Genomic DNA, 57,671 nt, shown 5'->3' on the forward strand with positions numbered 1-57,671 from the left:
CGCCAAAGAGCAAACGGATAAACAGATTACGCTGTATGGTCAACTGGGAGAGAATGACCATCCTGTTATTCGCGTGGTGGATAATGGTCCAGGTATTGATCAGGAGGCGCAGAAGAGAATCTTTATTCCATTCTTTACGACAAAGAAAGGAGGATCTGGGATAGGCTTGAGTTTATCAAGACAGATCTTAAGACAGCATAAAGGAACGTTGACAGTGGTTTCTACCTCTGGAGAAGGGGCTACATTTATTTTAAAGTTCTAGGTAAAGAGGCATGCTTTACGATGAAATTGAGTGATGGGTACTGCTCTGCCTCACCTATGACAAGCACTATTAATTGATTAGGTGTAAGAAGAAAAGTATTATGATGAGAGCATGTTTGATCGTACTGTTGTTCCTTCCTGTGGTGACTATAGCACAGGTACAATCAAATTGGAAAAATCAACTTTATGAAACCTATTCCCATGATTCATATCAACGCTATGAACCCTTTCAGCAAGTGATAGATCCTGCTCATTTGGATAGGGCGCTATTGGGGGCGGCTATCTTTTATGAAACCAATAAGGTAAGGGTAGCGTATGGATTAAAGCCTTTTGTATATGCTTCTTCTTTGGGGGAGGCAGCGCAAGGACATTCAAGAGATATGGTCAAAATGGACTTCTTTGGCCATAATAGTCGAGTCAAAGGGAAAAAACGATTGATTGATCGACTTAAGTTAGTGGGATTATATGAGGGGTTATTTGCTGAGAATATAGCCGATTATCTCTTATACCCTTTGAGTGGTCAAAGTTATTACCCACCGTCTGTTAATGGAGGGTACTTTAGTCGAACCTATAAAGGAGAGCAAATAGAGGCTTACACATATAGTGAAATGGCTGTTGTTGCGGTTAAGGAGTGGATGAACTCAGACGGCCACCGGAGAAATATTTTGGATGATAAAATGAATTATCTTGGCGTTGGTGTTTTTCCACAAATATTCGAAAATAAAGATGAGGTTCCCCATATTTATACTACGCAAAATTTTGCCTCTGAGGCAGCTCAATAAGAAATAAAATGCTCAAAATGCATGAAAAACTTACATGAGAAGATTCTTGTGAGATTTTAATGCTTTATATCAAAATAAAAAGATTCAAATACACCTAAATCAATATTACTTATGGTAGACATTATCCCTTCATTAGCTGTAATTGATGGCAAATATGTTCGCATCAAAAATGGCGATTATACAAAAGTAGAGCAGTTAAATAAGTCTCTGCTTGACGTAGCTAAGAGTCTGGAAGATCACGGTATTGAACGTATTCACTTGATTGACTTACAAGGAGCTCAAAAACATGTAGTTTGTAACTATGACACTTTAGAACTGATTGCAGGACACACTTCGTTGAAAGTAGATTTAGGGGGAGGAGTAAATACAGATGGAGATGTGCATAAGGCTTTTGAGTATGGAGCCGATCGTGTTGTAGTTGGAAACTTGTCTTTGACCAATGAAGAACTATTTAGTTCTTGGTTGATATCTTATGGGCGTAACCGTATTATCCTTAGTGCAAACGTGGAAGGAGAAACAGTGATTCATAGTGGTGTGAATAAGGTTGTCGGGAAGAATATCATGGATCATATTGAGCAGTATTATGATCAAAGCTTACAATATGTAAAGTGTACTGACCTTTATAAAGATGGCACGTTGGATAGCCCATCTATTGAGCTGTACAAAGAAATCCTGCAGCGTTTTCCAAAATTAAAACTACAAGCGAGTGGAGGAGTACGCTCCATTAAGGATATTGAGGATTTGGCTGCTATTGGGGTGGACTCAGTCATTGTTGGCAGGGCTCTACAAGATGACCTGATTTCCTTAAGTGAACTAGAGCAGTTTATGAGTAGACAAGCTTAAAGTAGACCCAAAGTATGAGGGTTAACATATATTATCGAAGACATGGAGCTTTAGAATTGTATTCTTCTCATTTTGTCAGTAATTACGCAGGTATTTTTAATAAAGCAGGCAATTTAAAATAATGATATTTCGCATTGTGTCGAAATAAATTATTGTAATATATTATTTTAACAAAATGTTTTATTAAATTTAATAGCGTGTTAGGACCTTTCTGAGAAGTGAAAGGGATATTTATTTGAGCAACCTGTATTTAGATTTTCGTAATACACAACCATACATACTGATATGCCTGTAAAATTAGACCAGACAGATCGAAAAATTCTTGATATCCTGCAAAAGCAGGCAAAAATTACTAACGCTCAATTGTCTAAAGATATTGAGCTGTCACCTGCGCCAACGTTGGAGCGTGTCAAAAAGCTAGAAAACTCAGGTATTATTATGAGTTATCATGCGAAGTTGAACACCAAAGCTTTGGGATTAGGTGTGACCACTTTTATTAATGTGAAATTGGCAAGACACAATAAGGAAAATAATGCTTCTTTCCTTAAGCAAATCAGTAATATTCCTGAAGTAATCGAGTGTCATCATTTGACAGGAAATAGCCATTACTTATTGAAGGTGATCACTACAGATATTGAAGCTTACCATAAGGTATTATTGGATAAGTTGAGCGAGATTGAAGAGATTGATGACCTACAGTCTATGGTCGTGTTGGATACTCCTAAAGACAGCAAGACGATTCCAATTCCGTAGTGTTTGGAAATGTATACTAATATAGCAAGAGCCACCTCAAGATATGGGGTGGCTTTTTTGTTTTTAAAATTATTCACCTAGTACAGGACATTATTCTTGATCGTATAAAAAGACTGGATAGATTTATTGTACTCTGTTTGATTAGTTTATACTAAATAAAGGTGGTTTTTGTGGTGATTTTAATAATAAAATACCATTTAAAGTAATTTTTATTTAAAAAAGGTACTTATTTTTTGTAAAAATATTTTTGAGCTACCTCTCTCTGTTTATAGATTCATGCTCTGATAAGGGAATTATATCCCTGATCCAAGAAGACTTTTTAACCTGCCTTATTAAATGACTAAAACTAAAACAAACGAGAGAGAGGATTATGCTAATTCCCTTAATGAATAGTGATAAGCAAGTAAAGCTGTGTCGTAAAGGATTCAGTTTTCTGAAGAAAAAAGGATTGGATAAAGGGTGGAGAATGCATTCTGCAGGATATGCTGTGATGCAGTTTACTCGATTTGGACGAATTAATACCCTTTATATGCATAAACTTCTTGCCCAGGAATTTTTACAGGAACCGACTTCTACAAAAAAACTTTTTGTACGAATGATCAATGGTAAAAAGTTGGATTGCCGACTTGAAAACCTGGAGTGGAATACTATGGCAGAGTTAAGAAGACAGCAAAGACCTTCGGTAGGATACAGAGGAGTTTCTAAGGATGGCAATAAGTATAGGGCAGTACTCTATGATGCAGGAGAGCGCATTTACTTGGGAATGTTTGATACTGCAGAAGAAGCAGCCAAGGCTTATAACATGGAGTCCTTGAAACGCTTTGGTTCCACCAACAGTCTCAATGCATTAAGCTAAGTATTTGTTGAACCGTTGAATTGTTGACTCAATACAGTCAACAATTCAACTCGAATCAACGAGCGAAGCTCAATTCAACGATTCAACAGTACTTATACGGTATATAATTGCTGCATCTTTCGTGTGATCTTATGAAAACGAAGAGTTAATAATACCGATGCAGTCGATAGTCCTGCCAAGAAACCTACCCAAACTCCAAGCTCTCTAAGTGGAGAGTGAAATGCGAGTAAATATCCCGTAGGAAGAGAAACCAACCAGTAAGCGATAAAGGCAATAATAGTAGGATTCTTTACATCAGAAATTCCCCTTAGTGCTCCAAATGACAACACTTGTATCCCATCGAACAATTGAAAAAGGGCTGCAATACCAATCATAGGAATAGCCATTTTAACAACTGTAAGGTCCGGTGTATACAAAGAAGCCATCCATTCACTGCCTAGTATAAAGACAACAGAACTGAAAAGCATAAAGATAATGACCATATGTAGTCCTGCCCAGGAAATATCTCTAGCCTCGGTATAGTTGTTTTGCCCATGTGCACCGCTGTTTCTTATGGTAATTGCCGCGGATAGTCCATTGGCCATCATAAAGGTGACAGAGGATAGGCTGATAGCAATTTGGTGTGCTGCAATTTCATTCTTGCCTAATTGTCCAACCATAATACCACCAATTGCAAAGGCTGCTACTTCCATAACCACTTGAAGAGCTATGGGGAAACTAACTTTTATCAGGTCCCACAATAAGGTAGAAGAAATACTTCGCTCATAGAATCCTTTCAGGTGTTCCTTAAATCTTGGTGTATAAAGAATATAGGCGGCCATCGCAATCGCCATTGTAACACGAGCGATCAGCGTAGCAATTCCAGCTCCTATAAGTCCCATTTCCGGTGCGCCCCATTTTCCAAAGATGAGGATATAGTTGATGATAACGTTAAGTACGTTGGCGCCCAAAGTAATAATCATAGCGGGTTTAGTAGATGCATTTCCTTCTGCAAACTGCTTGAAAGAAAAGAATACAATCATGGGTAGAAGTGACCAGTTAATCACTTTATAGTAAGGAATACCTTCCCTGACGACTTCATCCACTTGCCCCATATGAAATAATAGAGGGGTGGTATTGTTCAGAATCAATAGAAGGATAGCCACTACTGCGGTATTGAGTAATAAGCTATGACGTAATAGATGGCCGGTACGTTGAAGTTCCTTTTGTCCTATCGCTTTCCCGATAAGGGGAGTAAGTCCTTGTGCAAAACCAATTCCAAATACCATGACAATGATGAACACACTATTCATAAATGCCGAAGCAGAAAGGGATAGTGTACTGTAGTGGCCCGTCATCACATTATCTGCAATATTGGTAAGCATTTGCCCAATATGGGCAATAACCACCGGTACGGCTAGTCGAAAATTTTCCTGATAGTGGTTGATATATTTCTTGAATGTCATACTCTTTTCCTAGTTCATTTGCTGCCTTGAAAACATGATCAATAGATCACATACTATTTGGTGATAAGGACCAACTGTAATAAAACCTATTTTTTGTCAGAATAATCTAATACGAGAGGAGGAAAACTCTTAATGATATTTAATGTGGAAATGTTCATGATGTTTAGTAGTTTCTCAAACCCATTATTAATGTTGAGTATTTATATGTCATACTACCAAAGGGTTTCGTTAAATCTTTTTTTCACCTAAACAATATGAATGAGCGAAGCTCAACTAAACACCATGAACAGTGCTTAGTTTTGGTGATAAAAAAAGCAACGACCTAACGTCGCTGCTCCTTATAAAGTCTAATGATTACTATTGTAGTATGACATCTAGTGGATTGATTACTAAGTAAACTTATAACTGAGTGCTACTTTCAAACAGTTTAAGGATTAAGGATTAAGGAAGAAGGATTATTATCCAGAAACTCCTATATCTTTATCCTTTATCCTTCTTCCTTTATCCATTTGGAAGTAGTCCTTTTATTTCTATCAGAAAACTTAGTGTTTAGACCACCAGTTAGTACTTCATTGCTCATTGCTCATTGCTCACTGCCCACTACTTAATAATAAAGCTTTGCTCTCCCATCAAAACACCATCATTGTAAAGCATTGCCGTATATTGTCCTACTTTTAGATCACTATCCTTGGTGTATTCAAAAGCGACTTTTTGTTCCGTGTTATCAAAAAGGATATCCTGTTTCATTGTATAGAATACTTCTCCCTTATTTAATTTAAAGGTTCCAGAGCCAATAGCCTCGTTGTAAAGGGTGGCACCTTCTGGCGTCGCGATAATCAAGTAGATGGTTTTAACGCCAATTGGGCTGATAGGGTTTTTAGCGATGGTGAAGTGAAGCTTTAATCGGGAAAGTCGTCTATTTTTAAAAGAGGTCCCAATTTTCTCTTTACCACTATCCGATATTCGGGTAAAAGAGAGATCCTTTGCTTTTAATGAAGATGCCATGGATATTTTGGCACTCATTTTACGTTGTGTACGCTTAAGGCCAACGATGCTGTCTTCCAAATCAATTTTTTCCTTTTTAAGGCTAATGGTTTCATCCAATAGGGATTGATTGGTTTTTTTGAGTAAAGCAATTTCAGCATCCTTTCTTTTCAGGAGTTCTTCATAGGCTTCTACCTTGCCTCTGAGTTCTTGATAACGACCATTGGCTAGGTTTTTAGATGTCAGTAACTCTTGTTTATCTCTCTCCAGCTCCTTAACGATTAGAATTAACGAATCTACGTGTCCATTCATGGATTGTAACTCGGAGATTTGAAGTTCCAGTTCGCTGGAAATAGAGTCTAGCTTTGCATAGGTGGTTACCAGCTCTAGTTCTTTGCTTTCAATCAGGACTTGTTTCTTTTGAGAGGAGCGGTCATTTAAAAGCCACTGTAATCCATTAAGGAAAACTAAAATGACTACCAGGACCAGTAGTAGGTTATTTTTATTGTTACGTTTGATTTTGGAGAGTGTCATCTTCCTGTTGTAGTCGTTAATTAATTAATATTAAAAAATATAATATGCGAAAATAGGCAGATTGTATACTGTTTTCAATGGAAAGTGATAAATTATTTACAAGATCACATCTTGTGACTAAGTACTTTATGTTGAGCAAAAACCAAACCCATTCAAAACTATGAGCAATGGATTCCCTTTCCGTTTGATAACGGAGCAACGTTGGGATGCATTAACCCATGAAAATCATTACTTGAAAGAAGTTGTTGATTTGGTGCAGAAAATGCTTTCAGGAAATAAACCGATGGAAACCTCTTTGGAGGTAGAGCACTCGGTAATTACGGCCGTATTGCAACACTTAAAGGAAAAGGAGCAGTTGATTGAAGAGGAACAAAGAAAACAGAGACAGAATGAGCATCAGCAGCAATTGATGGAATTGATTGGAGAGCATCAGAACTTGATATCTTTATGTGATGCGGTATTACAGTTCTTACTGAAAACCTTTCAACTGGTGCAAGGAGGTGTGTTTTTGGTCGATACTATTGGAGTCGAAGGCGCTGGGTTAGAATTAAAGGCTTGCTATGCTTATGATCGTAAGAGATACATCAATAAAACCATAAAGGCAGGAGAGGGACTGGTAGGGCAGGTATTGCTGGATCGTAAGCCCTTATATTTATCAGAAGTACCTCAGGGATATGTATATATCACTTCAGGTATCGGGGAGGCGACTCCTTCTTATTTGTATATCGTTCCACTGGTCTATAATCAAAAAGTATATGGAGTGATAGAAGTAGCATCCTTATACCCTCTTACTGAAGACGATCAACAACGTTTCAATAGTTTTTGTGATAGTATATCTGCTAATATGAGTATGGTTTATCATGCAGAGCAAACAGAGATATTATTGGAGGAGACTCAATATCAAAATGAAGTGGTTCGAGCGCAGGAGGAAGAGATGAGACAAAATATGGAAGAGCTAAAAGCCGCGCAGGAGTCTATGGAAAGAAAGCAGCATCAATTACAAAAATTAAATGATCGTTTATCAAAAGGGGAGCAGTTATTAGTGAAGGAGTTTGAAAAGTCTCAGTCCTATCAGAAACGTATACAATTAGAGAAAAGCAAAGCGGAGGAAAGCTATAGGGAAGTACAGGAACAGTTAGCAGAAGTTTTGAATGAAAAGGACGCTTTGAAGTCTAGGATAGAGGAATTGGAGGTAAGGGAGCGTAAACAGCATAATAAAGAGAAGTTACTAAATATTGTGTTGCACAAGAGTAAGGAGAGAGAAGCAGGGATGATGGAAAAAATCAAAGAGTTGGAAAAAAAGCTACAGGCCAAATGATATAGAAAGGATCACTTCATAAAGTATGAGTTCACACTACTGCAAGCACAATTCTCGAGGTTGCCCCAAAGAAAGGAGAAAGTAGTAGTTTAAATACCTTTTCCCTTTTACTTTTTTCCCCCTTGACCTTTTGTAAGTAAACATGTGTGCTTTGATTTTTTTCTTTTATTTTTGTCACTTACGTATTTTATGACCTGAGTTGTTTACTATTGTTAGTAAAATTGACGATAGCTAACTTTTTTAGGCATAAAAAGCGCTTAGGGGTATACCCCGTTTTGAATCCCAAAACGATGGAGGAACCATAAGCATAGAGGCAATCATTTTTGTTCACTTTCCTGATGGGCAGGAAGTATAAAAAAGAGATAGTACACAATGAAAATATCACTGGACTGGCTTAAAGACTTTATCAATATAAATGAATCAGCAGAAGAAATCGATCACCTATTGACGATGGCCGGATTGGAGGTCGAAGGGATCGAGGAGGTAGAAACCATCAAAGGAGGTCTGAAAGGACTGGTGATTGGAGAGGTGTTGGAGTGTGGTAAGCACCCGGATGCTGATAAACTGAGCATTACAAAAGTAGACCTTGGAGAGGGAGAACCGGTACAAATTGTATGTGGAGCTCCTAATGTAGCGGCTGGACAGAAAGTAGTAGTTGCGACAGTAGGTACTATACTGTACACTCCAGAAGGAGAGTCCTTCAAAATTAAGAAAGGTAAGATCAGGGGAGAGGTATCTTTGGGAATGATCTGTGCTGAAGATGAAATTGGCTTGGGAGGTTCTCATGATGGGATTATGGTGTTGGATACTGATATGGCCAATGGTACTCCTGCTGCAGATTACTTTAAGGTAGGAACGGATACGGTATTGGAGATTGGATTAACCCCTAACCGTGTAGATGGTGCTTCTCACTATGGAGTAGCTAGAGACCTGAAAGTATTGACAGGACGTCCACTTAATTTCCCATCGACAGAAGCATTCAAAGTAGAAAATAATGATTTAACCATGGAGGTTGTGGTGGAAGATGCGGAAGCATGTCCTCGCTATGCTGGTTTGACAATCTCTGGCTTGACAGTAGGAGAGTCTCCAAAGTGGTTAAAAGATCGCTTGAATGCGATTGGCGTAGCACCATTGAATAATGTAGTAGATGCTACAAACTATATTTTACATAGCCTTGGACAGCCGTTACATGCATTTGATGCCGCTAAGGTAAAAGGCAATAAAATTATTGTGAAGAAAGTAGCAGAAGGAACTACCTTCGTTACTTTAGATGAAGAAGAAAGAAAACTTTCTGCCGCAGACTTGATGATTTGTAATGCAGAAGAACCAATGTGTATCGCTGGGGTATTCGGAGGGATAGACTCTGGCGTGTCAGAGAGCACAACGGCGATTTTCCTGGAGAGTGCTTACTTTGGTCCTGATGGGGTAAGAGCAACTTCGCAACGTCATGGGATCAAGACAGATTCATCATTCCGCTTTGAAAGAGGAACTGATCCGAATATGCCAGTAGAGGCTTTGAAAGTAGCTGCTTTGTTGATTCAGGAAGTAGCAGGAGGAACAGTGTCTTCGGAGATTGTTGATCTTTATCCTACTCCGGTAGCAGACTTTGAGGTAGCTGTAAATTATAAGCATATCAATCGACTGATTGGTGCAGACATTCCAAAAGAGCGTGTAAAGGAGATCTTGGAAGGACTAGAAATGCGTTTCTTACAGGAGAGTGAAGAAGGATTTACAGTAGCAGTACCTCCTTACAGAGTTGATGTACAAAGGGAAGCAGACATTATTGAGGAAATCTTGAGAATTCATGGCTTCAATAACGTAGAGTTAAGTGAGAACCTATCGGCAAGTTACCTGGCACATTTCCCTAAGAAAGATGCTGATGTACTTAAAGCTAAGGTGACGCAAATGTTGGCAGGGGCTGGAGTATCTGAGATCCTGACAAACTCTTTGACAAGCAGTACTTACGTAAAAGCAGTACAAAGCTTGAAGGATGAAGAGAATGTAGAAATCCTGAACACGCTAAGTGCTGATCTGGATGTCATGAGACAGTCGTTGCTGTTCACAGGTTTGGAAGTGATTGCACACAATATCAACAGACAACAAAAAGACTTAAAGCTTTTTGAATTTGGAAAAGTATATAGCAAGGTAGAAGGGGAGTATGTGGAGAAAAACCGTCTATCTATGTTTGTGACCGGTGCACAACGAGAAGAAACATGGAGAGGGAAAACAGAAAAGTCAGCTTTCCATGATTTGGCTTCTTTGGTATTGAGAACGTTCCAGCAATTTAATATTTCGAAGTACAAGCAGGAAACATTGCAAGATGACTTGTTTGCCTATGGATTGAGCTATGAGCACAAGAAAGGTACGATTGCTCGTCTGGGTATGGTACATCCAAAAATAGCGAAATTGGCAGGGGTAAAGCAAGAGGTATTCTATGCAGAGTTTGATTGGGACCTGTTACTTGCGTTACAAAATAGTAACTACAAGTTTGTAGAGATTCCAAAGTTCCCGGAAGTAAGAAGAGATCTTTCGTTGGTATTGAACAAGTCAACCAACTTTAGTGAAATCGAAGAGGTAGCCAAGAGAACAGAGCGTAAGCTACTGAAGAAGGTGAATGTCTTTGATGTATATGAAGGAGAGAATCTGGGAGAAGGGAAGAAGTCTTACTCTATTAGCTTTACGTTGCAGGATGCACAAAAGACACTGAACGATAAAGTGATTGACAAAACAATGACTCGATTGATTGCAGCCTTTGAGAAAGAGGTAGGAGCAATCATCAGAAAATAATTTAAGTATATATAGCGCTTGAGCAGTTTTGCTCAAGCGCTAACTTATATAAACTACGACTGTATACGCCTATGAGTAACTTATTGTTGAAATTGGGAGCCTTGGAGGAAAAGGCATCTGAATTTTTCAGAAAATACAAGGAACTACAGCAATTGCTGGAGCAGGAGCAGGCAGACAAGCAGGTGTTGAAAGCGGAATGTGAGCGTCTAAAGGAAGAAATGCAGCAATTAGAAGTGTATATGGATCGCTTGCAGGGACTGTTTGATGCACAAACCGAAGAGTTAGGAACTGCCAAAGAACAAAATATGGAAGCCGAGCGGCTTATCCAGGAGAAAACCATGGTGGTTACTTCTCTCAATGAAGAGATTGAGGAGTTGCTACAACAAAAACAGCAATATGTAACGACCCTGGAAGGATTGAAGCAAGAGGTGCAGACGGCTGAAGAAAGTGCTGTAGAAGTAGAGCAAGGGAAGGAAGAAGAACATACAGAACTGCAAAGCCTACAGGAAATTATTACCCTATTACAAAAAGAAAAAGAAGAGCTATTGTTTCAGCAGCAAGAGGATGCTACCGCAATCAATGCCTTGAAACAAGAACTGCAGGAGACGATCGCAGAGAAGGAAGAGCTCTCTTTGGAATTAGAACTTTTAAAAGAAGAACTTGAAGAAAAAAATCATTAAGACTGATTTTTTTTGTATAATACATCTTAAATAGAATAAAATCTGTAAGGGATTGGTAGTTCGCATAATCTTATGAAGGTTGACGAGGACTTCAGGTAATAGTTAATTCCTTTTACGGGATGTATGGCAGGTTTTTGTTTCCATGAAAAGTCAGATTAAGATCACTATATATAATAAGGAGTATACGCTAAAAGCCGAAGCTCAGGATGAAGAGCTCTTGAAAGAGGCCGCAGCGGTACTGACAGAGAAAATCACGGCGAAAAAGCAGCGCTTGGGGGTTTCCAAATTGGAAGACCTATTGGCGATTGCTGCCTTTGATATTGTAGTTGAGCAACTGAGAAGTCGTGAAACATTAGACCATGCAACCGAACGTATTGGAAAATTGAATTATTTATTGGATCAGGTTTTAGAGCAAGATCAACCACAAGTTCAAAAAGAGAACGAGTAAGATTGGTGTACTCCGGTTTCTGTATAAATCAACTAATAAAATACGGAAGTATACGAAGTAGAAGTAAGCGCTGAAAAGCCTTATTTCTCAATACTGTTTTGAGTCATGGAGATGAATATAATTTTACCGGTGCTGGCAGCACTTGTAGTGGGAGTGCTGATCGGGCGCTTCCTACTGGGAAGGGTCTTCAAGAATATGGAGGAGGATGCCAAACGAAAAGCAAAAATGCTGATCAAGGAGGCGGAAAGCTCTGCAGAGACCATGAAAAGAAATAAGGTACTAGAAGCCAAAGAGAAGTTCCTTAAGATGAAATCCGATTTTGAAAGCGAGTCATCAAAAAGGAAAAATCAGTTGAGCGTTAATGAAAATAGGCTGAAGCAATATGAGAATAAGCTGAAGCAGAATGAAAATAAGTTAAAGCAGAAAGAAGCTCAACTGACGAAAGGACTAGAACAACAAAAGAAGAAAACACAAGAACTCGATCAACGATTTGACGAAATTGCTGAGCAGAAGGAATTGGCTATCAAAGCTAAAGAAGAGGCAGAAAACTTGAGATTACAGCAAGTTTCTCAATTGGAGAAGATTGCGAACCTTAAGGCAGATGAGGCTAGAGAGCAATTAGTGGAAGCGTTAAAGGATGAAGCGAGAAGCAAAGCATCTATCCATATCAAAAATATTATGGAAGAGGCGAAACTAACCGCAACCAAGGAGGCAAAGAAAACGGTAATCACTACGATACAACGTACGGCTGCTGAGCATGCCATTGAGAACTGTGTATCCGTATTCAACTTAGAGAATGATGAGTTGAAAGGGAAAATTATCGGTAGAGAAGGACGTAATATCCGTGCTTTGGAAGCTTCTACAGGAGTAGAAATTATTGTAGATGATACACCAGAAGCGATTATCATATCAGGTTTTGATCCGGTAAGGAGAGAGATCGCCAGAGTATCTTTACAGCGTTTGGTGGCAGATGGGCGTATTCACCCAGCTCGTATTGAGGAAGTAGTAGCCAAAACCAGAAAAAGTATTGAGGACGAAATCCTTGAACTGGGAGAGCGTACCGTAATCGACTTAGGAATCCATGGGTTGCACCCAGAGTTGATCCGAATGGTGGGTAGAATGCGTTTCCGTTCATCGTATGGTCAAAACTTATTGCAACACTCTAGGGAAGTAGCGAAACTAGCAGCCTCTATGGCTTCTGAGCTAGGATTGAATGCCAAGCAAGCGAAGAGAGCCGGACTATTGCATGACATTGGTAAGGTATGGCCAGAAGAGCCAGAAGTACCGCACGCAATTCTGGGTATGAACCTGGCGAAGAAATACGGAGAGCATCCAGATGTGTGTAATGCGATTGGTGCTCACCACGATGAGATTGAGATGACTACATTGATTTCTCCAATTGTTCAGGCTTGTGATGCGATTAGCGGTTCAAGACCGGGAGCAAGACGTGAGATGATGGAATCTTATATCAAGCGTCTGAAAGAGCTAGAGAGCATGGCTTTAAGCTTTAAGGGAGTACATAAGTGTTACGCAATGCAGGCAGGACGTGAGCTTCGTGTCATGGTAGATGCAGAGAATGTATCAGATACAGAGGCAGGACAATTGTCATTCGATATTGCCAACAAGATCGAGAATGAGATGCAGTACCCTGGACAGATCAAGGTAACCGTCATTCGAGAGATGAGAGCAGTAAACTATGCGAAATAAAGTCTTTTAATAAAGACCGCTTAATAAATAAAAAACCTTGATGTAGCAGTACATCAAGGTTTTTTTGTTTATGATGTTTAGTTGAGCTTCGCTCGTTCATAGTGTTTAGTTGTTTTTTTAAAATTCATTTCATGAATTTGATACACTATTTTTCAACTAAACATCATCAACGAGCGAAGCTCAACTAAACATCATGAACAAAAGAGGCTAGTCTTCTTTCTTTTTATTGATCTTCTTCTTGTACTTGTGATCCAAAAAGTATCCCATCAAAGGAAAAAGACTACTAGCGATCACGATGAATCCCGCGATATATACAAAATTGTTGCTCATAATATTTTATAGAAAGAATATTCAGGAATAGATATACACCTTGATTATGGAACAAAGGTCTACCATTTTTGTTTGATTTCCAAGGTGGTAGATATTCTCCAATAAAAAAGGCCTCCATATATTTTGGAGACCTTTTATCTATTACTTTTTACCTTATACCTTACAAAGCTTCCTCTTCCATATTGTCCATATAAGGAAGAATATCGGTAGAGTCGTTTTCCATTCCTTCTTCAGGCATGTTTAATTCATCACAATTGAGGTTAATGTCAATTGGTTGAGAAGGCTCAGGGAAATACCCTCTGGAGTAATTCAACTCTTTACATAGATCCTCATCAGCATAGACTTTTTCCATAAACTCGGCGTACTGTGGCATTGCCAAGCGTGCACCTTGTCCGTAGCGAATGCTTCTAAAGTGAATGCTTCGGTCCTCGGCACCTACCCAAGTACCAGCGACAAGGTCTTTGGTAATTCCCATAAACCAACCATCAGAGTAGTTGGCAGTAGTACCGGTTTTTCCACCTACATGGAAGTTCTCACCCGTTTTTTGATCTCTCTTGAAGTTATAGCGTGTAAGACCTAAAGAAGTACCACCACTTTCTTCGTTGGAGCCTCTCAGCATATAAGTCATTAACCAAGCCGTTTTTTCGCTCAAACTTTCCTTGGTCATAGGTGTAAACTCTTTCAGGATTCTTCCGTCTTTATCCTCAATACGCGTAATGAATAAAGGCTTGGTCCAAGTACCTTTATTGACAAACGTACCATAAGCTGATACCATTTCGTAAACGGATACATCTTCAGTTCCCAAACATAGGGAAGGTACAGCTGCAATTGGTTTTACATCGTATCCTGTTTTTCCTCTGGCAATTTCTTCTTCGCTAAGGTAGCGTTCAAATAGCTCATTTCTGATTTCCTTGAAACCAAACTTGTCTCTGGCATAATGTGCTAGTTTGGTTGGAGTAAGTTGTTTTACCAGATAGGCCGCAGCAGTGTTAACAGAGCGTCCCATGGCTTGACGAAGTGTCATAGTCTCTCCAGAGTAGTCAATCGCATTCTTAGGAGTCCAGCGGTCTTCGATTACATTCCCTTCCTCATCAACTTTAGTCACAGGGAAAGAAATTGGAGCATCCAAGATTGGAGTACAAGGCGTAAACTTGTCTTCCAAGGCAGCCGAATAAAGCATTGGCTTAAATGTAGAACCAGGTTGACGATAACTTTGTCTTACGTGATCATACTTGAAGTACTTAAAGTTGATCCCCCCTACCCAAGCTTTGATTTGTCCATTGTAAGGATCCATGGCCATAAAACCGGTATGCAAGAAGTGTTTGTAGTAAGCCAAAGAGTCCATCGAACTCATCACAGTATCTTTCTCATAATTTTCATTATCCCAAGTAAAGATACGCATCTTCTTTTTTCGAGAGAGTTCTTTGGTGATAGCATTTTCATCGTCACCATATTGCTTTCGAAGGTTACGGAACACTTCAGTTCGTCGAATGGCAGTTTCCAGGAATCCTTCAATTTCTTCTCCTTCACGGTCGATCCAAGGATTTCCTTGTCCTTTCCAGTGTTCAGAGAAGAGTTTTTGTTGTCCTTTCATATGACCTTCCACTGTTTCTTCTGCGTAGCGTTGCATACGAGAGTCTATGGTGGTATAGATCTTTAGTCCATCTGCAAAAAGGTCATATCCTTGTAGTTCCGGGCTGTTTCTGAAAAGGTGAAGAAGCTCTCGCTTTACTTCAGCTCTAAAGTAAGCGGCCAATCCTTTGTTGTGACTTTCTACCTCATATTGCAGTTCCATAGGAATGCTCTGCATAGAGTCTAGATCGTTAAGGGTAACATCATATTGCTCCTCTAACATTAGACGATCGTGGTATTTCTTCATTTGGGCAATCACCTTATTACGCACATATTCGGCACGTTCAGGGTGTCGCTTAGGGTTGTAAAAGGAAGGCGCCTGAAGAATACCGACTAATGTTGCCGCCTGAGGAATCGTCAAAGCTTCTGGGGTTGTATCGAAATATGTTTTTGAAGCTACTTGAATACCAAAAGCATTACTGCCAAAGTCAACGGTATTCAAGTACATCACCATAATTTCTTTCTTGGTATAAGAACGCTCAAGTTCCAGGGCCAAGATCCACTCCTTAAACTTATTAATCACCAATCCGAGAAACTTTACATCAGATAGCTTTCCTTTTAGGTCATCTGAGCGTCTGGTGTTAAAAAGGTTTTTCGCAAGCTGCTGTGTAAGCGTACTGGAACCACGACTTTTTCCTTTCAGTAAAGAGTAAGGAACAGCGAGGGTTGCTTTAAAATCAATACCACTATGCTCATCAAAACGAATATCCTCTGATGCGTAAAGGGCGTTGATTAGGTTAGGGGATAGATCTTCGTAGGTTACGTTGGTACGGTTCTCACGGAAGTATTTACCCAAAAGGACACCATCAGCTGAGTATAGCTCAGAAGCCAGTTGTGTTTCTGGATTCTCCAGTACACTTGGATCTGGCAGCCCTCCATATAGATTGCCCCAGTTATATTTTAATGATAAAGCAAATACAAATACACCGGCTACTCCTATAGCAAAGAGTACCCATAGTGTTTTGATAATCTTAGAATACATACAATTGGTTGGTTATGATCACCATGAAAAATGAGGTGGTTTATACGCTCCTCAAGAACATAAATTATGCAAATCAATGATTTATGTAAGAGAAATACCACTAAAAAATCATAAAAGTTATATTCGATAAGGGTGCCCTTTGCAAGGGCATCCTTATTTCTTTTCTTTTCTACCAGGAATCCTCGCATCTATACCTCCATCAGGAATCAGCTCAAGCATCTCTTTGGCTCTAGGAGCAAATTCACTCTCAGGGAACTTATGCAAGAATACGTCAATAGCGTCTTTATATTCTTTATAGGTAACGGCTGTTTTTGCAGCGACTAATACCCTTAGCATACCAACCTTATCCTGTAAGCGGTTTTTGGGGTACTGATAGTCGATTTCATCCAGATATACCAGAGCATTGTTATAGTTTCCGTTATTATAGAGCTTATAAGCCATTTGGTATTTTTTCTCTACGACCTTGTTCAATAAGTTATTCTGATATACATAATCAGGATTGACAAGAATCTTGGCATAGAAAGACTCTGGGTATTGTTCGATCAATAGTTGCTTGTAGATCTCAGGGTTACAAGCTTCTTCTGGACAAGAAGTGTATAAAGTATAGATCATTTCTGGAGTATACTCGTGTGCCGGAAGCTCATCAATCAACCGTTGACCATTACTTTGTGCCAAGAAAAAGTCTTCTATTTTATAAAGATATACTTTAGAAAGATTAAACAGGGCATCCCCCAGTTTTTCACGAATCTTACTGAGGTCAGCTTCTGAATGAGGAATCTCACTTCGACGTTCGTCCACACTTTTAATACTGGCGAACAAGTCACTTTTTTGTGCTTTTTCTTTTTCTTCTTGCGCTTTTAGCTGTGCTTGTAATCCTTTTTGCTCAGGTATAACACTTTGCTTTCTCGATCTTCTCCAGTTGTCTTCCAAAGGGCGGCTTCCCCAAGTTCTTAGGAATTGAGAAGAACCCGCAACGGTTGCATTGGGGTTGTAGAAGTACCAAGAGTTACTGTTATCTCTATTAGTGGTGACAGTATTCTGAGCGAGATTCAATGTTTTACGTTGTTCATTGATCTTTTTAAACGCTTCCTTTTCAATGATTGCATCTTTCTCCTGAGCCATTTCAGCCCTAAAAACGGAATCGCGTTCTTCCTCGTTCATTGCCGAAAGGGACAATAGACGATCTTGTTCCCGAATAATTTTAGTGTATTTGGCTAAGTCTTTTAGGTAATCAGCCCTTTTGGCAATCATTTCATAATGATGCATGTCTTCAGGAAGTAGTTTCATAGCGCTGTCATAATAAGCAGCCGCTTTTTCATAGTCCCCAATGTCTTCATAGTAAATCTTTCCCGACATTAGGTAGGAGTACCCTTTTTGCACTTTGTCCTTGGTGCTTATTTGGATAGATTCATTTAGGTCTTTTAAAGCTTGATCTGTATCAGGTCGGCGCATTTCTATGGCAGCCATCTGATAGTAGATACGGTCTCTAAGGTCCCAGTTCTTAAGGTCTTTCAGCTCTTTTTGAAAGTACTTGCTCAGTTTTTTGTTCTCTTTGGTATTGGAGAGGTTAATAGGTTGGGTCACCTTGGCATTAAGTGCTGCCAAAAACTCCATTTCATAGTTGGTGTTGATCTTGGAAGCTTTGGCAAAGAACTGATGCGCTTTTTCCATACCATCAATTCGTTTGTGCATTTGTCCCAAGATGAAGTAATAACGCGCCCTTAAGGTTCTATTCTTCTCTAATGGAGGAACAAGGGAAAGGTGGGCGATAGCATTGGGGTAATCACGTTGTATTTTATAGTACTGAGCCATCGTCAGGTGATAAACCTTGGCATTTTCATCATTAAAAGGAGCGGAATCCTCATTGATAGCCTGTTTGATCACTTGCATGTTCTTAAGTTCATTCTTTTCTACGAACAGGCGCATCATCCATACCAAAGCTTCATGACGAGAGTTAGCGTCATCATTGTTGGCAAAAACATACTTATAGGTATCCAGGGCATTCTCATAGTCTTGACGATATAGACGAGTGCGCCCAATTAAGTTGTAGCAGTTATCTACATACTGGCTACTTTTATGCCATTTGATCGGTAAAGAAGCCTTCTTGATGATATACTCAAATTGTTCACGATAAGCATTGGTCTTAGTAGAGTCAATAGGATCAAAGATATTAAGAACACCATTGTAATCATCTTGTATGCTTTCAGCCATTTTTTGCTCCACTTCTTCCATTTTTTCTTTAGCCAGAAAGTAGGCATTAAAGCGGGAGGTCGCGTCATGGTAGAACTGGCATCCTGATAACAGGATACTCAATAAGGTAAACCATACCCAATGGATTTTCGTGGAATAGTGTTTGTATGCCATGTATACTTAGGTTCGTGAAGTTCTCAACGATTTTCAGCGCTTGTTCGGAACAGTGATTAGAGAGGTTTTCTTTCTCAATCAGTATTCCAAAGAAGCTCTCGACCTTAAAATTAAGGATAAAGAAGCAGATTCTCAGTGGAGAATGCCTGAGAAAATATAATTTTATCTATAAATGTGAAAAAAAAATAGAATTACTTTAATTTGTAATACCTACTTGCCTTAGGGCGACGTTTACTTACAGGGAATGCGTGTATAAGGGGACTGGAATATGAATCACCTTGTATGGAATTATAGAAAGAGACATGAAACAGAAAAGGACCTTATCAAGCTTCTTGTCATCCAAGAGAATATTGGAGATCAAGGATGCAGAGTCATTAGCAGAGAAACATCGATATGATTTTACTTATTCCAAGCTGGTTGTTTTGCTGGGAGGGGTGTTTATTGCATTGTTTCTGTTTAGCCTGTTCCTGGCTAAGACATTGTTGGTGAGTTTATTTGATCCAGCATATGAGAATCAACAATTAGTATTGCGTTTGAGTACGTTATCTACTGCAGTGGACTCCTTAGAAAAAGCAGCGCTGGATAAAGACATATATATTCAAAATATTCAGGATATCATCGATGGGAAGGTGGACGAAACAGGAGTGCAGTCCAAAGAAGGGACAGCAGCAACGATACAGTCGTCTTCAAATAACTTGATGGAAATCAGTGCTGCAGATTCTTCATTTAGAAATGAGTTTACAAAAGTAGAGAGTGCTAATAGTGTAGAGAAGCAGATTTCAGAGAATGTGTTTTTCTTTCCACCAATTAACGGAGTGATCTCCAAGGAATTTAATATTGTAGAACGTCATTTCGGCACAGACCTTGTTGCAAAGGCAAATGAACCCATTAAGTCTGTGGCAGATGGTACCGTCATCCTATCCTCCTGGACACAGGACTCAGGATATGTGATAGGCGTACAACATAAAAATGAGATCATATCGTTCTATAAGCATAACTCTACCTTATTGAAAAAAGTGGGAGAAAGAGTAAGGGCAGGTGATATCATTGCTATTATTGGAAATAGTGGAGAGTTAACAGATGGCCCTCACTTGCATTTTGAGATTTGGTACAAAGGGTCACCGGCAAATCCTGCAAACTTTATTGCATTTGATTAATTAGGAAGGTTCGAGAACCCACATTATACAAGAATTAAGTTATTAAGGTAAAAGCATATAGATATGAGCCTTTTTGGAAATAAAACTGAAAAACAAGTCAACGAAGAAGTTCAAATGAATAATTCAACAAACAACGTCGCAAAAGGAACGACCATCAAGGGAGACATCGAAACATTTGGTAACTTCCGCCTGGATGGTAACCTAATTGGTAATATTCAGTCCAAGTCTAGAGTAGTAGTAGGAAAAGAAGCTAAGCTAGAAGGAAACCTTTATGCACAGAGTGCAGAAATTGAGGGAGAGATTGAAGGTGTTTTGGAGATCACAGAGTCTTTGGTGTTGCGTTCTACCGCTGTGATTAACGGTGATATCATTACTAACAAGTTGACGATTGATCCAGGGGCACAGTTTAATGGTAAGTGTCGTATGGGAGAGTCTGTGACGAAGAATGACCATAAACCAGTAAAGCAAGTTGAAAAAGGAGGAGCAAAACCAACGTCCGCAGCCGTTTAAGAAACAGGTCAAGCGTTATAATCTCTTTATGCGTTACATTTCTGTGAGTATGGAAATGATTGTAACGCTGTTGTTGTGTGCTTGGGCAGGTAGAGCCTTGGATGATTGGCAGCAAACGGATAAGCCTTATTATACGATAGGGTTGACCTTGTTTGGACTGTTTGCCTCCATGTATCAATTGCTTAAAGGCCTTAGTAATATCAATAGAGATAAAAACAAGCCGCCTTCTCCTAAAAAATAAAGACACAAAAAGCATGAGTCATCCTGTATTGATATTTAAGGAATGACTCATGTTTTTTTGTTTAAATAGCGTCTTTATATATAAAAAAACGGCCTTGAAGAATTGCCGTTAAAATTTTTAATCGTAAAAGCGTTAAGAAAATTCCATTGTTTGAGCGTAGCGAGTTGAATACGCCATGTAATGGGTTTAGCTCTTACGATTAAAAATTAGGCAAATTCTTCAAAGCCTTGATTTTTTTGCTTCGTTTTTTCATCAAGGAAAAAATGAAGAAGCTTATAAAGGGCTTGTGAGATAGCTATAAAGTGATGAATTACCAGAAAACTAAGTCAGTTGTTAATATGGGATGACTCATATTTTGTATTTGTTTTAGATTTAATAGTATAAAATACACTAAAATCTCTTTGCGTTTAGACTTTATTTATTAAGTTTGCGCTCAGATTGATAAAGTATACAATTGTAACCGGTAACGGTTGAGATTGAAGCAATAAGCAACAAACATTAAAAAGGTTTAAAGAAAGGATAAGGGGGCATATTATGAGTTTGAGAACGCGTTTTTTTCTGGGAGTTGCTGTATTGACCACACTATTTTTATCAGGAATTATTGTTTTGCCGACGTACAGACCAGAGTGGGTAAGTCCTTATGCAACAGGGTTGCTTATTTACAATGTAGTACTGGCAATTATATCATATGAAGTTGTAGCGTTGGGCGCTAAGGGGAATGTGATGTCTTTTTACAATTTCTTCATGGGGGCGACCACAGCAAGATTATTTATGGGTTTGGCACTTTTCTTAGCCTATTTTGTGTTAGTTCAAGACACAAAGGCGGATCGTGTAATTTTTGCTGTAAATTTCTTCTTGCTTTATTTCTCCTTTACCGTGTTTGAAATTATTCACCTATTCTCTAAATTGCGCCAAAATTCTGTTGAAGACTAAGATTAATCGATGAAAAACTTAAATTTTTCGTGGCTTAGACATCTTTTGATTGGGGTGTTTGTTTTTGGAACCACTGGTTTGATTCACGCAAAGGATGCCTCTTCCGAAGGAGAGGAGTTTAAACCTACTGAGACAATTCTTCACCACGTCTTGGATGGACACTCGTGGCACATTGCTGACTGGAAAGATGCTGAAGGACATGAGCATCACCTTTCTATTCCATTGCCAGTGATCTTGGTGACTGAAAATGGTGATTTTGATGTGTTTATGTCAAATGCATTTGATCACGGTCACAAGAAACAAGTAGGAGATAGAACCTACGCATTGGATAGCCACGATCATATTGTGGAAGAAGGAGGAATGAAGGTGTATGACTTCTCATTGACGAAGAATGCAACTTCAATGTTGATCTCTGTAATATTGCTAATCGTTATCTTCAATCAGGTAGCAAAGGGGTATGAGACAAACAAAGGAAAAGCACCAAAAGGAGTGCAGTCATTCTTTGAGCCGATCATTGTCTTTGTGAGAGATGAAGTAGTGAAGCCTACAGTTGGAGAGAAAAAATACGAGAAGTTCTTGCCGTACCTATTGACGGTATTCTTCTTTATCTGGTTCAATAACCTATTGGGCTTGTTCCCAGGGGGAGCCAATACATCCGGAAACATTGCCTTTACAATGACATTGGCCGTGTTTACGTTATTGATTACTAATATTAACGGAACAAAAGACTATTGGGGGCACATTTTTGCGACTCCTGGTGTTCCTAAACCATTGCTAGTAATCATGATCCCGGTAGAGTTAATGGGTATCTTTACCAAACCAGTAGCCTTGATGCTTCGTTTGTTTGCGAACATTACGGCAGGTCACATTAGTATCTTGGCTTTCATCTCTCTAGGATTTATCCTTAAGAGTGCGGCAGTAGGAGCTATGGCTGGTTTGTTGATCGTTCCATTGTACTTTTTGGAATTGTTCGTAGCCCTTCTTCAGGCTTACATCTTCACGATGTTGACAGGTCTGTTTATCGGTATGGCCGTAGAGGAGCACGATCACCACTAATAATGAATATTCGATTTACTGAATATATATAGTTTAATTTTTATATCACTTTAAAGTCTAAACAACATGCTACTTGCAATTTTGCTTGAAGTAATCGGCTCTCTTAGCCAATTTGGTGCGGCACTAGGTGCTGGTCTTGCTGTAATCGGTGCTGGTATCGGTATTGGTAAAATCGGTGGAAACGCTGTAGAATCTATGGCTCGTCAACCAGAGTTCGCATCAAACCTTCAGACTGCGATGATTATCGCTTCAGCTCTTATCGAGGGTGTTGCGCTTTTCGCAGTAGTAGTTTGTTTGTTGATCGGTCTTGCTTAAGATCTTTTGACAAAGCTGATATCTGTCCTACAGGGGTTGCCTGGGGACAGATATCCTACTGAGACCCTTTTAATGAAAAATGAAGAATTAGTAATGAAGAATAAAGGAGGAAACTCTATTCTTAATTATTCATTCTTAATTCTTAATTAAAAATACGTCTTGGTTTATGAATGAGAATTATATTGATTTTATAAATAATAGATAAAATGAGCATTATTACTCCAGGTATCGGTCTTATTTTTTGGACTACACTGTTCTTCCTGATTGTATTGTTCGTGTTGGCTAAGAAGGTTTTTCCTGCAATCTCAACAGCGTTGAAAGATCGTGAGGACTCTATCACTAAAGCTTTGTCTCAAGCAGAAGAGGCAAAGAAAGAAGTGGCGAACCTGAAAGCAGATATCGAAACTGCGAAGAAGGAAGCGAGAGCCGAGCGTGAAGAAATCTTGAAAGATGCGCAAGCACAAGGCAAGAAGATGATCGCAGAGGCACAGGAAGCTGCCAAAGTTGAGGCTGATCGTATGATCGAAGAAGCTAGAAATGCGATTGAAGCAGACAAGAGAGCGGCGATGGCTGAGATTAAAGGTCAAGTAGCGGAGCTTTCTCTGGAAATTGCTGAAAAAGTTGTTCGTCAGAGCTTGAAAGCTGATGACGCTCAAAAGCAACTTGTAAAAGAGCTTTTGGCATAAGCCTTAGCTTATTCCCTTAATCGCATAAATCGTAAGAAAATGAGTGCACAATCAAGAGTAGCCGTCAGATATGCTGATGCATTGATGTCTATTGCGAAAGAGCAAAATACGCTGGACGCAATCCGTGATAACATGGAGGACATTCATGATACGATATCTGGAAGCCGAGAGCTAAAGACACTTTTGAAAAGCCCGATTGTTCCTTCCGAGAAAAAACAAAACATCCTTGACGCACTATTCGCTGAAAAGGTGAATCCGGTAGTTAAAAACTTGCTTGCGCTTCTGTGTGATAAAGATAGAACAGAAGTATTGGATGCTATTGCTGTCTCATACATTGAGAAATATCGCAATCTGAATGGTATCCAGAAAGCAATTGTAGTGACTGCAATTGAACTCGACGAAGAAATGAGAGCGGACTTTGTCAACAAGGTGAAAGAGATCTCTGGTAAAGACAAAGTAGAATTGACTTCATTAGTCGATAGCTCTATCATTGGAGGATACATTTTGACGGTAGACGATCGCGAGATCGATGCCTCAATTTCTTCTAAGTTTAGAGCGTTAAGACGTGAACTAGTGGCTTAAGCCCTTTGCGTTTTAATTAGATAAAGAATTATCCTTTTTTAGAAATATAATCACTAAAATAAATTAACAATGGCTCAAGTAAGACCGGACGAGGTGTCTGCAATTCTTAGAGAGCAACTGACAAACTTCCAGAGTCAAGCTGAGCTTGCGGAAGTGGGTACCGTACTACAAGTTGGTGACGGCGTTGCTCGTATCTACGGGCTAACGAATGCTCAGTCAGGTGAGCTTTTGGAGTTCGAAACAGGGGCAGTAGGTATGGTATTGAACCTTGAAGAGGACAACGTAGGTGCCGTAATCATGGGTTCTTCCGTAGAAGTTAAGGAAGGCGACACAGTAAAAAGAACTAACAAAATCGCATCCGTAAAGATCGGTGATGGCGTTTTTGGTCGTGTACTTAACGCGCTTGGCGAACCAATCGATGGCAAAGGCGAAATCGCTGGGGAAACATATGAAATGCCAATGGAGCGTAAAGCACCAGGTGTATTGTTCCGTCAGCCTGTAAACGAGCCGATGCAAACGGGTATCAAGTCTATTGACTCTATGGTACCAATTGGAAGAGGACAGCGTGAGTTGATCATTGGTGACCGTCAGACAGGTAAGACTGCTGTAGCCATCGATACGATCATCAACCAAAAAGAGTTCTACGACAAGGGAGAACCAGTATACTGTATCTATGTAGCAGTTGGTCAAAAAGCTTCTACTGTTGCCAACGTAGTAGCTGCTTTGGATAAAGCAGGTGCGATGGATTACACAGTAGTTGTAGCAGGTAATGCTTCTGACCCTGCACCAAACCAGTACTTTGCGCCATTTACGGGTGCAGCAATTGGTGAGTTTATCCGTGACACTGGACGTCCTGCACTAGTAGTGTATGATGATTTGTCTAAGCAAGCGGTTGCTTACCGTGAGGTCTCTTTGCTTCTTAGACGTCCACCAGGACGTGAGGCTTACCCAGGTGACGTATTCTACTTGCACTCTCGTCTATTGGAGCGTGCAGCGAAGATCAACTCATCGGATGAGATCGCTAAAGATATGAATGACCTTCCTGAGTCTATCAAGCACTTGGTAAAAGGTGGTGGTTCTTTGACTGCCCTTCCAATCATTGAGACACAGGCATCTGACGTATCGGCTTATATCCCGACTAACGTAATTTCGATTACAGATGGTCAGATCTTCTTGGAGACTAACCTATTCAATTCAGGTATTCGTCCAGCGATCAACGTAGGTATCTCTGTATCTCGTGTAGGAGGTTCTGCACAGACGAAACCTATGAAAAAGGTATCTGGTACATTAAAGCTTGACTTGGCGCAGTTCCGTGAATTGGAGGCGTTTGCTAAGTTTGGTTCTGATCTTGATGCGGCAACGAAGTTGACGATCGATCGTGGTCAGAAAAACCAGGAGATCTTGAAGCAGGGACAGTACTCTCCATTCTCAGTAGAGAAGCAAACAGCAATCATCTGGGCGGGTACTAACGGTATCCTTGATCCAGTGCCTTTGGAAAGAGTAAAAGAATTTGAGGCGGAATACCTTCAGGTTCTTGCTTCTAAAGAAGCTGATACGATGAGTGCAATCGCTGCTGGTAAGTGGTCTGATGACATCATCGCAGTACTTAGAAAAGTAGGAGAAGAAGTAGCGAAAAACTACGCTTCATAAATAATATTGGTAGTGAGTAGTCTGTTAGGGATTGCTCACTACGTTTTTAAATTTATATAGAAAAATGGCTGCTCTTAACGAAGTAAAGGAAAGAATCGGTTCTGTGACATCCACGCAGCAGATTACCAAAGCTATGAAAATGGTGGCGGCATCTAAATTGCGTAAGGCACAGGATAAAATTACGCAGATGCGTCCTTACTCTGAAAAGCTGTTTTCTATTCTTGGGAACGTTACTGCCGCTTTGAAAGAAGAGGCAAACAACCCTTATGCGCAAGGGCGTGACGAGATCAAGAATGTATTGATCGTAGTAGTTACTTCTGACAGAGGTCTTTGTGGCGCTTTTAATGCCAACATTATTAAGGCGACAAGACAACTGGTTGAAGAGAAGTACGCTGGCAAGAATGTTACTTTGTTGACTTTAGGAAACAAAGGAAACGAATTCTTTGCGAAGAGAGATTACAATGTAATTTCTGATTACGCTGAAATCTTCCATGACCTGTCTTTTGAGCAGGCTCGCAAAGTAGCGGAATACGCTATGGCGGAATTCCTTAACGGTACTTACGACGCTGTAGATATCGTTTACAATGAGTTTGTAAATGTAGTGACACAGGTTGTACATGCTGATCGTTTCTTGCCTGTAGCAGCAGATGCTGACGAATCAAAAGAAAACGCACAGGAAATGGAGGTGGACTACATCTTCGAGCCGAATAAGGAAGATATTTTGAAAGAGCTTATTCCTAAGTCTTTGAAGATCTCTTTCTATACAAAATTGTTGGATTCTAACGCAGCGGAGCAAGGTGCTCGTATGTCTTCTATGGATAAGGCAACGGACAACGCCGGTGAGTTGATCAAGCAATTGACATTGATGTATAACCGTTCAAGACAGGCGGCAATTACAACAGAGATCCTAGAGATTGTGGGTGGTGCAGAAGCATTGGCACAAGGCTCTTAATAAATTTTTAATTTTCAATTAAAAATTTTATATAACCTCAGTGTTTTTCAAAACGCTGAGGTTTTTTTGTTCATGGTGTTTAGTTGAGCTTCGCTCGTTCATGTTGTTTAGTTGAAGGATAAAGGAATTAATCTAATAATAGATATTTTCCTTCCTCCTTCCTCCTTCCTCCTTCCTCCATTAGTATCCTTATTTCTACCCTTTAATCGCTCCTTCTATAGTTAATGTATAGAAGGTTTTTTATTTTATATAGATGACCTTTCCCAAAGGATCACCTTTTTTCAAACTCAATTGAAAATTAATAACTGAAAATTAAAAATTAACAACCCATGAAACACCTACTGCTGTCTACTTTACTCACGCTACTTTCTACGCTATATCTTGCCGCTCAGGGGGAAGTGATTAATGTACCTACAGGTTATCAGGCCCAACAGATTGAGTTCAGCCAAGATGGAGAGCAAATTGCGGTATCGCACGAGTATCATATTACCATGTGGTATGCTGGTAGTTTGGGGAAGTATGCACAGATCGATACGGAATTTCATAGGGTCACAGCGTTTAGCTATTCTAATACGGGGAAAGAAGTCATTTATTCAGGTACTAAGAGTCCGATATTAAGTAAATTGAGAAGGAAAATACCCTTGTTTAAACAGGCCGCTAGACATGAAATCATTGTAAGAGATATCAAATCGTTGGAGAAGAAGATATCCTTAAAAGGACATGAGAATACGATAACAGCCTTGGATTCCAATATGGGAGGAGCGATCCTTGTTAGCGGTAGCAAAGATGGGGCAGTTAAAGTGTGGGATTATATAAAGGGGGAAGAGTTAGCTTCTTATAATGACCATAAAAAAGGAGTGTTAAATGTAGTGGTAAGTAAGAGTGACTCTACAGTGGCTTCCTCAGGAAAAGATGGTTGGGTGGTCTTGCGTAATCTTCGTACAGGGGAACTGAGAGCTAAACGTAAGTTTGATGTATGGATAAGGGCACTGCGTTTTAGTCCTGATGGTAAACTATTTGCTTTTGCAGGGGATGATGGAGAGGTGAGAGTAGTTAAAGACCTAGGTGATTCCCTGACTTGTGTTACGTTGAAGGGAGGGAAGCATAGAGGCTGGATTTATGATCTTTCATTTAGCCCCGATAACCGCTATTTGGCTTCTTGTGGACGGGACCAACAATTCATTATTTGGGATATGGAAACACTCTCGTTTAAGAGTAGTAACTATGTGAGGGGAGGAGGGACCATTGTATCTATAGAGTTTGGTCCTAAGGGGGAGTATTTGGCATCAGCTTCTTTTTTAAATGATCAGATGCAATTATGGAACATTAGAAACTTAGATGTACAACCCCCGATAAGATATAGGGATAAAAGTGATAAGACACCTCCAATGATCTTGATTACAGCTCCTGTTGTGAGAGGGAATAAGATCTTGGTCGGTAATGATGAAGTCTTAGTCAAAGGGAATGTAGTGGATGAGTTTGGGGTCAACAGTGTTTTTGTTAATGGGGTAAAGACGAACCTTAGTGAGGAAAATACCTTTAGTGCATTAGTAAAACTGACGATGGGAGAAAACCCTATACTGGTAAAGGCTTTGGATGTGAATGGGAATGAGTCGGAGAAAGAGATCACCTTAGTGAGAAGAGAAGATGAGGAACTGAAAGCAGTCGATAAGCAAGGGGAATCTTATTTGTTTCTGATAGGAGTAGATGAGTATACCGAATTTCCTAAACTATTTAATGCAGTATATGATGCCAAAGCAATTCGAGAGGTTATGACCTCTAAATATCAGTTTACGGCGGAAAATACACTTACCCTATACAATGAGCAAGCGACCAAAGAGAATATACTAGATTCTTTGAAATCATTGATCAGCCGCATGAACTGGAATGATGAGTTACTTATTTATTACTCAGGACACGGGATTTTTGATAACGTAATCAACGAAGGTTACTGGATACCCATCGACGGAAAGGCTAAAAAAGAATCTACTTATTTGTCAAATACTACTTTACTTCGGATGGTAGAGCAGATGAAAGCCAAGCATGTTTTTGTAGTGGCCGATGCCTGTTTTGCCGGTGCCATTTTTAGAGATATTCAAAGAGATAATAGGTATGAAGATGTGATTACCCGTTTTCGATCCCGATGGGGCTTGACCTCAGGGATGTTGGAGCCGGTCTCTGATGGAGTCGTGGGCGCACATAGTCCTTTTAATCAGACCATCCTTGATTTCTTCGAAAAAAATCAATACAAGAAAGTTCCTGTATCTGACTTAGTACAATATGTCAAGAAGAATGTGGTAGAGCGTAGTGAGCAAGTACCTCGAGGAAGTGCATTAAAGAATGTAGGGGACGAAGGAGGAGAAATGATTTTTCGCAAAAGAGGAGCTGCAGAAGATCGTCCAGAACAGAAGGTAGAAGGAACAGAGCAATCCACAGAGGAAACAGAGGATGAAAAATGAAAAATTATCAATTAAAAATTTCTCATACTTCATTAATAATTATTTTTAGCCTTCTCAACCTGCGGCGCAAGCTGCCTCAATAAGTGACGAAAGCCACCTCAACTACTCAACGATGAAAGTAACTTTTTTAGGGACAGGCACCTCCCAAGGAGTGCCGATTATTACTTGTAGCTGCGAGGTTTGTACCTCGGTTGATTATCGGGACAAACGCCTTAGAACCTCGATTCATATAGAAACGGATGATCATCAAAGTATTGTGATTGATACGGGTCCAGATTTTAGGCAGCAAATGTTGCAGGCTCATATCAAGCAACTAGATGCCGTAGTGTTTACACATCCACACAAAGATCATACGGCAGGTTTGGATGATATCCGAGCTTTTTATTTTGCACAAGGCATGCAACCCATGCCCGTATATTGTAATCAATTAGTAGAAAAGCAATTGAGAAGTGAGTTCAATTATTTTTTTGAAGAACATAAGTATCCGGGAGTGCCATCGGTAGATTTACATGAGATTCAGGCAAACCAACCCTTCAAGATAGGAGAAACCCTTTTTCAACCTATTGAAGTGATTCATGGTAAAATGCCTGTGCTGGGATTTAGAATCAATGATTTTACCTATATCACAGATGCCAACTATATTGCTCCAGAACAAAAGGAAAAAATAAAGGGAAGTAAAGTGTTGGTCTTAAATGCCCTTAGACATGAACCCCATTATTCTCACTTCACCTTAAAAGAAGCACTGGGTATTATTGAAGAGGTACAGCCGGAAAAAGCATACCTGACTCATATCAGTCATGGATTGGGTTTGCATAAGGAGGTTTCACAAATGCTTCCCGAAAATGTATACCTGGCTTATGATGGCTTAAAGATTTAAAGTAAAAGGTAAAAGGTAAAAAGTAAGAGGTATAAGGTAATAGGTGAACTCCTGTTACCTTATACCTCTTACCTTTTACCTTTAAAGATGTTAACTGAGTTTGTTTTGTAATATTTTTTTTAATTCAGGTAGGCTGTTTTTGTAAAGAGGTATTTTCGTCTTGTCGTTTTGTGATTTTATTTCTGTTTGATATTTTATTTTGATTAGATGTTTTGATTCGTAATAACATTGTGAAAAATAAAATATTGCAATCATTTATGTGTTTTAGGTAATCTTGTGTGCGTTCAATTTATTAAAATTCATATGTTAATATTAACTTATATTAACAAGTGTAATATGTTAATGGTATTGAATTAAGAATTATTATGATTATGTTTGTAATACAGAAGCAAAGAAAAATTTTCATTCTCTGCTTTGCTACGAAACAATAGACTTTACTAACAATCAGCTAGCATACATCTCTTTTCTATTATTTTATCTCAAAAAAACTTCTTTGTGAGCTGTTTGTCTTTCTTTTTTGAATAAAGGAAAAACAACGTTGTCGGTGCGTAAGCAGGAAGCTCCTGAGGGAGACTGCTAGCGATTTTAAGGTAATGTTCTACGAAGATAAATGGAGGTAATTAGGACGTTTTTGATCTTGTTCAACCAGTAACATCTATAGACGCAACTGATACTATCTCGTTTTTTTGTAAACCAATTCAATTATTAAATTTCTTATGAAAAAAGCACTATTACTGCTATCGTTTGTGCTTGGGCTATTCTCTATGGCCTTGGCGCAGGAAGTAACAGTATCTGGTGTAGTAGCTGACGCTTCGGGCGAGCCACTACCAGGGGTAACTGTTCAGGTAAAAGGAACAACCGTAGGTACGGTAACCGGTTTGGATGGAGACTATTCATTGGTAGCTCCAGCAGAAGGCATCTTGGTATTCCGTATGGTAGGATACAAGGTTGTAGAAGTAAAGGTTGCTAACCAATCAAAAATCAACGCAACACTTAGCGAAGATGCAGAGCAGCTAGAAGAGGTTGTAGTAACTGCACTAGGTTTTGAGGCAAGCCGTGATAAAATGGGTGCTTCAGCTTCTAAGATCGAGGCAAAAGGTATTGTAGAATCAGGAGAGACTGGCGTATTGAACGGTATGGCTGGTAAAGCTTCTGGTGTACAGATTACTCGTTCTTCTGGTGACCCAGGAGCAGGTTCTTACATCCAGATTCGTGGTCAGTCTACGATCACTGGTAACCTTCAGCCATTGATCATCATCGATGGTATTCCAGTAAGTAACTCTTCAAGAGGTGAGGATGTTGATGGTGTATCTCAGCAGTCTCGTTTGAACGATATCAACCCGAACGATATCGCTTCTATGCAAGTATTGAAAGGTGCTTCAGCAGCAGCACTTTGGGGTTCTAGAGCCGCTAACGGTGTAATCATCATTACAACGAAAAAAGGTTCTAACTCAGGAGGATCTATGAACGTGTCTTTCCGTTCTACAGTGTCATTTGACAAAGTAAACCGTTCGCACGAACTACAAGATACTTACGGACAAGGTACAAGAGGAGCTTACTCTCCTACACAAGCATTGTCTTGGGGTGACAAAATCGCAGATCGTTCAGGAGCTGCAGATGTACTAGACATGACAGGTGGATATTTTGTTTCTGAGACAGGTAATAAATATTATCCAATCCTTGAGAGAAACTCTCAGGAGACTTACAACCAGTCTAACTGGGATGCAGTATTCCAAACAGGTCACTTCATGGAGAACAACTTGTCAATCTCTGGTGGTGATGTAAGCGGAACTTATTTCTTGTCATTGAGTGACTTGAGACAAGAAGGTACAATGAGAGCAGGATCTGACTATAACAGATCAACAATCCGTTTCAATGCAGACAGAAAGTTTGGTGACTCATTCAAAGTAACGAACAACTTCTCTTACGCGAAAGTAACTTCAGATCGTGTACAGAAAGGTTCTAACCTTGCAGGTCTTTTCCTAGGATTATTGAGAACGCCAGCTGACTTTGATATCAGAGATTATAAAGGTGATTACTATGCATCTGAGGGAGCTGTTCCAATGGAAGGATACCACAGATCATACAGAAGATACTTGGGTTCTAACAACCCTATCTACAACAACCCGCTTTGGACAATCAATGAGCAGCAAAACCCTTCAGAGGTAAACCGTTTCATTGGTAGCTCTGAAATGATGTATATGCCAGCAGAGTGGGTAGACGTAATTGTAAGAGGTGGTATTGACTACTCTAACGACAAGCGTTCAACTTACTTCCCTGTTTACTCAGGTAATAACACTACAGGTGCATACTCTGAGTTCAACTTGACTGAGGCACAGTATAACTTTGACGTAATCTCAAGAGTATCTAAGAACATCAACGAGGATATTCAAACGACTACCGTATTCGGTTTCAACTACAACCAAAATGATTACAACTCTATTGGTGGTAGCATGAACACATTCATCATTGATGATGCTCCAGCAAACTTTGACAACGCTATTGCACAGAACAAGACACCTTCGAACTTCCGTTCGACAGTGAAAACGGCAAGAGCTTACGCAACAACAAACATCTCTTTCTATGAGAAGTTGTTCTGGAATGCATCCCTTGCAGGTGAGTCTTCTTCAGTATTTGGTGAAGATGCACAGTCTACATTCTTCTATCCATCTACAGACCTAGCTTACCAATTGGTAAAAGGTGGTGATTTATTGAGCTTCGCGAAGTTGAGAGCTTCTTGGGGACAAGTAGGTGTTCAGCCTAACCCTTATAGCACACGTACTTACTACGAATCAGCAGCATTTACAGAATCTTGGGGACCTAGCTTGGATGCTTCAGGTTACGGAGGAGCTTATATGTTGAGTGCAACTCAAGGTGATGCAGCGATCAAGCCTGAGATCAAAACAGAATACGAGGTAGGTGGAGACTTCCGTTTCTTCCAGGATCGTTTGAGCGTAGGTGCAACTTACTTCTACAACCAAACAAAGGATGCTATCCTTCCAGTAGCAGTAGCGCCATCAACAGGATTTGAGTTCCAGTACACGAATGCTGGTTCATTGGAGAACCAAGGTATCGAGCTAGAAGCTGGCTTCCAGGCAATCTCTACAGGAGACTTCAGCTTGTCATTTGATGCCAACTGGACAAGATTGAGAAACAAAGTATTGAGCTTGAACGGAACAGAGTCATTGTTCTTGGCAGGTTTCACAGGAACTTCTTCAAGAGCAGTAGAAGGACAACCTCTAGGAGTACTTTGGGGTAGCCGTTTTGCAAGAGATGCTGACGGTGAGTTGATCTTGAACGAGAATGGATTCCCAACAAAAGACGTAACAGAAGGTGTTGTGGGTAACCCTAATGCTGACTGGAGAGGTGGTCTAGGTACTACATTGAAATATAAAGGTGTAAGACTATACGTATTGTTCGAGCACTCTCAAGGTGGTGACATGTGGGGTGGTACTACTGCTGTATTGGATCACTTCGGTCGTTCAGCAAGAACTGCAACAGAGTCAGTGGTTCCAGAAGGAGGCCTTTACACTGCTAACGGTACATTCCTAGAAGCTGGATCTACGTTCAGAGGTACTATCCATGACTTCGGAGCAGGAAACGTAGCACTTGATCAGTCTTACTACAGTGACGGATTGGGTAGTGGTTTCAACGGAGTATCTGAGGTAGCTATCGAGGATGCAACTTGGACAAGATTGAGAGAGGTAACTCTTTCTTACTCAATGAAAAATGAGTGGTTGAAGGATAACCTACACGTAGGAAACGTGAACTTCTCAGCAACGGGAAGAAACTTGCTTCTTTGGACAGACTTCATGGGTATTGACCCAGAGACAAACCTAACAGGAGCTTCTAATGGTCGTGGTTTGGATTACTTCAACAACCCGAACACAAGATCATTGGTATTCTCTGTACAAGTAGACTTCTAGTCAGAAGCTACTCGTAATTATAGGGAAGAGTGTTGCTAACACTCTTCCCATAGCTTAGAGAATCATTGATTATCTATCCTTATAATCTAGAAGAAATCATGAAAAAAATATTCAGAAATATATTTATTGCAGCAGCATTCTTAGCTGCAACTTCTTCATGTGAGTCTTTGGTATCAGGTGAGGAATTCGATCCAAACCAACCAGCAGACGCACCAGCAAATCTAATCCTTCCTGCCGCTGAATTGGCAAACGCAATGTTCCATGAGTCAGACGTAGCGCGTTTGGCAGGTATGTGGTCAGGATACTTCACGGGAGCTGATCGTCAGTACGTAGGTCTTAACAACTATGTAGCAAGTGCGGCAGATTTCGATGCAACTTGGGGAATCGCTTACCAAGGGGTGATGCAGCAAACATCTCTAGTGATTGCAAAAGCTGAAGGAATCAATGACAGAGCAACAGCAGGTGTTGCCAAGATTGTTCAGGCAAACACAATGGGGTCTGTAACTTCACTTTGGGGTGATGTTCCTTTCTCTCAAGCAGCTCAGAGCGATGTGTACCCTAATCCTGAGTATGATGCACAGGCAGATGTTTATGCAGCGCTTCAAGCACTATTGGATGAGGCTATCGCAGATATCGAAGCACAAGGTGCGGCAGCATCTATCTACAACACAGGTAACTGGGTAGAGGTAGCTTATACTTTGAAAGCAAGATACTTCATGCACGTAGGTGATTATGCTAGCGCTTATGCTGCAGCTCAAAAGGGTATCAGTGATGTAGCGAATAACCTAATGGTGGATCACGGAGATAACATCAATGTAAACACTAACGTTTTCTGGACATTCTTGGAGTGGGAGCGTGCAGGTTATATGACTGCTGATAACGCTTATGCAGTTTCTTTATTGAATGGTGCAGATGCGATGTACAGAGGAAACGCAAAAACAGATGAGGGAGCTCGTTTGAACTACCTTTACTCTGATGAGCAGTGGTATAGCGACGAGTGGGAGCCAAACTCACACCCTTCATTCTGGGGAGGTAAAGGAAATGGTTTCTTTGATATTGCAACTTCTTTCCCATTGGTAACGATGCACGAAAACGTATTGATCCTAGCGGAAGCTGCATCAAGAAACAATGATTTCACAGCTGCATTGGGTCACTTGAACGACTACAGAGCTTATATGAATGCAGGTGGGTATATCCATGCTGATTACCATGCAGAAGGTTTGATGTACGAAGCATATGATGCTGCAGACTTCCAGGCAGGTGGAATGGCAGCAGTAGCAGGATTTACTGCTGAGGAGTCATTGCTTCAGGAGATCATGGAAGAGCGTTACCTTGCTTTTGTTGGTCAGGTAGAAGGTTTCAACGATCTAAGAAGAACAGCAGATGATAAAGTAGGGGTTAAGCCAACTCCAGTAACAGGTGCTGAACTACCAAAACGTTTTATTTACTCTCAGGACGAGGTGAACTCTAACGAGAATACACCAGAGCCACTAGGCGTATTTGAAGCGACACCAGTGAACCAATAAGGTTTACCGTATAGATACTGTCGTAAGACGTTGATAAGCGCAGGAAGCAATTCCTGCGCTTTTTTTTTGCAGTTTTTATGAGTAAAGTTCCTTTTAAATATAATAGAGTATTGTAAGCTGTGTCTTTTCCAAAATATTATACGGGTATCTATGTTTTTATTGATTTGATTAAATTCTGTTTATCAGGCTATTTTTGATATAAAGTGCGTTAATAACACTTAACAGTGGGTTCAATAATTTGAATATTTTTTTTGGACATCTATTTGTTATTAAAGGTTAATAATTGTAAAATTGTGAATATATCACAAAACACAGAATCTATTGGAGGTATTTAAGGTAGCGCGCCGCATTTCCTCCAAGTACTTTTTTAATATTAGTAAACCAATTCAATTATTTAAATCTTATGAAGAAAGCACTTTTACTGCTATCATTTGTGCTTGGCCTTTTCTCAATGGCCTTGGCACAAAACAAGACAGTATCAGGTGTGGTAAGCGACGCTAGTGGCGAGCCTCTACCTGGTGTGACTGTTCAGATCAAAGGAACGACCGTTGGTACAGTGACCGGATTAGACGGTAACTTTACATTGGAAGCATCTCCAGAATCAGTATTGATGTTCCGTATCGTTGGTTATAAAACAGTTGAAAAAGCTGTTGCTAACCAGACAAATTTCAAAATTGCTTTAGCAGAAGATGTAGAGCAATTGGAAGAAGTGGTTGTGACTGCTATGGGAGTTGAAAGAAGTGAGAAATCTTTAGGTTATGCAGTTCAAAAAGTGGACGGAGCATCTTTGGAGCAGTCTAAAGAAGCTAACCTTGTGAATGCACTTTCTGGACAAGTAGCTGGTGTTCAAATTCAGGGTGCAGCAGGTGCTGCCTTGGGTGGTTCATCTCGTATTCAGATTCGTGGTGTAAACTCTTTCTCAGGAGATAACCAACCACTATTTGTAGTAGATGGTGTACCAATGGATAACTCCAACTTCTCGTCTAACTCTCAGCAAAGAGGTTTTGGTGGAGGTGCTTACGATTATGGTAACAAGGCTTCCCAAATCAACCCTGCTGATATTGCAAGTATGTCCGTATTGAAAGGTACTTCAGCAACAGCGATTTATGGTGCACGTGGTGCAAACGGTGTAATCTTGATTACTACTAAATCAGGTAACAGTGGTAAAAAAGGATTGGGTGTAACCGTTAATTCAAGTGTTACATTCGATCAGGCGGTAAATATGATTGAGCACCAGCAGTTATATGGTGGTGGTGCAATCAACCCTGATACTGACCACGGTTTCTGGGAGTTTACAGAAAATGGACAAAAATACTTGGCTCCAGCTTATGCTAAGGATGGTTCTTGGGGACCTGCTTACGATCCAAATGTAAACGTAAGACACTGGGATTCTTGGGATGAAAATGCAGATAACTACGGTGAAACTCGCCCTTGGGTAGCACCAGCAAACGATTACCATAGCTACTTTAATATTGGTAAAACATTCAATAACAATATTGCACTAACAGGAAGTAACGAAAACGGTTCTTTCCGTCTTTCGTATACAAACCTACACCAAGATGGTGTGATGCCGAATTCTGGAATGGACAGAAATACATTTAGCATCAACACAAACTACAAGCTTTCAGAGAAATTGACTGCTACTGCTGTAGGTAACTACGTAGTAGAAGAAGTAAACGGACGTTCTGCTACGGGTTATGATAACAACAACCCAATGCAAGGATTTTCACAATGGTGGCAAACACAGCTGGACTTTGATAGATTGAGAGATATCTACAGAGCAGATGGTTCACAACAAACATGGAACCCAGTAGGTATTGCAACTGATGAGGATGGTAACTTGACTTCTTTCAATACGAGTCCAAGATACTTTGATAACCCATTCTGGGTACGTGAGAATAACGTGCAGGAGGATATCACTAACCGTTTCTACGGTAAGGCAATGTTGAGCTATCAGCTGGTAGAAGGCTTAAAGCTAGAAGGGTCAATCGGTACTGATACTTATACATTCAGATCTGAGGAAAGAAGAGCACAAGGTGGTATTGATCTTTCAGATTATACAGAGTGGGTACGTACACACACTGAGGTGAACTCAGAAGTACACTTGTCATACAACAAGAGAATTGGAGATATCTCTATAACAGGTATGTTGGGAGCAAACAACATGTACCAGAAGAAAAACTTCAACTCGATCTCTACGGTATCAGGTATTGCACTAGAAGGGTTCTATAACATTTCTAACTCGGTAGGAACTCCATCAATCGAAACTAACGTACAGCAGTTGGCTATCAACTCAGCATACGGTACAGGTTCATTTGGATGGAAAGATATGGTATTCGTAGATGGTTCACTTCGTTTCGATGCTGCTTCTACACTACCTGAAGGAGCTAGAAGATACCCTTACTATGGACTTTCTACTTCATTCGTTCTAACAGAACTTCCTGCACTGCAAAACAATGATATCTTGTCTTTCGCAAAAGTGAGAGCTTCTTTGGGTAAAGCAGCCAACTATGCGAGACCTTACGCACTTTATGACGTGTATGAGCCACTTACTCCATTGTTCAATGGATTGCCAAGATATACTGTACCAAATGCTAAGAATAACAGCAACCTTGTAAATGAGGAAACTGACGAATTCGAAATTGGTGTTGACGTTCGTTTGTGGAACGGTAGAGTAACAGTAGATGCTGCTTACTATGATAGAACATCTTCGAATCAATTGATCGCTGTTGCTTCTTCTGCAGCAACAGGATATACATCAAGATGGACTAACGCTGGTGCAATGAGAAACAAGGGTATTGAGGCGATGGTGAATGTTAGACCAATCGAAACAACTGATTTCTCATGGGATATCACAGCAAACTTCGCAATGAACGATAACGAAGTTCTTGAATTTACAGAAGGTGTAGATAACATCCGTTACGGTGGTACTTGGGCGGCTGACTTGATGATTGAGAAAGGATATCCTTACATGGCGATCTTCGGTAACGACTATACTTACCACGAGGAAACAGGAGAGAGAATTGTTGATGAGAATGGTTATTACAAGTTCTCAGACGATTATGAGTACCTAGGCTCAGCAATCGCTAAGTATACAGGTGGTGTAAGAAACACGTTCAGATACAAAGGCTTCTCAGCTTCAGCATTCGTTGATTTCCAGCAAGGAGGTTATATGCACTCTACTTCTATCCAGTGGGCGAAATACTCAGGTATGTTGCCAGAAACTGCTGAAGGTGGAATCCGTGAGAATGGTTTAGTATTGGATGGTGTAACAGCAGATGGAACGCCTAATACTACAGCCGTTAATCCTCAGACTTACTTCCAGTCGTACTACTATGCTGCAGCTCCTAACGTATACAAATCTGACTTTATCAAGTTGAGAGAAGTATCGTTTGGTTATACGCTGCCTAACAACTTGGTACAAGGACTTGGTGTAAGAGATGTAAGCATCAACTTGATTGGTAGAAACCTAGCACTGCTTTATTCTGATATCCCATTCTTGGATCCTCAGATGGTAAATGGAGCAGGAAACGGACAAGGTTTCGAAAATGCATCCCTTCCTTCTACAAGATCATTGGGTGCTAACATTAGCTTCAAATTCTAATCAAGACTTACCGATTAAGATGAATGGTTGGGGAGTTTACTTCCCAACCTCATGAAGTAAAATTCATAGAACTTTAAGAAATCAACGAATATGAAAAATATACTAAGAAAGATGACCCTTGTAGCTGCGGCTACGAGCTCTCTATTCCTTTCTTCATGTGATGAGGGATTCACTGAAATGAACATTGACCCGAACAACCCTACAACGGTTCCAGCATCAAACCTGGTAACGCAGGCGCAGTTCTCTTTGAACAACCTGTTTTGGGGAGGTTCAGCGAACTATGAGTTCGGGATGTTGATGGTTCAACACTTTGGACAAAATGAGTATGCGGAAGAGTCAAGATATAACTTCTCTGCGTCCAACTTTAACCTGGTATGGAATACTACTTATTCAAGAGGTCTAATGGATCTTAAAGCTGCTAAAGACTTTGTTGAGGCAGATGAGAACCTTACTCCTGAAGCAAAAGCTAATCAGTTGGCGGTTATCAAGGTGTTGACAACTTGGGCTTTTCATAACCTGACCGATATGTACGGAGATATTCCTTTCTCTCAGGCTTTGAATGCTGATGAGTACCCTTCTCCTGCTTACGATGCGCAGTCTGATATCTATCCTCAGTTGATTGCAGACTTGGAAGCAGCAGTGAGCGAAATCACTCCAGGTGCTGAAGGCTTCGGAAGCGCAGATGTGATCTATGAAGGTGACATGGCGAAATGGCAAAAGTTTGCGAACTCTTTGATCGTAAAAATTGCGATGAGAATGTCTGACAAAGAAGATGTTTCTTCTACAGTAGCAAGTGCAGTTTCTAGAGGAGTAATTACAGATACTGCAGATGATGCTAACTTCGTTTTTGCAGAAGAGGCAGCATTGTCTAACCCTATGTGGTACAATGTGAATATCGACAATAGAGATGACTACTCTGTATCAGAGACTTTGTTGATGCACCTTGCTGGCGCTGATGACACGTATGAAACAGCTGATGATGATCCTCGTTTGAGCAAATATGCGAAGAAAAACTCGCTAGATGCTTACAAAGGAATGCCTTATGGCCTTACTGATGCTGCATCATTTAGCTTGCAAACAACTACCTCTCGTCCAACAGACGCAATCAGAGAAATGACTGCTCCTGCAATCATGCTGAGTGCTGTAGAGATGAACTTCTTCTTGGCTGAAGCAGTGCAAAGAGGGATGATTTCTGGAGATGCAGAGATGTATTATAATGATGCAGTTCAGGCGTCAATGGCGCAGTGGGGTGTAGATCAGGCAGATGCTGATGCTTACTTGGCAGCTCACCCTTATGATGCAGCAAACTACAAAGAAGTCATTGGTACTGAAAAGTGGGTTGCTCTGTACTCTCAAGGACTTGAGGCTTGGGCTGAGTGGAGAAGATTGGATTATCCAATGTTGTCTGCACCAGCTGACATGTCTCCTGTAGCAACAGGTATCCCAACTCGTGCACTTTATCCTTCAGATGAAATCGGTACAAACGGTGATAATAGACCTGAGGAGGTGAACTTGAACCAAAAACTTTGGTGGGATGCGAACTAAACTTCGCTAACTCAAAAGTTATAGATATAAGAGCCTTGCAACAGATGTTGCAAGGCTTTTTTTGTTCAATGTATTTTCTGAAATAGTACTCGAAATAAGCTTTAAAAGCTTCTCAAATTTTTTCTCCTTTGATAATCCTGATAGAAATATTTATTTTAAAAGAGCGATGAATTCCTGCTAATCAGTAGGGGATTGAAGCGTACCTATAAATAACTTATTGCTTCTTAATAATACCATATAAAGCTGATGAAGAAACTAACACTATTACTGTTATTGGTTATGCCTTATACAGTCCTTTTTGCACAAAAAAATTCTTTTTATAACCGTAAAAAGCTTCCCTACGTACGCAACCCCCAAAAAATAGATATGGAAGAAATTGATGAACGTCCGGAGGATACCCGGGATACCATCAATTATTTATACGGTACCTGGGAGGAAGGTGCCGCCGTATTATATAATGGAGATACCCTACAAGAACTACCCTCTCGTTTTGACCTTTCCTGGCAGCAACTTACCCAGCGAAAAGAAGTAGCGGTGGGAAGAACAGACTCTTTAGTACAAAAAGATACCCTATATCGAACAGTAGATTTCCGGAAAATCAAATCGTTTTATCTGGATATAGAAACTCAGGAGGGCTTTTATGAACGAAAACACTATGTTAACGGGTACGCCTATCGGTTAGAGGGAGTGCCGGTAGTGGGCATCTTTGAAGTGATCGAGGGAGGGGCGTATCAGTTGCTGGCAAAAATAGAACTCAAAACAGTAGAACCTTATGTTGACCAGTCAAATTTTAATAGAAGAAGGAGAGATCCAGTGCCCTGGAGGGAGGATGAACCCTTAACACGTACAAGGGTAAGGAATTATACGTTGTTTATCTCTGATCCGGAAGGAAATATCAAGAAATTAGGGGTGGGCCGAAGAAAGCTACTGCCTTTTTTTGGAGAGCTGACAGAAGAAGTGGGGATTTATATAAAAAAGGAAAAATTATCCGTTAGAAAAAAAGAAGATATGATCAATGTTATTGGCTTTTGCAATAGAATATATAGTAGTTTTACTCATTATTAATATTTGAGTTTATTTTTACTCTATTTTATGTGTTTTTTGTACTGATTCAGCGGATTGTATTTTTTTGGGAAACTTTGTTTTTAAGCAAATATTATCTTTAATTTAAACATTATTAACAAAGAATAGTTATAAGAGATGTTAACGTAAACGACTTGTTTGTATGTTGAAAAAACATCCTTGCTTTTTATTTTAAATACGACTTATACTGAAGATTTTTTTCAGATCAATGATACTTGCTGCTTTCGGGCAAGCCCGAGGGGGTACCAATTCCCCCCTTATTTACTTTTATATTTAAACTAATTCAATTGTAAACTTTTTATGAAAAAAACCTTATTACTGTTCGGGTTGTTTCTGGGGGTGCTTTTCTCTGCACTAGCACAGGAGCGTACAGTATCTGGTATCGTTTCCGATGAAACAGGAGAAGGATTACCAGGTGTAACTGTATTGGTTAAGGGTACCACTAATGGTACAGTAACCGGAATCGATGGCAACTTTACGCTAAGTGGCGTAACGGAGCAAACGGTACTGAGTTTCTCTATTGTAGGGTATAAGACTCAGGACATTAAAGTAGGTGCACAAACAAAATTCACTGTTCAGCTTTCAGAAGACGCGCAACAGTTGGAAGAAGTAGTAGTTGTTGGATACGGAACTCAGATTAAGAGAGAAATTACTGGATCTACAGTTTCTATTGGATCAGACGTTGTTGAGCGTCAGCCAGTATTGAATGCTTCTTCTATTCTTCAAGGACAAGCTTCTGGTGTACAGGTAACAGCTTCTTCTGGTGCTCCAGGTGGAGGTATCTCTGTAAGAGTAAGGGGGGCAACTTCTATCTTGGGTAATAACTCTCCGCTATATGTAGTAGACGGTGTACCAGTTGTTCAAGGTGACCTTACTGGAGGTGGATTTGGTGGACAGTTGCAGTCTGCACTTTCTTCTTTGAACCCATCAGATATTGAGTCTATTGAAGTATTGAAAGATGCAGCTTCTACAGCAATTTACGGTACTAGAGGTGCAAATGGTGTTGTATTGATCACTACGAAAAGAGGTAAGTCGGGTGAGGCAAAAATCAACTTTGCTTATAACACTGGTATCGCAGAGCCTACTAAAGTACTAGATAAAGTAACTTCAAAAGAATACTACGACATTCTGAACGAAGCAAGAACAAATGATGGCGGTACAGCACGTTCTTACGCAGATTGGGGATGGGATGAGACTACTGACAATGATTGGGTAGAAGAAGTGTTCAGAACTGCTAGAGTAAGTGATTACCAATTGAATGTAAGCGGTGGTGATGACCGTGTGAAGTACTTCTTGGGTGGATCTTACAGAGATGAGGAAGGAACGATGTTAGGTCAGAAGCTAACACGTTATAGCACAAAGATCAACTTGGATTTTAAAGCGAGTGAGCGTTTGCATGTAGCAACAAACTTCTATGGTGGTTATGAGATTAACAACCGTATCCAAAATGATAATAACATTTACGGTGTATACTCAACGGCTATCTTGACTTCTCCAGGTATTCCTGTATACGATGAGAGTGGTGAGTATTCTGTAACGCCATTTGCTAACCCAGTAGCGTCAGCATTGGAGCCAAGATACGCGAACTCTATGACGAAGATTATTGCAAATACGAACTTCACGTACAATATCTTGCCAGGATTGGATTTCAGAACGGATTTGTCTTTGGATTACAATATTCTTAAGCAAGATCACTACGAGCCAGCAACTACGGCACAAGGTTCAGCAAGTAACGGATCAGGTTTCTACGATGTAAGAGACTTAATGACTTGGGTAGTAGAACCCGTTATGTCATATAACAAAACAGTGGCAGAAAAGCATAACTTCTCACTTCTTGCAGGGGCGACTTTCCAAAAGAGAATTGATGCATTCAATAACGTAACAGGTGTTGGTTTCTTGAAGCCTTCATTGACGTATATCACTTCAGCAGCTCAGATTACAGATGGTACTGGTTTTAAATCAAACTATGGTCTACAGTCTCAGTTTGGACGTTTGAACTATAACTTTGATGGAAAATACTTATTCTCAGCTTCTCTAAGACGTGATGGTTCTTCTCGTTTCGGTGAGAACAATAAGTATGGTACATTCTGGGCCGTTTCAGGGGGTTGGATTATCTCTGATGAGGAATTCTTGAAAAATCAGGATGTACTTAGCTTCTTGAAATTGAGAGCTTCTCATGGTATCACGGGTAACGATGGTATTGGTGATTTCCGTTACTTAGGTACTTGGGGTACTTCTGCAAACTACTTGGGTGCACCAGCTTCTGCTCCAAACAGAATTGCTAACCCTGACTTGAAATGGGAAGAAACAGCAGTGACAGATCTTGGTTTGGAAACAGGCTTCTTTGACAACCGTCTTACTGTAAATGCTAACGTATTCTATTCTAGAACAACAGACCTATTGTTGGCGAAGCCACTTTCAGGGGTAACAGGATTTACTTCATTGACAGCGAACGTTGGAGAAATGGAAAACAGAGGTTTGGAACTGGAAGCTGTTGCTACATTGGTTAATAGAGGTGGATTCTCTTGGAAGGTCAACAAGAATATTTCATTTGTTAGAAACAAAGTACTTAAGCTGGAGACAGCTAACGCGGATGGTCGTGTAGATACAGGTTTTGCTTCTGCTTATATGGAAGGACAGCCTCTAAACGTATTCTATGCATTGGATTATCTAGGTGTTGACCCTGCTACAGGTGATGCGATCTATGACGATGTAAATGGTGATGGAATCATTTCTGATGAGGACCGTAAGATTGTTGGAGATGCGAACCCTGACTATTATGGCGGTTTCACTAACACACTTTCTTACAAAGGATTTACGTTGGATGCATTCTTCCAGTATTCAGTAGGAAATGAGATCTATAACAATACGAGAGCATTTACAGAGAATGTAGGTAGTTCATTGGCGACAGGTGCTTCTATGAGAGATCGTTGGAGAGAGCCAGGAGATATTACTTCTGTACCTAGAGCAACAAACGTAAGAAGAGGTTATAACTCACAGGATTCTGACAGATGGGTGGAAGATGGATCATATATGCGTCTGAAAAACATTAGCTTGTCTTATAGCGTGCCACGCAACTGGATCAGTAAAGCGGGCTTGAGTACTGCTACGATCACAGCAACAGCTAATAACTTGCTGACTTGGACAAACTACAGCGCCGATCCAGAAGTAAGTGTATTCGCAGAGACAAACACTTCTGCAGGTACAGACTTCTTAACACAGCCACAGAGCAAGCTGTATATGTTGAGTGTTAACCTAGGATTCTAATTAAAACCGGTATTAAAGCAATGAAAATATATAACTTCACTAAAGTAGCAGCAGTGGCGGCATTATTGTCCTTCACTGCTTGTGAAAACTCTCTACTGGAGCAAGAGCCAGTAGATTTGATCACCAACGATCGTGCAATTGAGGAAGTTGACGATTTGGACGGAGCAATTTTGGGTGCTTATAGTAGTGCTCAGGTAACCAACTTCTATGGTAACCTATTGTTGAATTCTATCGCCTTGATGAGTGATGAGGGAGACCACACTGGTACGTTTCCTACGAACCAGGAAATGGATGTAAACAACGTATTGGCAGCGAATGTGACTATGCGTAATATTTGGAACCAAGGATTTAAAGTGGTATTCAATGCGAATAGTGTTATTGCAGGTGCTGAAGAATTGGAAGAGGCAGAGGCTACAGAAATAGCTCCATATATCGCAGAAGCGAAAGCATTGAGAGCATTGGGCTTATGGCATCTTTCAAACTTATGGGGAGATATTCCTTATCCAGAAACAACATCTTTGGAGGAATTGGGAACTATTTCGAGAACTCCTAGAGCAGAAGTATTAACAAAAATAATCGCAGATCTTGAGGCTGCTCGTGCAGATCTTCCAGCAACTTATGATGATGAGGAAGCTGATAGAACACGTTTCACGCAAGTGACAGTTGATGCATTCTTGGCGAGAGCTTATTTGTATGTAGGTAAGTATGCAGAGGCTGCAGCAAAAGCAACTGCTGTGATTAACTCAGGTAGCTACTCATTGACTGCTGATTATGCAAGTGCTTTTGCAGATGGGTCAACAGAGACTATTATGGAAGTTTATTATGATGTGAGTGATGCTAACCAGTTAGCTTTCCACTTGCTTCCAGCAGACTTGGGTGGTCGTTTTGAGTATGGTCCAAGTGCTGACTTGATTGCTGCATTAGATGCGGAAGCAGGAGATGCTCGTAAAGCGATGTATTTAGAGCATCCAAAAATTGCCAATACATATTATATCAATAAGTATAATGATATCGCACAAGGAACGGACCGTCCGAAAGTGTTCCGTTTGGCAGAGATGTACTTGATCGCTGCTGAGGCAATTGCCCAAAATAGTAATGTAAATGATCAAGCAGTAACGATGTTGAATGCCGTAAGAACTCGCGCAGGACTTGCTGCAAAAACAACAGCTGATTATGCAAACAAAACAGCTTTCTTGAGTGCGGTAGAGCAAGAGCGTTTCAAGGAGTTGGCATTTGAAGGGCACCGTATGTTTGACTTAGTAAGAACAGGTCGTGTAGATGCTGTAATGTCAGCACACAACCCTGCAGGATGGGCTAACACAGATATTGTATGGCCAATTCCTCAACAGGACAAAGACCTAAACCCTAACTTGGGACAAAACGACGGTTATTAATTCCTTACTTTTTGACGACTAATCATTAAGAATAATGAAAAAACTAATCAATAAATTATTCATGGCAGGAGCAATGCTCTCTGCCATGACATTCAACGCTTGTACAGAGCCGGAAAGCAATGTCTTTGAAGGCCCTTATTATGTTCGTTTCTCTACATCAAGTGCTGTAGTTTCAGAAGCAGAGGAAGGGGAGACGATTACGAATAATATCAGTGTTCACTTGGTAGGACCTGCGCAAGCTTCAGACGTAACGGTTGCTTATGAGATCTCAGGATCTGCAGAAAGTGGTTCAGATTATATCTTGGCAAATGCTGGTACTGTAACGATTCCAGCAGGCGAGCATTTTGCAACGATTTCGATCACTACGGTAAACAATGATATTGCAGAGAGTACTGAAACTATTGAGTTGTCATTAACATCCGTAGATGGTGCTAACCTTCGTGTAGGTCAGGATGATAATGGAATGTTGGGGGCTAACTTCACATTGACGATTAATGATGATGACTGTCCAATTGTGATTGCTTCTTCATATACAGTATCATTTACTGATCCATCTTGGGCTGCAGAATATGATCGTGGAAGCGTATCAGTTACTGATAATGGCGATGGAACTTACTCGATTGAGAACGTTTGGGGTGACTTCGTAGCGTTTGCGACAGGAGAGGCTTCTTACGAAGGTTCTTTCCCTTACCCGATTACTTTTACCGTAGATGCTTCAGGAAATGTAACAGTTCCTGCTGTTGACGGTGACTGGAAAGGTGGTGGTGCTGGTAAAGTTGATGCTTGTAATGGTGTGATTACTATTGTACTGCAGGAGACATTATTTGGTAGTGCTTTCCCTGTGACAGTAGTATTGTCAGAGTAATCAGAAGATTATTGACTGATATAATTATAAAAAAACCTTCAGGCGATAAGTCTGAAGGTTTTTTTATAACAAATTTTTATTGAGCAGTAGTACTTAAGATTTGATCGCAATACATACTGAGTTGCTTAATTCCCGCTAAGGATTTAAGGTCTAGTTGCTGTAACTTGATATATTTATTTAGTGCAACTTTGTGCTCTGGAAAAAGCTTTAGAAATCTCTTTTTAGAGAATTTTACGGCTTCTTGATTATAAACAAGGTATAGGTCAGAAGTTAAGGCAAACTGATCTTTCTTGTTGGCGTCTACAGAGTGATAGGTGTTGTCTCTAGGGGCCTTGATAATATAGGTACGCCAGTGCGTTCCTAAAGTGAGGTGTGTTCCTTGGAAATGTAATTCTAGATAAGAATTGTGATTGAATTTATCATCTTCATTCGTGACCAATTGATTTTGGAACAACTTCTCCCCTTCAGTGGTGAGGATGGAAAACTCCTTAACATCTTTGGCGGCAAGCATTAGTTCTTGTCCGTTTTGTTTGACAATAATTTGGTCGTGGTAGGTATGGTATTTTATTTCAACATTTTCTACTAGGTTTTTTTCTTTATAGAGAATATTTCCTTTGGACCAATTGTCCATGAAATAAGGGCTTCCTTCTGTTTTTATTTCTTTTTTAGAAGTGCGAATAACACTTCCATGAAAAGCATTGCGTAGGTTATCGGTTTTTGATGCATTATTGCTTGGTGCTGATTGTGCGTAAATTTGTGTACTGTTCAAAAATGCAATTGAAAAAATTACGACACTTAAAGAAAGTAGTTTCATAGAAATTTAAATAGATTTAATAATTGATTGTGAGCTTTTTTAAGATAATTATTTTTTGGACTAAAAAATAATAACAACATAGAGGTCAATTTAGTTAATCGTATTATTTTTGAGCTACTTTAGTGCTCTTTTTTTACTAGAAAAAATCCACATAAAATGAAAACTATACTAACTATAGCAATGTTTCTTTTGCTGTCTGTATCTACAGTGATAGGGCAACAAGTAGTCAATGAGCAAGGGCATATCGAATGTCACGGAGGGCCCGTTGCCTTTGAAGAACCTAAGGATGTTATTTACGAAACCTTTTACTCTTCTAACTATAATCCTAATGCACGTTTGGCTGAAAATAGTGGAGCGGTATTTAAGGTTAATTATGCTGGTTTCTCGGAAGAGGCTCGACAGGCCTTTCAGGCTGCCGTAGATATTTGGGCAGCAACGTTACAGTCCGATGTTGAAATTGTAGTCAATGCGATATGGCAAGATTCTGGAAACCCGAGTAACTTGGGATTTGCTCGTCCCGGCGCTTACCGCAGGGATTTTGAGGGGGCGCCTTTAACAGGCACACAATACCCTATTGCTTTGGCGGAGAAGTTGGCTAGGAAGCCCTTAAATAAGGAAGGAGAAGCAGATGTCTATTGTAGCTTCAATAGTAGTCGTAATGATTGGTATTTCGGAACGGATGGTGCAACACCGAATAATCAGTTTGATTTGGTTGCAGTGGTATCGCATGAACTAGGGCACGCACTAGGTTTCACAGGATCATTCTTTGTGAATGGCTCAGAAGGACAGTGGGGGAATAGTGGAGCGCCGAATGTTTTTGACCGTTACGTAGTTAACTCAAAAGAAGAATCCTTATTGGATACGTCTCTTTTTCCGAACAACTCTGATGTATTGGCAAGACAACTGACAAGTGAAGGAGTGTTTTTTGATAGTGAATTAGGAAAGGAGGGAAACGGAGGTGCACTGCCTAAGTTGTATGCCCCTTCTCCTTATCGATCGGGATCTAGTATTTCGCACCTGGATGAGAATACATATAGTGGCAGTGATCTGGGGTTAATGACACCTTTTGCGGCTCCAGGGCCACAAGCGCAGGCTCCGGGAGCAATAACTGAAGGGATGTTTGCCGATATGGGATGGGTATATACGTTTATTGATCATGAGGAAAAGAGAGATGCGGTAGCTTTAACAACACCTTTTGATATTCAGGTAAGCAGTGATAATGGTTATGATGCCTCTTCTGTGACGATGTACTATCGAATAGGTGAGGAAGGAGATTGGAGTATGCAAATGATGGAAGATAAGGGAGAGGGAGAGTTTTCTTATACCTTGGATATTGGAGATATAACCGATGTGACGATACAATATTACTTTGGCTTAACGGATAACTTTGGAAGAGAGATACAAGCTCCTTTTGCCGCTGAAAATAATCCATTTGATGTATATGTTGGAGTAGATGAGATATCTCCTGTATTGACACATGCTAAGTTATTGGAAACATCCGTGTTTGAGAAGCAGATTAGTATACAAGCAAAAGCCACAGATAATAGTGGGGTAGGTCGTGTATATGCAGTCTATAAAGTAGGAGAAACAGGAGAAGAACAGCAGGTAGCCTTGGGACAGGGGGAAGAAGAGGATATTTATGAGGGAGCATTGGACTTGAGTGATTTAGAGGTACAGCAAGGGGATGTGCTTTTTTACCGAGTGGTGACCGAAGATTCTTACACGACACCTAATGTCACGCAATTACCTGCAGAGGGTTTTTATGAGGTGAAGGTTAAAGAGCAGCAAGCCGTTACAGAAGTAGCTGTCAATATAGATAATGAGGATAATTTCTATTTTGAGGGGATGGGAATAGAGCCAGAAAGCAACCGTTTTACATCCTCGGCAATTCATACGCCTCACCCATATAAAAATTCCCAAGTGGCCTTTGATGAATATCTCACTTATTTGGAAGTTCCGGTGATCGTTACATCAGAAAATTTATTGACATTTAATGAGGTTGTACTAACAGAGCCTGCTCAAGATTATGTAGTAGTAGAAGCTTCAAAAGATAATGGAAAAACTTGGCAAGCGATTACTGAGTCGTATGACGCTACTGCTTATCCGGAGTGGGAGGAATTGTATTACAGTAATGTGGTTAATGATAATTCTCTGGCTTTCGGAAACTTCACATATTTCCAAAGAAGGACAATTCAATTGTCAGAGTTTTTCCAAGAAGGAGAGGAGGTTTTTATTCGTTTCAGAATGGTTGTAGGAGCCACGAACACCGCTTGGGGGTGGGTAATTGACGATATTGAAATTACGAATAGTATTACAGCAATTAATACGGAGCGACTAGGAGGAGTAACAATCTATCCGAACCCAGTTCAAGATCAATTACGTATCAATTTTGATAATATATTTACTGGTGAGGTACAGGTATCTGTGATGAACTTGACAGGACAAATACTTTCAGAAAATACCTGGACCAAGACTTCACAAAAAGCACAATATCAAATTGACTTTAGTGGTTATGGAAAAGGAATCTATATAGTACGAGTAAGTGATGGTGAGCGTGTATCTTCCATGAAGATTCTTAAATAGTTTTCTTTCAATTAAAAAAGGGACATTTCGTATATTAAGGTTGAATATTTATCCGTCATATTCCGTATAGTGACGGATTAAAATCCGCCCCTATGTGATGCCACCCTTTCAGGGTTTTATGGTATAATCCCGAAGGGATGACATCACATAGAGGTGGGTTTCAACCCATCTCTTCGCGTAAGAAGTGTGTCGGTTATTTATTCAAACTTAATTAACGAAATGTCCCTTTTTTTAATCCGGCAAATTCATTCCACAACACTGCAGCAAATCATATTCCGCATAAGAAGGTCCCGGCCTTCCTGCAACGGTGACAATCTTATCCAATCGTACTTCTTGTCCGCCGATGGCCAATACCTCTGATTTGTCAGGCAGGGTGCGGATGTCCTCAATGATACCTTGGGCATCCATCATTTCTTTTTTCTCATCAAAGTAGAACACCTTGATGTGTTTCTTGTGTGTGGCGATTTCAGTGAGCTGGTCGTAAAAGTCACATCCCACTGGCAAATACTTGTCTTCCATAGTTGTTAAAGGTAAAAGGTAATAAGTAAAAGGTGAAAGGTGAAAAATAGGTTTATCGGTTATTGCTTATCGTTTAGGATAAAAATAACTTTTTTCACTGTTCACTGTTCACTGTTCACTGTTCACTGTTCACTGTTCACTGTTCACTGTTTACAAAGAGAGGGAGACTCCTCCTCCCAGGCTGATGGCAGAGGTGGTAGAGCGGAAGTTGGTGAAGTTATCTCCACTGATGAAGTCTCCTTTTTCCCATAATTGCAGCAAATTTCCTTGTAGGAATAGATGACTTCTTTTTCCAACAGGGTGACTTACACTCGTACCTACCTGAAGACCATGCCCTCTTTGGTAATCATACGTATAGATAACATCGTTCAGGGAATAAGAGTTAGCAGAAGTGTGTAAAAATCCTCCTAGACAGGAGATTTTTAGGGCGAGTTGTCGATATAAGGGGAGTTGCAAGGTAGGACCTATCATTGCATGTAGGAGACCTCGCTCTGGATTGTATTGCTCGGTGGTGGCTTCTACAGTACCTTCATATAGGTGAGAGGCTCCTAGACTTCCCTCTATTCCCCATCGGTTGTTTAAGAAATAAGCCCCTTCAATAGCTGTTCCTATTCCTTTTTGTGCAGAGGTATAAATGCCGCTTGTTTTTATTCCTATATAATGAGGGAGACGGCTTTCCAGCCAAGGGGCATAGGCTGTGGCTGTAGAAGAATTGCTCCAACGTTCCTTAAGCAATAGATCGAGTAGCCAGTAACTGGTTTCAGTCACCAGTATGCCTATCCCAGCTCCTGTAAGTACGTCAGGTAACCAATGCTTATTATTAAGCATACGCCAGGTAGCGGTGGCCGTAGCCGTACTATAGGCTCCTATACTATACCAGGGGCTGCGATGTCCAAATTCCTTATGCATAAAGGAAGCTGCTAAAAAAGCCCTTGTAGTGTGCCAGGAAGGAAAAGAGTTTTCACCTTTTCCATTGGGACGAACAATACCGGTTTTATCCTTTAATACAGAGACCAATGGAGAGCCCAAGGCATAACTTAGTGCCAGACTGATGGTAGCACGTCCCAAAGAGTTACGACCTTTGACGCCTGCTAGGTTTAAGCCATACACAGCTCCTATCGGAAGGTAGTAAAGACGGTCATCCAAGTGATTTTCAAACTCAGGGAAGTGGTGGTTCCGAATATCCCTGATGTTTTCTCTTTCTGACCATAAGAGGGCTGCACTTCCAAAAAGGGCGGTAGGAATAAGTACAGGGTGTAACTTAGTCTTGCGGGAATGCTTGACCAAGGTACTACTGTCAGATAGTATATATTTTTCCTTACCTGACTTTTGCGCAAAACAGAATGCGCAAAAAGACATGAATATCCCTGCAAGAAGGGTGGGTTTCCATACGTTCATGTTTGTCGTTAGTTTAATGTAGTTGGTTGATTATTAGAAAAGTACCAATATTTTTTGGTTTATTAATAGGAGGGAGGGTTAATATTGTTGAATTGTTGAGGCGGCTTGCGCCGCTGGTTGAGCGCTTCGCTGTTGAGATTCACCTTCGGTGAGTTGAGTTACTTAATGTAGGACTAGAAACAGGTCGTAGCGTTTCGCACGTCATGCAATGATACGACCTGCAACGGGTTTGCACTACTCTTTCTACATCTACCATTTCTTTAAGTTGACGGCATTGTGCCTCACGGCGAGGGTCTATATTATATATTGATGGTGTAGAATACTAATTTTTATAAATAGTGGCTCAACCTTCTTTCCAATCACGATAGTTATTAAATTTCTTCATTCTTCATTCTTCATTCTTCTATATAGGGGCGATCACAAGGGTCGCCCTTCCTTTTATTCGTGTTCTAGCGGCTTGCCAAAGTTCCACCCCAGAATGATTCCCAATGAAATTACGTCATAGATATCTTTATTGACATAGGAGGATTCTACGCTAACTTCCCAGTGATGGGATTCGATAAAGGTATATTCTAAACCGAAGACGGTCACAAAAAGGGTCTCGTGCCGGTCAGATTCAAAACCCACACCGGCCATAATACCCAGCTTTGGAATAGGTTCCCAAAGCCCCATGAGGTTGAGTAGTTGTACATTTTCCCGCTTGACGAGATCATCTTCACGCTCTACTAGAATATTAATAACCTCGAGCTCGTAATGAGTCACGATAGCCCACTTGTGACTAAAGCGGTACTCGTACATCAATCCATAAGTAGGTGCGAGAATAAATTCTTTTTTTTCGGTTTCGGGGTTACGTCCCTCAGGTACCCAGCTACTACCGGCGATAACAGCAATTTTGTGTTTCCGCTTATAATATTTCTCCATATGCGTGTCTTCTTCATGCGTATCTTCATGAGAAGAATGTTGCCCAAGCGCTGTAAGGGAAGTGAATAAACCAAGAAAGCAAAAGAGTACTTTAAGGGTAGAAAATGCCTTTTCCATAGGAATGTGCTGGGTTGAATAAATAATGTTGATTAGGTAATAGAAAATAAAGTATCTATTAATGAGAGGGTTATAAATGACGAATGTTTTTTTCTTAGGAAAGGTATTGCGTAATCTTTGAAAAGTCCTACCTTTGCTCCCGCAAGTCGATGAGATCAGCTCCCTTGACTCCCCCAGGTGCGGAAGCAAGCAAGGGTAATTGGTTGAGCAGGTGCTCCTTCGGCTTGTTTTTTTTTCCCCTATAGTTTCGTAGTGGGATAAAAAACCTTTTTCTCGCAAGAATGGATTATACCGTTTTGGGTTGAAGGATATCTTTCTCTTACAGGGAGAATAATGATAGATTAATACAGGGATGAAAGAGCTAACGCCAATGATTTGGGTTAGCTCTTTTTTTTAAATGAAGAATGAAAAATTAAGAATGAAGAATAGTAGTCCTTATTCTTAATTTTTCATTCTTCATTATTCATTAATATTTTATTTTCACGATATTCTGCAATTCCTCATTACTCAAGTCTCCAATCCACTTCTCTCCGGTATTGACCGTCAGGTTGGCAAGCTCTTTTTTGCTGTGCAGCATGTCATCAATTTTCTCTTCAAAGGTACTTTGTGTGATCAAGCGGTGTACCATGACATTGTTGGTTTGTCCGATACGGTAGGCACGGTCTGTTGCTTGTGCTTCTACGGCAGGGTTCCACCAAAGGTCATAGTGAATGACGTTGCTGGCTGCTGTAAGGTTAAGGCCTGTTCCTCCCGCTTTAAGGGATAGGATAAAGATATTGGTGGCATGGTTACTTTGGAAGTCATCCACCATCTCATCGCGCTGTGCTCTGGACGTACCTCCGTGTAGGAATAAAGGGCGTTTACCGTAGCGTTCTTCAATCCAGTCACTGAGTAAATCTCCCATCTCTCGATACTGTGTAAAGATGAGTGTCTTTTGTCCGTTCTCCTGAATGGCATCCAGCAACTCGAATAGTCGTTGTGCTTTTCCTGAGATTTCCGGATTAGCGTCCCCCTTCTTCATATATTGATAAGGGTGATTACAGATTTGCTTTAAGGACATCATCAGTTTTAGAATCAATCCTTTCCTTTCCACACTTTCCTTTTTCTCTTTCTGAACCTTTTTGAGGATATCGTCCACTACATTTTGGTAAATAGCGGCTTGTTCTGTAGTCAATGGACAGTATTGGTTGTTTTCTACCTTATCCGGAAGGTCCTTGATAATACTCTTGTCAGACTTGACCCTTCTGAGGATAAAAGGCTCTGTGATCTTCATAAACTGCTCCAGCTTCTTGAGGTCACGGTCTTTCTGAATAGGTTTTGCATAATGGGAGGTGAAGTTCCCAAGGGTTCCCAGATAGCCTTTATTGGTAAAGTCCATAATACTCCAGTATTCTGAAAGGCGGTTTTCGACAGGGGTACCACTCATGGCAATTTTCAAGTCAGATTTAATGGCTTTAACTGCTTTGGTTTGGGCAGTCGCCGTATTCTTAATGTTCTGTGCTTCATCAATGACCACACAGTAGAATTTCATCTTCTTAAGAACATCCTTGTCGGTACGGATAACCCCATAGGTAGTAATGATAATATCAACGCCTTTTGGAGGGGCTTTTCGCTGTGATCCGTGGAATATATAGGCCTTTAGTCCCGGAGCAAATTTGGCAATTTCTTTTTCCCAGTTCGTCAACAAACTGGTCGGTACAATGATAAGGGCTTTCTTTTTGTCCAGTAACCCTTCTTCTTTCATTTTAAGTAGGGTAGTGATGACCTGTAAGGTTTTACCCAGCCCCATATCATCGGCAATAAGGCTTCCAAAGCCCAGTCGGGCATTTTTAAACATCCATTCATAGCCTGTTTTCTGATAAGGGCGCAATTGTGCCTTTAGTCCTTTTGGAGGAACAATTTCTTCTATATCCACTAGTCTTCGGACCATTCCTTGCATTTTCTCCGAGATAGCGACGTGAGCACCTTCATATTCTTTACTGAGGGCTGCGTGCATCAGTTCGTGAGTTTTGACTTTTGGAGGGTTTTCAAGTTGCTCCAAAAGCTTTCGGATCTCAGCTTGATCAATCAGTACAAATTGACCCGCAATTTTAACCAAACCCGATGCATTATCGACAGCAGCCTTAAACTCATCCGCAGAAAGTGTCTCATCCCCTACGGCCACTTGCCAGTCAAAGTCCAGCATGTCTTCCAGACTTAACATAGATTCCGCTTCACCGCTACTACTATGATTGCTATCCAGTGAGAGGGTTAATTTTGGGCTCATCAGGTTACGGAGACTCTTTGGCATCATAACATGTATGCCCAGCATCTCAATAATTGGTAGAATCTCTGTGAGAATTACAACCACTTCAAAGGAGTCCATCATTAAGGCTTGACGCCCTTTATCCGCCATCACTTGTTCTAGTGCCGAGAAGTGTTCAGTGAGTAGGTTGAGGTCATGTAATACATCAAACTTGTGTTGGGTGTATTGAGGGTCTTCCAGAAACTTATGCAGGGAGATAGGCTCAGTCGGTACTTCTTGGTCTTCTACAAACACTCTAAGGAAGAAGCGTTCTTCCTCTTCATCGAGCTGTAGGAGAGGAGTATATTTTTTATGTTTTAGGAAGAACTTACCGAGCCATCGGTAAATGGTAATCGGTACTGCTTTCTTACTGGATTCATTAAAAGGAACGGCATAATCCCCAAAGAAACAATCGAAGACGAGCTGGTCAGTTTCTGGAAGGATAACCGTTTGACTTCCTTCAATGATAAAATACTGGATAAAGTAGTGGCAGATAAAGTTAATCGCTTCTGTTGGTTTGAAGAAGCCATTGCCATCACTACTTCTGTTGACCAGCATATCTGGAGGAATAAGGGTTTCCAGTACTTTATAGACTTCCTGTATCTCTGGACTGATATGGGCAGGGATATATCGAATATTGTGTTCCTTATTGGCCGTTTCTATAATCTGTGGAATATAGGCAGAAGAAACCGTAAGCTTGATGGAGAAGAGGTATAGATAATATAAGAGTTGGACTTCATAAGGGTATTGAATTAGTTCTTCTTCCTTTAAGGACTGAATGGTGGCCATAAGGACAGACATATCGAATACCTTGTTTCCTGAAAAACGCTCAAAGTTTTTGTGCGTATAGCAAAGGACCTCGATGATGGTCATATCTGGGTCAATCGCAATTGCAATGGATTCAGCAAATTTTAGTTTTCTATGGTATTCCTCATAATCGTCGTAATCAGGAGACTCTGGCTTTTCTGCTTTTCTACTCGCATTTTTATAGACTTTCTTCAGGACATCCTTAAAGTTTTTGGCCGAAAACAGGGGACTGTCACTTAATAGGCTAAATAGTAGTTCTGATAACTCAGGGATATTGGAGAAGTCGAGCTTTTTAATGTTTTCGGGATAATAGTCATACTCTTCAGGTTCATCGACCGTAAGTTCCGGGAGTTTAGGAATACTGGCAGAGGTTTGTTGGTGGATGGAAATTCCTTTACTCGCTAGAATTTCCGGTAAGTGTATACCATTGAGCTCAAAAATCAGAAAAGGATTTCGATCGATCTCATTGGCTAACACATAAATAATAGAGGCGATGTGCTTGCAGAGTGGTTTTCGATCGGGGCAAGTACAATGGGTGTAAAGGTAGTTCCAGTCCTTGGGAAAAAGGTGGATGTTTGCCTCTTTACATATTTCGAATAACGAATTAGGTAATTGACCTGCAATCAAGAGGGTGACCATATGGTCGTCTTCCATTAGGCGATCAATGATAAACGCACGCTCTTCCTCAGAGATACGGTGCTCTATCTTGAAGGTTTGCTTGAGGTAGGTTCCATGTTTGCTCCGGATACGGGCATAGACCGTGCCGTCCTCTATCTTAATTTCACTGACAGCACCCTTGGAGGCATCCGCTCTCCCTTTTGGCAGTCGCTCTTCCTGATCAATCTCAGAGAGTTCATGCAACCACTGCTGTCCCCACCATGTTCTTCCAAAAGT

General features: G+C 40.4%; 41 protein-coding genes and 1 other RNA gene (2 of these 42 cut by a window edge). 32 read left to right on the plus strand and 10 right to left on the minus strand.

The genetic code is table 11. The annotated features are described in order from the left end of the window. From ABD985_RS19335 to ABD985_RS19355, 5 genes are all read left to right on the plus strand, one after another. A protein-coding gene (locus ABD985_RS19335) for a sensor histidine kinase (protein WP_345374671.1) crosses the window boundary here: on the plus strand, positions 1 to 262 show its 3' portion. It extends 1,097 nt beyond the left edge of the window; the window shows 262 of its 1,359 coding nt (coding positions 1,098-1,359); the start codon falls outside the window, past its left edge; its stop codon occupies positions 260 to 262. 100 nt (positions 263 to 362) lie between these two features. Beyond that, positions 363 to 1,043 carry a CAP domain-containing protein gene (locus ABD985_RS19340; RefSeq protein WP_345374673.1) on the plus strand — a complete coding sequence of 227 codons (681 nt, stop codon included), beginning with the start codon at positions 363 to 365 and terminating at the stop codon, positions 1,041 to 1,043. A gap of 111 nt (positions 1,044 to 1,154) precedes the next feature. Further along, complete coding sequence (locus tag ABD985_RS19345; protein WP_345374675.1) at positions 1,155 to 1,886, plus strand: 1-(5-phosphoribosyl)-5-[(5-phosphoribosylamino)methylideneamino]imidazole-4-carboxamide isomerase; 732 nt, start codon at positions 1,155 to 1,157, stop codon at positions 1,884 to 1,886. Between the two features lie 273 nt (positions 1,887 to 2,159). After that, positions 2,160 to 2,639, plus strand: a complete 480-nt coding sequence (locus ABD985_RS19350; RefSeq protein ID WP_345374776.1) for an Lrp/AsnC family transcriptional regulator — start codon at positions 2,160 to 2,162, stop codon at positions 2,637 to 2,639. Between the two features lie 370 nt (positions 2,640 to 3,009). Then, entirely contained in the window at positions 3,010 to 3,495 is a 486-nt protein-coding gene (locus tag ABD985_RS19355) for an AP2/ERF family transcription factor (RefSeq protein WP_345374677.1), read from the plus strand. A gap of 92 nt (positions 3,496 to 3,587) precedes the next feature. Here the strand turns inward: ABD985_RS19355 and ABD985_RS19360 are convergent, their stop codons facing one another. Beyond that, the gene (locus ABD985_RS19360; RefSeq protein ID WP_345374679.1) at positions 3,588 to 4,940 is read right to left on the minus strand and encodes an MATE family efflux transporter; all 1,353 of its coding nucleotides are present in this window, start codon (positions 4,938 to 4,940) and stop codon (positions 3,588 to 3,590) included. 600 nt (positions 4,941 to 5,540) lie between these two features. After that, positions 5,541 to 6,458, minus strand: coding sequence for a chromosome segregation protein SMC (locus ABD985_RS19365; protein WP_345374681.1), 918 nt, complete (start codon positions 6,456 to 6,458; stop codon positions 5,541 to 5,543). Between the two features lie 160 nt (positions 6,459 to 6,618). On the opposite strand from ABD985_RS19365, the gene ABD985_RS19370 reads away from it, so the two are divergent. The 5 genes from ABD985_RS19370 to rny all read left to right on the plus strand — a co-directional run bounded on the left by ABD985_RS19370 (position 6,619) and on the right by rny (position 13,398). After that, positions 6,619 to 7,776, plus strand: coding sequence for a GAF domain-containing protein (locus ABD985_RS19370; RefSeq protein WP_345374683.1), 1,158 nt, complete (start codon positions 6,619 to 6,621; stop codon positions 7,774 to 7,776). Between the two features lie 372 nt (positions 7,777 to 8,148). Further along, a complete protein-coding gene (gene pheT, locus ABD985_RS19375) occupies positions 8,149 to 10,563 on the plus strand; it encodes a phenylalanine--tRNA ligase subunit beta (protein ID WP_345374685.1) in 2,415 nt (804 codons plus the stop codon). A gap of 71 nt (positions 10,564 to 10,634) precedes the next feature. Beyond that, on the plus strand, positions 10,635 to 11,243 hold the full coding sequence (locus tag ABD985_RS19380) for a hypothetical protein (protein ID WP_345374687.1): 609 nt from the start codon (positions 10,635 to 10,637) through the stop codon (positions 11,241 to 11,243). Between the two features lie 142 nt (positions 11,244 to 11,385). Further along, a complete protein-coding gene (locus tag ABD985_RS19385; protein WP_345374689.1) occupies positions 11,386 to 11,691 on the plus strand; it encodes a cell division protein ZapA in 306 nt (101 codons plus the stop codon). A 111-nt stretch (positions 11,692 to 11,802) separates the two neighbouring features. Beyond that, entirely contained in the window at positions 11,803 to 13,398 is a 1,596-nt protein-coding gene (gene rny, locus ABD985_RS19390; protein WP_345374778.1) for a ribonuclease Y, read from the plus strand. A gap of 207 nt (positions 13,399 to 13,605) precedes the next feature. Here rny and ABD985_RS19395 read toward each other — a convergent pair whose 3' ends face one another. The 3 genes from ABD985_RS19395 to porW form a co-directional block, all read right to left on the minus strand. Beyond that, entirely contained in the window at positions 13,606 to 13,728 is a 123-nt protein-coding gene (locus ABD985_RS19395; protein WP_345374691.1) for a hypothetical protein, read from the minus strand. A gap of 160 nt (positions 13,729 to 13,888) precedes the next feature. Then, entirely contained in the window at positions 13,889 to 16,342 is a 2,454-nt protein-coding gene (locus ABD985_RS19400) for a transglycosylase domain-containing protein (protein ID WP_345374693.1), read from the minus strand. Between the two features lie 153 nt (positions 16,343 to 16,495). Beyond that, positions 16,496 to 18,706: a type IX secretion system periplasmic lipoprotein PorW/SprE gene (gene porW / locus ABD985_RS19405; RefSeq protein WP_345374695.1), complete on the minus strand. Its 2,211-nt coding sequence runs from the start codon at positions 18,704 to 18,706 to the stop codon at positions 16,496 to 16,498. 302 nt (positions 18,707 to 19,008) lie between these two features. Between porW and ABD985_RS19410 the strand changes: the two genes are divergently transcribed. The 20 genes from ABD985_RS19410 (at position 19,009) to ABD985_RS19505 (ending at position 47,334) form a co-directional block, all read left to right on the plus strand. Next, complete coding sequence (locus tag ABD985_RS19410; RefSeq protein ID WP_345374697.1) at positions 19,009 to 19,863, plus strand: M23 family metallopeptidase; 855 nt, start codon at positions 19,009 to 19,011, stop codon at positions 19,861 to 19,863. Positions 19,864 to 19,977: 114 nt separating this feature from the next. Next, the gene (locus ABD985_RS19415) at positions 19,978 to 20,373 is read left to right on the plus strand and encodes a bactofilin family protein (protein WP_345374699.1); all 396 of its coding nucleotides are present in this window, start codon (positions 19,978 to 19,980) and stop codon (positions 20,371 to 20,373) included. After that, positions 20,333 to 20,614, plus strand: coding sequence for an AtpZ/AtpI family protein (locus ABD985_RS19420; protein ID WP_345374701.1), 282 nt, complete (start codon positions 20,333 to 20,335; stop codon positions 20,612 to 20,614). The genes ABD985_RS19415 and ABD985_RS19420 overlap by 41 nt, the downstream gene beginning before the upstream one ends. Before the next feature lie 534 nt (positions 20,615 to 21,148). Beyond that, a complete protein-coding gene (locus ABD985_RS19425; RefSeq protein WP_345374703.1) occupies positions 21,149 to 21,547 on the plus strand; it encodes a hypothetical protein in 399 nt (132 codons plus the stop codon). 9 nt (positions 21,548 to 21,556) lie between these two features. Then, the gene (atpB, locus tag ABD985_RS19430; protein WP_345374705.1) at positions 21,557 to 22,603 is read left to right on the plus strand and encodes a F0F1 ATP synthase subunit A; all 1,047 of its coding nucleotides are present in this window, start codon (positions 21,557 to 21,559) and stop codon (positions 22,601 to 22,603) included. 66 nt (positions 22,604 to 22,669) lie between these two features. After that, positions 22,670 to 22,918 carry an ATP synthase F0 subunit C gene (gene atpE / locus ABD985_RS19435; protein WP_345374707.1) on the plus strand — a complete coding sequence of 83 codons (249 nt, stop codon included), beginning with the start codon at positions 22,670 to 22,672 and terminating at the stop codon, positions 22,916 to 22,918. A gap of 206 nt (positions 22,919 to 23,124) precedes the next feature. After that, positions 23,125 to 23,604: a F0F1 ATP synthase subunit B gene (atpF, locus tag ABD985_RS19440; RefSeq protein WP_345374709.1), complete on the plus strand. Its 480-nt coding sequence runs from the start codon at positions 23,125 to 23,127 to the stop codon at positions 23,602 to 23,604. Between the two features lie 39 nt (positions 23,605 to 23,643). Further along, the gene (gene atpH, locus ABD985_RS19445) at positions 23,644 to 24,186 is read left to right on the plus strand and encodes an ATP synthase F1 subunit delta (RefSeq protein WP_345374710.1); all 543 of its coding nucleotides are present in this window, start codon (positions 23,644 to 23,646) and stop codon (positions 24,184 to 24,186) included. A gap of 69 nt (positions 24,187 to 24,255) precedes the next feature. Next, positions 24,256 to 25,836: a F0F1 ATP synthase subunit alpha gene (gene atpA / locus ABD985_RS19450; RefSeq protein ID WP_345374712.1), complete on the plus strand. Its 1,581-nt coding sequence runs from the start codon at positions 24,256 to 24,258 to the stop codon at positions 25,834 to 25,836. Between the two features lie 64 nt (positions 25,837 to 25,900). Then, the gene (gene atpG / locus ABD985_RS19455) at positions 25,901 to 26,788 is read left to right on the plus strand and encodes an ATP synthase F1 subunit gamma (protein ID WP_345374713.1); all 888 of its coding nucleotides are present in this window, start codon (positions 25,901 to 25,903) and stop codon (positions 26,786 to 26,788) included. Positions 26,789 to 27,117: 329 nt separating this feature from the next. Then, positions 27,118 to 29,247: a caspase family protein gene (locus ABD985_RS19460; RefSeq protein WP_345374715.1), complete on the plus strand. Its 2,130-nt coding sequence runs from the start codon at positions 27,118 to 27,120 to the stop codon at positions 29,245 to 29,247. 112 nt (positions 29,248 to 29,359) lie between these two features. Next, positions 29,360 to 30,124 (plus strand): MBL fold metallo-hydrolase, encoded by a 765-nt coding sequence (locus ABD985_RS19465; RefSeq protein ID WP_345374717.1) that lies wholly within the window; start codon positions 29,360 to 29,362, stop codon positions 30,122 to 30,124. Positions 30,125 to 30,840: 716 nt separating this feature from the next. Next, positions 30,841 to 34,050: a SusC/RagA family TonB-linked outer membrane protein gene (locus ABD985_RS19470; protein WP_345374719.1), complete on the plus strand. Its 3,210-nt coding sequence runs from the start codon at positions 30,841 to 30,843 to the stop codon at positions 34,048 to 34,050. A gap of 98 nt (positions 34,051 to 34,148) precedes the next feature. Continuing rightward, complete coding sequence (locus tag ABD985_RS19475; RefSeq protein ID WP_345374721.1) at positions 34,149 to 35,576, plus strand: SusD/RagB family nutrient-binding outer membrane lipoprotein; 1,428 nt, start codon at positions 34,149 to 34,151, stop codon at positions 35,574 to 35,576. A gap of 403 nt (positions 35,577 to 35,979) precedes the next feature. Next, complete coding sequence (locus ABD985_RS19480) at positions 35,980 to 39,180, plus strand: SusC/RagA family TonB-linked outer membrane protein (protein WP_345374723.1); 3,201 nt, start codon at positions 35,980 to 35,982, stop codon at positions 39,178 to 39,180. A 90-nt stretch (positions 39,181 to 39,270) separates the two neighbouring features. Further along, positions 39,271 to 40,725: a SusD/RagB family nutrient-binding outer membrane lipoprotein gene (locus ABD985_RS19485; RefSeq protein ID WP_345374724.1), complete on the plus strand. Its 1,455-nt coding sequence runs from the start codon at positions 39,271 to 39,273 to the stop codon at positions 40,723 to 40,725. Positions 40,726 to 40,971: 246 nt separating this feature from the next. Next, positions 40,972 to 41,790, plus strand: coding sequence for a hypothetical protein (locus tag ABD985_RS19490; protein ID WP_345374726.1), 819 nt, complete (start codon positions 40,972 to 40,974; stop codon positions 41,788 to 41,790). A 318-nt stretch (positions 41,791 to 42,108) separates the two neighbouring features. After that, positions 42,109 to 45,075 (plus strand): SusC/RagA family TonB-linked outer membrane protein, encoded by a 2,967-nt coding sequence (locus ABD985_RS19495; protein WP_345374727.1) that lies wholly within the window; start codon positions 42,109 to 42,111, stop codon positions 45,073 to 45,075. A gap of 20 nt (positions 45,076 to 45,095) precedes the next feature. Further along, on the plus strand, positions 45,096 to 46,469 hold the full coding sequence (locus ABD985_RS19500; RefSeq protein ID WP_345374729.1) for a RagB/SusD family nutrient uptake outer membrane protein: 1,374 nt from the start codon (positions 45,096 to 45,098) through the stop codon (positions 46,467 to 46,469). A gap of 34 nt (positions 46,470 to 46,503) precedes the next feature. Beyond that, entirely contained in the window at positions 46,504 to 47,334 is an 831-nt protein-coding gene (locus tag ABD985_RS19505; protein WP_345374731.1) for a Calx-beta domain-containing protein, read from the plus strand. 76 nt (positions 47,335 to 47,410) lie between these two features. On the opposite strand, the gene ABD985_RS19510 is transcribed toward ABD985_RS19505, so the two are convergent. Continuing rightward, positions 47,411 to 48,148, minus strand: coding sequence for a hypothetical protein (locus tag ABD985_RS19510; protein ID WP_345374733.1), 738 nt, complete (start codon positions 48,146 to 48,148; stop codon positions 47,411 to 47,413). A 156-nt stretch (positions 48,149 to 48,304) separates the two neighbouring features. On the opposite strand from ABD985_RS19510, the gene ABD985_RS19515 reads away from it, so the two are divergent. After that, positions 48,305 to 50,731 (plus strand): T9SS type A sorting domain-containing protein, encoded by a 2,427-nt coding sequence (locus tag ABD985_RS19515; RefSeq protein WP_345374734.1) that lies wholly within the window; start codon positions 48,305 to 48,307, stop codon positions 50,729 to 50,731. 231 nt (positions 50,732 to 50,962) lie between these two features. On the opposite strand, the gene ABD985_RS19520 is transcribed toward ABD985_RS19515, so the two are convergent. The 3 genes from ABD985_RS19520 to ABD985_RS19530 all read right to left on the minus strand — a co-directional run bounded on the left by ABD985_RS19520 (position 50,963) and on the right by ABD985_RS19530 (position 53,686). Beyond that, positions 50,963 to 51,250, minus strand: a complete 288-nt coding sequence (locus tag ABD985_RS19520; protein ID WP_345374736.1) for a hypothetical protein — start codon at positions 51,248 to 51,250, stop codon at positions 50,963 to 50,965. 150 nt (positions 51,251 to 51,400) lie between these two features. Continuing rightward, positions 51,401 to 52,648 carry a phosphatase PAP2 family protein gene (locus tag ABD985_RS19525; protein WP_345374738.1) on the minus strand — a complete coding sequence of 416 codons (1,248 nt, stop codon included), beginning with the start codon at positions 52,646 to 52,648 and terminating at the stop codon, positions 51,401 to 51,403. A gap of 438 nt (positions 52,649 to 53,086) precedes the next feature. Next, the gene (locus ABD985_RS19530; RefSeq protein WP_345374739.1) at positions 53,087 to 53,686 is read right to left on the minus strand and encodes a hypothetical protein; all 600 of its coding nucleotides are present in this window, start codon (positions 53,684 to 53,686) and stop codon (positions 53,087 to 53,089) included. A gap of 140 nt (positions 53,687 to 53,826) precedes the next feature. Between ABD985_RS19530 and ffs the strand changes: the two genes are divergently transcribed. Beyond that, an RNA gene (gene ffs, locus ABD985_RS19535) (signal recognition particle sRNA small type) lies at positions 53,827 to 53,918 on the plus strand. Positions 53,919 to 54,152: 234 nt separating this feature from the next. Here ffs and ABD985_RS19540 read toward each other — a convergent pair. Next, positions 54,153 to 57,671, minus strand: the 3' portion of a protein-coding gene (locus ABD985_RS19540; RefSeq protein ID WP_345374740.1) for an SNF2-related protein. It continues 12 nt past the right edge of the window; the window shows 3,519 of its 3,531 coding nt (coding positions 13-3,531); the start codon falls outside the window, past its right edge; the stop codon is at positions 54,153 to 54,155.

Source organism: Algivirga pacifica (assembly GCF_039543525.1).
In the GTDB taxonomy this organism is placed as follows: Bacteria; Bacteroidota; Bacteroidia; order Cytophagales; family Flammeovirgaceae; genus Algivirga; species Algivirga pacifica.

Bases quoted from the DNA above. Each gene is read 5' to 3' on its own strand.
- ABD985_RS19525 (WP_345374738.1), bottom strand. From the start codon at position 52,648: ATGAACGTATGGAAACCCACCCTTCTTGCAGGGATATTCATGTCTTTT.
- ABD985_RS19470 (WP_345374719.1), top strand. From the start codon at position 30,841: ATGAAAAAAGCACTATTACTGCTATCGTTTGTGCTTGGGCTATTCTCT.
- ABD985_RS19460 (WP_345374715.1), top strand. From the start codon at position 27,118: ATGAAACACCTACTGCTGTCTACTTTACTCACGCTACTTTCTACGCTA.
- ABD985_RS19365 (WP_345374681.1), bottom strand. From the start codon at position 6,458: ATGACACTCTCCAAAATCAAACGTAACAATAAAAATAACCTACTACTG.
- ABD985_RS19530 (WP_345374739.1), bottom strand. From the start codon at position 53,686: ATGGAAAAGGCATTTTCTACCCTTAAAGTACTCTTTTGCTTTCTTGGT.
- ABD985_RS19495 (WP_345374727.1), top strand. From the start codon at position 42,109: ATGAAAAAAACCTTATTACTGTTCGGGTTGTTTCTGGGGGTGCTTTTC.
- porW (WP_345374695.1), bottom strand. From the start codon at position 18,706: ATGGCATACAAACACTATTCCACGAAAATCCATTGGGTATGGTTTACC.
- atpE (WP_345374707.1), top strand. From the start codon at position 22,670: ATGCTACTTGCAATTTTGCTTGAAGTAATCGGCTCTCTTAGCCAATTT.
- ABD985_RS19340 (WP_345374673.1), top strand. From the start codon at position 363: ATGATGAGAGCATGTTTGATCGTACTGTTGTTCCTTCCTGTGGTGACT.
- ABD985_RS19465 (WP_345374717.1), top strand. From the start codon at position 29,360: ATGAAAGTAACTTTTTTAGGGACAGGCACCTCCCAAGGAGTGCCGATT.
- atpA (WP_345374712.1), top strand. From the start codon at position 24,256: ATGGCTCAAGTAAGACCGGACGAGGTGTCTGCAATTCTTAGAGAGCAA.
- ABD985_RS19480 (WP_345374723.1), top strand. From the start codon at position 35,980: ATGAAGAAAGCACTTTTACTGCTATCATTTGTGCTTGGCCTTTTCTCA.
- ABD985_RS19385 (WP_345374689.1), top strand. From the start codon at position 11,386: ATGAAAAGTCAGATTAAGATCACTATATATAATAAGGAGTATACGCTA.
- ABD985_RS19425 (WP_345374703.1), top strand. From the start codon at position 21,149: ATGAGTTTGAGAACGCGTTTTTTTCTGGGAGTTGCTGTATTGACCACA.
- ABD985_RS19410 (WP_345374697.1), top strand. From the start codon at position 19,009: ATGAAACAGAAAAGGACCTTATCAAGCTTCTTGTCATCCAAGAGAATA.
- ABD985_RS19360 (WP_345374679.1), bottom strand. From the start codon at position 4,940: ATGACATTCAAGAAATATATCAACCACTATCAGGAAAATTTTCGACTA.
- ABD985_RS19400 (WP_345374693.1), bottom strand. From the start codon at position 16,342: ATGTATTCTAAGATTATCAAAACACTATGGGTACTCTTTGCTATAGGA.
- rny (WP_345374778.1), top strand. From the start codon at position 11,803: ATGAATATAATTTTACCGGTGCTGGCAGCACTTGTAGTGGGAGTGCTG.
- ABD985_RS19500 (WP_345374729.1), top strand. From the start codon at position 45,096: ATGAAAATATATAACTTCACTAAAGTAGCAGCAGTGGCGGCATTATTG.
- ABD985_RS19415 (WP_345374699.1), top strand. From the start codon at position 19,978: ATGAATAATTCAACAAACAACGTCGCAAAAGGAACGACCATCAAGGGA.
- ABD985_RS19355 (WP_345374677.1), top strand. From the start codon at position 3,010: ATGCTAATTCCCTTAATGAATAGTGATAAGCAAGTAAAGCTGTGTCGT.
- ABD985_RS19380 (WP_345374687.1), top strand. From the start codon at position 10,635: ATGAGTAACTTATTGTTGAAATTGGGAGCCTTGGAGGAAAAGGCATCT.
- ABD985_RS19475 (WP_345374721.1), top strand. From the start codon at position 34,149: ATGAAAAAAATATTCAGAAATATATTTATTGCAGCAGCATTCTTAGCT.
- ABD985_RS19505 (WP_345374731.1), top strand. From the start codon at position 46,504: ATGAAAAAACTAATCAATAAATTATTCATGGCAGGAGCAATGCTCTCT.
- pheT (WP_345374685.1), top strand. From the start codon at position 8,149: ATGAAAATATCACTGGACTGGCTTAAAGACTTTATCAATATAAATGAA.
- ABD985_RS19520 (WP_345374736.1), bottom strand. From the start codon at position 51,250: ATGGAAGACAAGTATTTGCCAGTGGGATGTGACTTTTACGACCAGCTC.
- ABD985_RS19395 (WP_345374691.1), bottom strand. From the start codon at position 13,728: ATGAGCAACAATTTTGTATATATCGCGGGATTCATCGTGATCGCTAGT.
- ABD985_RS19370 (WP_345374683.1), top strand. From the start codon at position 6,619: ATGAGCAATGGATTCCCTTTCCGTTTGATAACGGAGCAACGTTGGGAT.
- ABD985_RS19510 (WP_345374733.1), bottom strand. From the start codon at position 48,148: ATGAAACTACTTTCTTTAAGTGTCGTAATTTTTTCAATTGCATTTTTG.
- ABD985_RS19490 (WP_345374726.1), top strand. From the start codon at position 40,972: ATGAAGAAACTAACACTATTACTGTTATTGGTTATGCCTTATACAGTC.
- atpG (WP_345374713.1), top strand. From the start codon at position 25,901: ATGGCTGCTCTTAACGAAGTAAAGGAAAGAATCGGTTCTGTGACATCC.
- atpF (WP_345374709.1), top strand. From the start codon at position 23,125: ATGAGCATTATTACTCCAGGTATCGGTCTTATTTTTTGGACTACACTG.
- atpB (WP_345374705.1), top strand. From the start codon at position 21,557: ATGAAAAACTTAAATTTTTCGTGGCTTAGACATCTTTTGATTGGGGTG.
- ABD985_RS19485 (WP_345374724.1), top strand. From the start codon at position 39,271: ATGAAAAATATACTAAGAAAGATGACCCTTGTAGCTGCGGCTACGAGC.
- ABD985_RS19345 (WP_345374675.1), top strand. From the start codon at position 1,155: ATGGTAGACATTATCCCTTCATTAGCTGTAATTGATGGCAAATATGTT.
- atpH (WP_345374710.1), top strand. From the start codon at position 23,644: ATGAGTGCACAATCAAGAGTAGCCGTCAGATATGCTGATGCATTGATG.
- ABD985_RS19515 (WP_345374734.1), top strand. From the start codon at position 48,305: ATGAAAACTATACTAACTATAGCAATGTTTCTTTTGCTGTCTGTATCT.